Consider the following 57,671-nt stretch of genomic DNA (forward strand, 5'->3'; position numbering starts at 1 on the left):
CATTTGTAACCGATATACTAAAGGATACCGATATGACCGAAGAAGTCGCATTACAGATAAAGGAACTCATCTTGCATGTACAGGATACGCTCTATGTAATAGGGGGGAAGTGGAGGCTGCCGATAATCATCGCCATCAAGCACGGAAACCATCGCTTTAAGGACATTAAGGATTTTGTGCCAAAGATTACAAACAGGGTGCTTTCTGCAGAATTAAAAACGCTCGAGGCTAATAAACTGATCACGCGAAAGGTCCATGACTCGTCTCCTATACTTGTAGAGTACAGAATCACGGAATATGCGCTAAGCGTGAAGGAGGTAGCCAATGCTATGGGTGACTGGGGACTGAATCATCGAAAAAAGTTGCGAGAGAAGGGCTGCTAGCCCTCCCGCAAAAACATGAGACTGCGACATCCTGCAGTTTCTGATACCTATTATTCTGTAGATTCCATAGAACGCCAAGGCCAAAAGCTCAACAACATAAATGATGAAAGAACTTATCGAAGAAATAAAAGAAATTGAACACGGATTCAAGCATATCGTCAAATGCGGTGATATCATATTGGCCGACAAGGAAGAAAAGCATTTTGATCTTGCGATAAAATTTCTATCTGACGAGAGCTATCAGGTAAGGATGCTGGCAACTTATCTCTTGGGAAAGCTTTCAACCGACAATTCCCAAGCTCTCGAGCTTCTTGAAACAAAAGTTGCAGACGACAAAAACTGGCGCGTGCAAGAAATGCTGGCCAAAGCTTTTGACTACTATTGCAATTCGATTGGCTACGAAAAGTGTCTGGCCACAATAAGGAGGTGGATCGCAGACGAAAACCCAAATATAAGGAGAGCTGTTACGGAAGGGCTTCGTATTTGGACAAGCCGACCTTATTTTAAGGAAAATCCAGTAGCCGCCATTCAGCTTATAAGTAAAAATAAATCAGACGAGAGCGAATACCTTCGTAAATCGGTGGGCAACGCCCTACGGGATATCGGCAAAAAGCATAAAGATGAAGTGCTTGACGAAATTTCAAGGTGGGACCTAGCGGATAAAAAGACGGCATTCACATATAAGCTGGCAAAAGGAAAATGAATAATTAGTGGGAGGACGATCCAGAATACCCTGACCAATTCGACTATTTAACTCAACTTCAGTGTCTTTAAATATTGTTACAAGAGAGATTTTTTCTTTCTCTTATAAAGAGAGAAACTTCTCAAGCTAGGGAGGATGAGAATTGCTTTGAACTCTTAATTCAATTTTTACAGGTTTAAATCAGATTTTGAAATAAAAATTTAGGTAATGCCGATCAGACAATTCTGCAGCTTTTGCCTTTATGGGGAGGGGAGCTAATACCTTAACTTTTTGTAGCAAATATGGTAGCAACTCCATTTTATTAAAAAGTTGTTTCTTCAGATATTGTTCCGTCTTCTTTATACCAAACAAAAAGCCCTTTTTTACTTCCGTTTACAAAAGTTCCTTCCTTTTCAATTTTTCCATTTTGATAATAGAAGATCTCTTTACCATTTTTTTTACCATCAGCATATTCGCAAGTATATCTTAATTGTCCGTCTTCGTACCATTCCGATAACAAGTCCACTTTTTTATCATTTACATACTTTGCTTCATATTTCTTTTTGCCATTTTCATAGTATTCAAGTCTATCACCATGTTCTTTTCCGTTTTTATAGTTTTCAACGCTTTTTATTTTTCCACCGCTATAAAACCAAGTCCATGTGCTATCACGAACACCATGATTGTAAAATTGAATTGTTGTTGGTTCTTCTACTGAAAAACCTTCATAGTGAACTATTTTTCCGTGAAGTTCTCCTTTTGCGTCATAGAAACACTCTTTCTTTTTATGATTTGGTCGCCAATATTCTGTATAGTCTCCAAATAGCTTGTCGTTTTTGTAGGTGCCTTTTGTTTTAATGTATTCCGTTTCGCCTCTTTTGGTCCACTCAATAAAATCACCATTTAAAAGTCCTTTCAAATAATTTCGTTCGCTCAATAACTCATCATCCCAACCCTTTTCTATAAATTTACCCGTAAAAGGAGTCTTTTCATCGTCAATATAAGCGAGCGAAACTTTGTCATTAGGTCCTTTGTACCCATGAATACTATGTCCGTTTTGTGGCGTTTTAATTACTATTCTTACATTGTCTTGTGCGTTTGTAGTAAAAACTACCATTGCAGTCAGAATGACTAAAAATATTTTATTCATAGTTCTTTATTCTTATTAAACTTTTTCTGAATGTAAAATTAAATAAGATATATATACAAATCAACAATATAAAATACGCAGCTATTAAGAATTTAATGATAAATGCGTTAATCATACGTTCAAATCTTTTGTGTTTTGTATTGATTTTAATCAAAAGCTCCCTGCGCCATAACAAATCTGTAAATCTGTGCAACTTAGGAATACCTGATCTGTTCATGAACATTAGAACAAAAAGTTAATCTACATACCTTTTGACTACGACAAATAAGCTAGCCTTCTGCTGAAAAAACCATAACTCTTTGACCCTCATTCGTAAAAAAAATGCTTGTCCGCATTATCTTTTGATAACCAAATGCTTATGAAGTACATCGCGATTGGCGGAGAGGGATTAATCAAATTTGTTTTTCCAGACAACAAAGATTTTATATTCGGCGGTGTATTTTTCCTGATCTTTTCCATTTCTTAAAGATTTTAGAAATGTTATTTACTATAGACTTAGGATAGCAGATCATTCTTTTTTATTGTGATGGACTCTTGTTAAAAGATTTTTGCCTTAGCTTTTTGTGGCAAATTAGGTAGCAACTCCAGTATTGCTGTGCCATGAATGTGCCACAAACTTTTTGTGCACTTTTATAAATTCTGTTTGTTGCCGATTAAAAACGACGAAGCCCGCAACTGTAAGAATTGCAGGCTTCATGGGTATTTAAAGAAGTTTTTTACTAAAACCAAACGACTTCGTCATTTGATTTAAAGTACAAAGTGGAGTCGGGGAGAGTCGAACTCCCGTCCAAACAAGCAACCAAAAGGCTTTCTACACGTTTATTCCCTGATTGGATTTTCGTCATTGAGCAAGGCCAGGAACAGCCACACAATGCTTATCTTCTTAGTTGTCAAAACAGCCCCGAAGCTTGACTGTTTCTAGGTTTATTTTTACGGTTCTCCTTTTAAGAACGCCACAAACCAAGGCTTTCAAGGAGAATCTAGCTTTCCTGCCTTGCAGGAACTAGGCAAATCGTACTATAATTCGGATTAAGCAGCTAAAGCGTAATTATTTTCGCCGTGTAAAAGTGTTAGGACCATTTAGTAACGAGAATTGTCCCAGTTCTCGACGTGCTTACTTTTCAATTCGACTTGCTGTCAAAACCAGTCGACCCCAATATGTTTAAGAACTCTGCTATAAAGCAAAAACTATACCGCAAAAGTAGTCCAAATAAATCGAATTTGCAATGGACAGGCTAATTTGCGACGTCGTCTTTGTCAAGCTTGATAGGGTAGGTGCCGAAAAGAGGCGCCAGCTTCCAGATTTTGTAGGTCTTTAATGTGTATTTGTTTGAAATGGCAAACATGGCCACGGTATCTTTTTTGAGCTTTACATACGATGAAGTATTTCCGTGCCACCATCCGTTATGGTAAAAAAGCTGCTCTCCCGTTTCCCATTCCAGCATGCGAATGCCGAGGCCGTAGTTTTTGGTTCCCCTATGCTCATAGCTGTATCCTTTAAAGGCCTCGCTGACCAAAACTGAATTAAGAAATTTATCGGAATAAGTTGCCATGTCAAATTTTAGCAGGTCTCTTGGGGTGGAATAGATATTCTTATCGCCATAGACATCATCCAGATGGTTCATCTCGTATAAGACTTTATTGCCTTTATAGGAAAGGCTTGAGGTTTCCTTATCTTTAGCATAATCGTAGACATAGGTATTTTTCATGCCCAGCGGCTCAAAAATCATTTCCTGCATGGCATTGCGGTAATTCTTGCCTGTTACCTTTTCAATGACCAGCGCCAAGATGGCATAATTGGTATTGCAATAGCCAAACTTTCTGTCCGGCTTAAAGTACAATCCAAATTTATGCTGCGCCAATAGATCCAGAATGTCTTGGTTGTGAAGCATCTTTGAACGATTCCAGATTTTAGTATAGTCTGCAAAATAAGCATAGTTCGGCAAGCCGCTTCTGTGGTTCAAAAGCATCTTGATGGTAATTTCATCATAAGGAAATGTAGGCAATATGCTATTGACTTTGTCTTCAAGATTTAGTTTTTCCCTGTCGATAAGTCTCAAGATGGCAGTTGCCGTGAGGACCTTTGATACTGAAGCAATATGGAGCGGGGTGTTGGCATCAATGCTTTCTCCTTTTGAAAAATTAGACTTGCCTTCGTACTTTTCGAAAATCACCTGTCCGTTTTTAGCAACGAGAAAGCCGCCGTTCATAGAATTATTGGGCCAGTTCTTTTCGTAAAATTTCTCTAAGCTCTCCTGTTTTGAAGATACATAACTAGGCAGGAGTTTTTTAGATTTTATGGTATAAGGTGAAAGTGCATCTGTAGTATTTTCGGTAAGGTCATTAGAAGCAATCTGTTTTTCCTTTTCTTGGCATGACGTTAAAAGTAAAGCCGAAACAAGGAAGGAGTATATATATTTTGAAAAAGTCATTTTAATTCGGTGGTTGAATAGCAAATATAGAAAAAGCGACAAACTATGTTTCTACTTTAACAAAATAAAATAAAAGTTATTGTACGGTATCCCTCCTTTAACATTTTAGGAAGAAAAACTAAAAAAATGCAGCATTATTTCTACGTAAATGTCTTGCAGGGCTTTTGAGTTAATGTTATATTTGGAACAAATTATATCGTTGTAGTTATAACAAATCGTTCAATGCTATGATTTTGTTAAAATATTGCGATACTTTTAATCATCTCGCGATAAAATTAAAGACCACCCTTTACTTTTTTAAAAACTAATATGAAATTCGGAATTATTAAGGAAAGAAAAAACCCGCCTGACAGGAGGGTTGTATTTACACCAGAAGAAGCATCAAGATTGCTTAAGGAACATCCAGAAGCACAGCTAAAAGTCGAAAGCTCTGATATCAGGGTATTTACGGACGAAGAATACAAATCACTGGGACTAGAGGTTACAGAGGATATCTCTGATTGCGACGTGCTTTTTGGAGTAAAAGAAGTTCCTGTAGAGTGGCTGATTCCAAACAAAAAATATTTTTTCTTTTCGCATACCATCAAAAAACAGCCTCATAACAGAAAACTTTTGCAGGCAATCCTAGAAAAAAAAATCGATTTATACGATCACGAGACCATAGTAGATGCCAATTATAAAAGGCTTATTGGTTTTGGAAGATATGCCGGAATCGTAGGAGCTTACAACGGAATGAGAGCGTTTGGAATCAAATTCGAATTGTTTAATCTTCCGAAAGCGGAAACATTATCGAGCAAAGATGACTTGATTGCTCGATTGAGAAGACAGACGCTGCCGCCCATCAAGATTGTGCTGACAGGTCACGGAAAAGTAGGTATGGGCGCTAAAGAAATCCTTGACGGGATGAAAATAAAACAGGTTACCCCAGAACATTTCCTGTCTAAAAATTATTCTGGACCGGTCTATACGCAAATAGATGTTTTGGATTATAATAAACGAATAGACGGTAAGCTTCTTGATAAAGAAGATTTTTATGCCAATCCGCAAGACTATACTTCCGATTTCGAACGCTTTTCGCAAGTAGCAGATATCTTCATGGCCGGCCACTTTTATGGCAATGGCGCTCCCGTAATCTTATCGCGAGAAATGCTCAATTCAAAAGACAATAAAATTAAGGTTATAGCCGATATTTCTTGTGATGTTGATGGTCCTATTGCGGCAACGATCAAAGCTTCTACAATAGCAGACCCTTTGTTCGGTTATCTTCCGAGCGAACATAAAGAAGTGGATGTGTTCCATCCGGCTGCTATCGTAGTCATGTCGGTTGACAATCTGCCGTGCGAACTGCCTAAAGATGCTAGCGAAGGATTTGGAGAGATGTTCATGGAGCATGTTATTCCTGCTTTTTTCAATGGCGATAAGGACGGAATATTACAGCGTGCCAAAATGACGGAAAACGGAAAACTCACCGAAAGATTCAAATACCTACAGCCGTTTGTTGACGGAGAATAAAAAATGGCCTCGAAGTATCGGGGCTTTTTTTGTAGGTGATTTGTTCGTTTTTTAGCAAACCTATATCTACCTTTATAAAAAAATAAGTATCATGAAAAGAACATTTGTAAAATTAGTTGTGCTTGGAGCGGCTATAGCTGTAGCGGCCTGTAATTCAAATAAAAAAGCTGCTGTAAAAGAAGACGGTACCGAAGTCGTGAAAATCAGAACTCCTGATGCTACAGAAGCTGGAAAAGAAGAAGAAAAAGTAGAAACCGTTGCTGTTCAAGGAAAAGTCGGCGAAATTAACAAGGGAAAAGACGGCTATACGGCTATCCTGACCACTGATGACGGCAAAATTTATTATGCCACAATCAGCATACCGAATCTAAAAGACCCGAAACAATACCGTTCTGTCCAGATTGGCGAAACCATCAAGGTCAAAGGCGATTCTTGGAAAATGGAAGACGATAATTATATTACGGTTCGTGAATTAGAAAAGTAAAATACTTAATTACTATTCCGGCGACATTGGTTTATTTTGACCTTACAGTCGTTGGAATAGTTATTTTAACTACTCTTTGACCATTATTATCTGAGTTGATTTCTCAATTCGGACTTTAATCATCTCGTAAACCCATTCTGAATTTACTTTTTGGGCAGCAATATCCATCCTTCCTCTTTTCTTTTTTCCTCTTATCCGCACGGTGGCAAAAACAGATTTGTTGTTATTGGAATATTTGGTGCTTCCTTCTAAAATTGCCAGATTATCTAAAGGCCCGATTTCTCCAAGAATTTGGATGACTTCTTCATTGTTATTTGCTTGGTCTATTGCATTGGTGTAAAGCGTCGTATCGTTATAGGCTTGTGCCATATCTTTAAAGTTGCCCTGAGTTATGGCATACGCTAGAATCAGGCTTGCCAAAATAAAAGCGAGCAAGGAAACAAACCATTTCCAATTTCTCTTCCACCAGTTTTCTTTAGTTATTTCGTTATCCATGATTATATGATTTTAAATGTGTTACGTATTGTATTTAAAGGAATATTTAGCATTTTGGAATAGTCAAGACTATGGAATATCAAGGCATTCTTTCCTCTTTGGTATTGGCTTTTGAAGTAGCTGATTTTGGCAGGGTAGAAGAGGGTTCCGGTTACTAGCACCATATACAAATAAAAGCTGCGTTTGCCGTTACCGTATAAAAAATACTGCATGCCAATTTCTTCCGGAACTGAAACGCCCGTATTGGTCAGTACATGGAATACGTCATGATTTTCTAATTTCGGCTGGATTTCGAAATTGTATTTCAACAGAAAACAGCCAAGATGAAATCCTAGAGATTCTTCAGGCAGTTGCAGCAGTTCCTTTTGGCTGATTGTCCAAGGTTCACTTTTTTTAAAGAACTTTTGGTAAGGCTTTTTGCTTATTTCATAAAGCTTTTCGATAAATAAATCTCTCATAGCGCAGTATTTGTATTTTTTAAAGTACTTTGTTTTTCAAAGTGAAAAGATAAAAAAAAGCATCAGCTTTTTTGGATCAATTTTTCAAGAGCATCGATATGCTCCTTAAAGGCTTTTTTTCCCTCCTTGGTAGCAATATATCTTGTGTTTGGTTTTTTTCCGATGAATTGTTTTTCTATGGAAATATAATTTTCAGATTCCAATGCTTTGGTATGGCTCGCCAGATTACCGTCAGTGACACCCAAAAGCTCTTTCAGCATATTGAAATCGGCAGATTCGTTTACCATAAGAATAGACATAATTCCGAGTCTGATCCTATGGTCAAAAGCTTTGTTGATATTTTGGATGATGTTTTTCAAGTTATAATTGTGAGCAGTTTAACTATTTCTGTGCTTTTCTGAGGCGGGCCAAAGATACTATTTGTAAAGTTTAAATATAATTTTAATTTTTTTCGTATTTGAAATACATCATCGATCCGTAAAAAATATGGCAAATACCGAATCCTAAGGCCCAGAAAAACAATCCATAACCTATAAAATAAGAGGAAGCTAGGCCAATGATAATCAGCGTAATTCCTAAATAGCGGACATCGCCTAAAGTGTATTTGCTGGCATTTACGCAAGCCAGTCCGTAAAAAATCAACGTTAATGGCGCTACATAGCCATAGATTTCTTTTTCAATAAGGAATAATATAAAAAAACCACCAGTCGCCAACGGAATAGCAAAGTTGATGATTAGTCTTTTTGAGGAAGCATCCCAGACTTTTTCGTTTTCTTTTTTTGCTTTCTTGATGCTCAGCATAATTCCGGTAAGCAGGGAGAACAGTATTACGATAAATGCGATTGCAAAAAGCCTTTTCATGGCATCTTCTGTAAGGACTAAATTTTTATAGGAACCTACATTATTCGAATCGGTGTATATCGTTTGATAGGCAAGCCAGGCTCCGATTAAACAATAAACTCCGGCTAAAATTCCTGATAAGCCGCTTAACGAAAGAAATCGAGAAGAACGATTCATCATGTTCTTGATTTCTGTAATGTCATTAAGATATTTGTTTGTCTCCATATAAAGTACTTTGAGTAACAAAGTAAAGTAAATAAAATGTAATAGCAAAAAAAATCCCTCGAAATTTTCGAGGGATCTTAAATTATTTTTTCAAAATGCTTACAGCCTGAAAATACCGCCTACAGTAATGATTCTTTGGAAGAATCCGAAATGTTGCGATGCGCTGTCAGCATTGCTAGAAGTGGTCTTGATGTCTTGCATGTCGATATAGCCTCCTTTTAGTTCGCCTTGGATATAAAAGTGCTTGAAGAATGTCAAGTTGAGTCCTACTTGTGCAGAAAGTCCGTATCCAGAAACATGGAAATCGTCGTGACGCTGCTTACTCAACAGGGTTGCGTTGGTTTTAGGGTATAAAAACCCGCCGCCGACACCTTCTGTCAAATTAATCTGGAATTTGTCTGTGTTTGGAAGGTGGAAAAATCTTGAGATATCGTCAACACGGTTAATTTGTGCGTGCACGTAGTTTAGTCCGTCTGTATGTTCGAATTTCAAAAAGTCTTCTGACATTACGGTCGGTCTGTTATCGTAGATACCGTTGTGGATTGATCCTGCTTCCGATTCGGGAAGGTTGATTTCTCCATTTACATTGGCAGTTTGGCCTTGTGTCATTACATATTTCATGTGATCAACACCGATAGAAACGTTGTAATGGTCGCTGATAAAATACCCAATTCTCAAGTTGGTTTGAGGAATGGTCATTCTTGCAGGGTTCAAATAATCAAGATGATACCCTTTTGGCTTGTCGTGTGCTTTCACGTCGTTGACTGTGAAATTGTAGCCATCGCCTTTAAAAGTAATGTCTGATTTTGTGTAAGATTCTCTGTTGCCACCCCAAGAGATAAAGAATTTTCCTTTGTTGTGAGCAGTGTATTTTTCAGGACTTGTTGCCAGTTCTTGGGCAAAGGTGTACTGTGAAAAAGCACAAAAAAAAGTTAGTACACCCATTAGGAATGGATGTTTCAAAATGAGGGATATTAATATTAAAAATTATTTACGGTTTTTCTGATGGCTACTAATTTTGTCATGAGTCCTTCAAAATATTTCAGGTCTAGCATGTTAGCGCCATCGCTTTTTGCGTTTGCTGGATCGAAATGGGTTTCGATAAAGATTCCGTCAACGCCTACGGCAATTCCAGCTTTTGCAACGGTTTCGATCATGTCTGGTCTTCCTCCGGTCACACCTGCTGATTGGTTTGGCTGCTGTAGCGAATGGGTTACGTCCAATACTGTCGTAGCGTATTGCTGCATGGTCGGGATACCGCGGTAGTCTACAATCATGTCTTGGTAGCCAAACATGGTTCCTCTGTCGGTTACCATTACTTTTTGGTTGTTGCAATCCAATACTTTCTGTACGGCATGTTTCATGCTTTCAGGGCTCATGAATTGTCCTTTTTTAAGGTTTACGGTTTTTCCTGTATTAGCGGCGGCAACGACTAAATCGGTTTGGCGTACTAAAAAGGCAGGAATCTGAAGCACATCTACAAATTCTGCTGCCATGGCGGCGTCTTCGTTAGTGTGGATGTCTGTAACTGTCGGAACGTCAAAAGTCTCGGAAACTTTTCTTAGAATTTTTAGGGCTTTTTCATCGCCGATTCCAGAGAAACTGTCTATTCTGGAACGGTTTGCTTTTTTGAAGGAGCCTTTAAATACGTAAGGGATTTCTAATTTGTTTGTGACTTCAACTAATCTTTCGGCAATTCGAAGGGCCATTTCTTCGCCTTCGATGGCACAAGGTCCTGCTAAAAGAAAAAAGTTATTGCTGTCTAGGTGCTTTATTTTTGGGATATCTTGTAGATTCATAAGTGTTGTTTTTGAAAGCGCAAATTTACAAATAATATTAATCGAAAGATAAATTCTGTTAAAAGTTTAAGAAGCAAAAAGACAGGGATTTATAGGTAATTTGTTTTGTTGTTTTCTAAATTGAATTTTTTTAGACTTTCTGTTGTATTATAGGGTTTTGAAATAGAATTTTTGAGGCATAAAAAAACACGAACGTACTTTGAGCAGCGTGTTCGTGTTGGTTTGTTATTGGTTTTTCTTGAGCCCAAATCCTTTTGGGACAAAGAGATAGCCTTTTTCGTAGATGTTAAAGTAGAGGCGGATGGGCTTTGCTAGTCCGGGCCATGTGATTTCATAAATGTCTAAGAGTCCGGCGCCCATTTCGTTTCTTTTGGAAGGGAAGGGACAGCAGCTTTCTATTTTTTTATAGCTTATCGTTTCGCCTTTGGGACCTGTGAGGGCATCTAGAAAGCGCTTCGGATTGATGTCTTCGTCGGCAACGCTTTTGTAGAATACGTTGATCGGGTAGTCTTTGTCGTAGCCGTATTTTTTGTCCTTGCTGAATTCGGTTAAAAGGAACCAGCCGTCTTTGGTCAGGATAGGTTCTGGAGCGTTGTCGTCGATGTTTTTGATTGTCGAGCGGGTACTTACGCAGGAAACTGCAAGGATTCCGACGAATAGTGCTAGTATGAAAGATTTGGTTTTCATTTATTTTGTTTTTTTAGTTTGGACAAAATAGGCTACGATAGCCGAAATTACCATGCCTATAGATAACGCAAAAAAGATGCTTTGTATGATATAGCTTTTCAAATTAAAATAGGTTGCCGCGCTGGCTTTGTCTTTTGAGGCTTTTATCATGTTCTCGAAAAATTCAGGAGCAATTAATTCATGCAGTGAAGCTTGTGTCAGCGGCATGAGCAGGGCGATTACAATGGTCATGTAGAGTCCGGTGGCACAGCCTTGTTTCCAGTCCATGCTGCCATTGAAATAATGGGTCTTTTTTTCTTTTAGGGCCAGGGTATAGATGAGCGCTGCAAAAAGGTAAAATAGTAGGGAAGAGAGCATATAAAAGCTCATGTTTTCTCCATAAATACCTAAAGATTTTTCAAGGATGGCCCATGCCAGATAACAGAAAGTGTATCGGATGCCCCATTTGATTTCGATCGCAAATTTTTTCATTGTATGTAGGGTGTAATTCTGCACCAAAATTAAATGTTTATTTTAATTGGGTTCTATTTTAAGGCGGAATATTACGGAAGAGTGGGAGCGAATTGTTATTTTTGCGTAAATATTTTCAGCTATGTATAGTTTTTATGGCACTTGGCCTTGGTATATTTCGGGATTTTTGATTGGGGCTGTGATGCTTCTTTTGATTTATTTCGGTAAGACGTTTGGTATGTCTTCTAATCTTCGTACGCTTTGTTCTATTTCTGGAGCGGGAAAGTTTTCTGATTTTTTTAGGTTTGACTGGAAAGCGCAGCGCTGGAATCTGGTTGTCGTGCTTGGTGCGATGATCGGGGGCTTTATCGCCGTGCATTATTTGAGCGATGGTTCTGGAGTCAACTTGAATCCGGCTACTGTAACGCAATTGAATGGGATGAATATTGATGCGCCTCATGGCAATTTGCTTCCGGAGCTTTTTACTTCTAGCGAGACGATCTTTACACCAAAAATCTTTGGGTTTTTGCTTTTCGGAGGGCTTTTGGTAGGCTTTGGTTCTCGATATGCGGGGGGATGTACTTCGGGTCATGCGATTACGGGGATGAGCAACTTGCAATTGCCTTCTTTGATAGCGGTTATTGGTTTTTTTGTGGGCGGCTTGATAGCGGCGCATTTTTTATTGCCTTTGATTTTTTAAGTTTAATTATATTTTGATCTTTGACCCTGACAGGGTTCCAAACCCTGTCAGGGTCAGAGCGGGAGGTGAAGGGGAAAAGAAAATAATACTATTATATCTGTACGATGAAATTTATAAAATATTTGCTTGTTGGTATCTTGTTTGGGATTGTCTTGACTAAATCGGAGGCGGTTTCTTGGTACCGTATTTATGAGATGTTCCAATTCCAGTCGTTCCATATGTTCGGAATTATTATGACGGCTATTGTGGTGGGTGTTATTGGCATCCAGATATATAAGAGGAATGGTGTTATCGGGCTTGACGGCAAGCCGATACAGATTGCGGATAAGGAAAAGGGCTTTAAGAATTATATCATCGGGGGCACTATCTTCGGATTGGGCTGGGGAATGATCGGTACTTGCCCGGGACCTATCTTTATCTTAATCGGGGCTGGCTTTTACGGAATAGGGATTGTTCTTTTGGGTGCCTTGATCGGAACATTTCTTTATGGCTTGTTAAAAGACAAGCTGCCTCATTAATTTTTGCGGCTGTACATCGATTTTAGAGACAAAATTTATTTCTAAAGGCATGAAAAGAGTTTCTAAAGACGTGAAATGAATTTCTAAAGGCGCGAAAAGAGTTTCTAAAGACATGAAATGAATTTCTAAAGGCGTGAAAAGAGTTTCTAAAGACATGAATGAATTTCTAATTTACTTATATAAAAAAGCCCCAAGGTTTCTTGGGGCTTTTTTTATGTGAGCATTGTTTTTTCTGCGTTTTCTAGCGACATGGCTTCTCGGTCGGCTAGGATGACGCGTTCGAGTTCTTCTATCTTTTCGCGGACGGCGCTGATGTATTCGTCTTGGTTGCGTATGCTGGCGAGGTACTTGAGCGTTTTTTCGTCGTGGGTAAAGAAGGTTTTTGCGGAACGGGTGGCTTCATAGCTGCTGTGTCCTAATAGCTTTAGCACGTCGATGCCGACACGCAGACTGGTATCAAGGGTTTCTCTGTAGATGTGCATGATTCCGGCATTCATCTGGTCGTAGGCGTCGTCGCGGTTTTCGGAGCGTACGAGGATGTAGAGGTTCGGGAAGTGTTTTTTGACCATCTCGATCATCTCCATTCTTTTTTCGCGGTTTCCTATGGCAATGACGATGACTTGGGCTCTTCCGGCTCCGGCAATCTGAAGGAGGTCGTGGCGGGAGGCGTCTCCGTAATAGACCTTGAAGCCTAATTTTCGGAGGAGGTTGACATTGTCGCTGTTGTTGTCGAGTACGGTGGCTTGGATGTTGTTGGCGCGAAGGAAACGTCCGATCGTGTTTCCGAAATGTCCGTAGCCTGCAATGATGACGGGGTTGCTTTCATGGTCTACATCGCTTTCGTCTTCTTCTTCGCTTCCGGTCATGGAGCATTTGGATTTCATCAGTACTTTTTCATTGAACATCATCAGCAGGGGCGTAAAGGCCATGCTAAGGGCTGTTACCGCCATCATCAGGTCTGTTATTTCTTTGCTGAGTATATTTTCTTGGAGGGAGAAGCTTAACAGCACGAAGGCGAATTCGCCAATCTGGCTGAGTCCGAAACTGAAAATAAAGTTCTGGGAGTATCCGACCTTGAAAAATTTGCCTAGGGAATAGAGCACGGTAATCTTGATGGCCATGATACTGGCTACTAATCCTATAATCTGAAAGGGTTTGGAGAGGAGGAGTTCAAAGTCGATGGAGCTTCCTACGGATATGAAGAAGAGTCCTAAGAGGAGTCCTTTGAAAGGGTCGATGGCAATTTCGAGCTGGTGGCGGTATTCGCTGTTGGCGAGCATGACACCTGCTAAAAAGGCTCCTAGGGCGGGGCTGAGTCCGACGGAGGTCATCAGTACGGCAATGCCTACTACGACAAGGAGCGCCATTGCGGTAAACATTTCGTGCATTTTTGTCTTTGCCATGGCGTGGAAGATGGGACGAAGCAGGTATTTTCCGGATAGGACCACGAGGGTTACGGAGGAGAGTACCAAAAGGGCTTGTATCCATTTCGGGAAAGAGTCCATTAGTGTGACATGGGCGGCCACGGTATTGTTCTGTAGGGCTTTATTGGCCAGGAGTGGCAATAGGGCAAGCATGGGAATGATGGCGATGTCTTGGAAGAGCAATACGGCAAAAGAGCTTCGTCCGGCTACGGTTTTCATCCAGCCTTTTTCGTCGAGGGTCTGCATTACGATGGCTGTTGATGACATGGAGATAATCATTCCGAGCACGAGGGCTGTTTTCCAGTCGAATCCGAAGGCCAGGGCGATAGCGGTGAGTGTTATTGTGGTTCCTGCGACTTGGATGCCGCCCATTCCTGCTATTTTTTTTCGCATTCTCCAGAGGCGGTCGGGTTCTAGTTCTAGGCCTATGACGAAGAGCATCATGACAACGCCGAATTCGGCAAAGTGCATGATGTCTTGGCCTTCGGTACCGATGAGGCCTAAAAAGGCGGGTCCTATGATCACTCCGGCAAGCAGGTATCCTAAAACGGAACCGAGGCCGAGTCTTTTGGCAATGGGAACCATGATGACGGCTCCTGCCAGATAGATCATTGCTTGAAAGAAGAAAGTGTCCTGCATATAATTGATTTACTTTATAAAATTAAGCTATTTTAAAAAAGGTATTGGTTTTTAGAAATAAAAAAATCAACTGCCTGACGGGTAAATATCAGGCAATTGATTTAGGGAATTATGAATGGGCTGTTATTTCCAGCCGCCGCCTAGGGAGCGGTAAAGTTCAACGTCTGCCTCAAGGCTAGAGCGTTTTATGGATGCGAGGTCTAATTCGCTTTGCAGCAGATTGCCTTGTGCTACGATAACTTCTAGGTAGGTCGCCATGCCGTTTTTGAACAGCATGTCGGCGTTTTTCACGGCTTTTTGCAGCGTGGCTACACGGCCGGCAACTATGGCTTGTTGTTCTTTTAGTTTTTCGACTTTTACGAGCGCGTCTGAGACTTCGCCTACGGCTACGAGTACGGATTGTCTAAAGTTGATTACGGCTTTTTCTCTTTCTATTTTAGAGATTTCGTATTGGGCTTTTAGTCTTTTTCCGTTCAGCAGGGGCTGTGCAAGGCTTCCGGCCACAGTCCCGAAAAGGGAGGCTGGGGTGTTGAACCAGTTGCTGGCTTCGAAAGAGGTGAGTCCTCCGGAGGCGGTAATGTTCAGGGTAGGATAGAGGCTGGCTTTTGCGATTCCTACTTTTGCGTTGGCGGCTTTTAGGGCCAGCTCGGCATTCTTAACGTCGGGTCTTCTGCTTACTAAAGAGGAGGGAATACCTGCGGCTGCATTTTCTTTTAGGGCAATGGCGCCTAGCGTGGTTTTTCTTTCTTTGGCACTCGGGAAGGTTCCGGTGATCGTGCTCAGGGCGTTTTCTTGAATGGCGATGTTTTGCTCTAGTTCAGGAATTAGCTGTGCGGCTACTGATTGTTGTGCTTCTGCTTGTTGTTTTGCCAATGAGGTTACTTGCCCGGATTCGTACTGCAGGTTGATGACAAACAGGGTACTGTCGTTCAGGGTGAGGTTCTTTTTGGCAATTTCTAATTGGGCGTCGAGCATCAGAAGGTTGTAAAATCCTTTGGAAACATTGGCTACGATGGTGGTCTGCAGGGCTTTTTTGGCTTCTGCGGACTGTAGGTATTCTGCCAAGGCGCTTCGTTTTTGGTTGCGGATCTTGCCCCAGATGTCGGCTTCCCATGATAGGTTCAACGCGGCATTGTAGTCTTCGACGTGCTTTCTTCTCAGGAAAGTGCTGGTGCTTAATCCGTTCAGGCTGTTGTCAGACAGACGGGTGGATGTGGCAGTGGCTTGGAAGTTTACTTTGGGTACGTTGCCCCATTTGGACTGTGTCAATTGCCATTGCGCGGCTTCGATATTTTTTTGGGCTACCAGCAGGTCGTTGTTCCTCACGATGGCGCTGTCGATCAGTTTTTGCAGGGAGGGTTCTGTGAAGAATTCTTTCCAGCTTTGGTCGGCAATGCTCGTGGTGTCTGTAGAAGTGGTATTTCTAAAGTTTTCTGGCAGGGCGTCTTTTGGAGTCTCGACGTCTTTCGAGACTTTACATGCTGTAAGGGTGGTAAGCAGTACCAAGACAGCGACATATTTATTGATGTACTTTTTCATTTTTTATTTTTCTTCGTTATGGATTACGGCAATTGGTTTTCCACTAACTTTTTCTTGTAAATATTGGAATATTATGAATAATACCGGGATTATAAACAGTCCTAGGATTACTCCTGAAAGCATACCTCCTGCAGCACCAATACTGATGGAATGGTTACCTTGGGCAGATGGCCCTGTGGCACTCATCATCGGAATCAGTCCTACGACGAAGGCTAGCGAGGTCATGATAATTGGTCGCAGACGTAGCTTGGCGGCGTCGATGGATGCCTTGCCTAGCGCTTGGCCGGATCTTCGTTTTTGTACTGCAAATTCTACGATCAGGATGGCATTCTTGGCGAGCAGTCCGATAAGCATGACGAGCGCTACTTGTACGTAAATGTTATTTTGGATGCCTGTCAAACCGATGGCTGCAAATACTCCAAAGATTCCGGTTGGGATGGAAAGGATTACTGCTAACGGCAGGATGTAGCTTTCGTACTGTGCTGCAAGTAGGAAATAGATGAATATCAGACAGAGTAGGAAAATCGTTGTTGATTGTCCTCCAGAAGAAATTTCTTCACGGGTTTGTCCTGAAAATTCATAACTATAACCAGCTGGCAATTGCTGTGCCGCTACTTCTTCAATTGCTTTAATAGCATCTCCAGAACTAAAACCTGGTTTTGGAATGGCGTTGATTGAAATGGAGTTGAACAGGTTGTATCGTGAAGCGGTTTCGGAACCGTAAATACGGGTTAGTTTCACCAGGGTATTTATCGGAACCATTTCGCCATTTTTGTTTTTTACGAATACGCGATCAATGGTCGATGGGTCTGCTCTGTCGGCGATATCTGCTTGTACTACTACTCGGTAGTATTTTCCGAATCTGTTGAAATCGGAGGCTTGGGCACTACCAAAATAGGCTTGCATGGTTTGCAATATGTCTTTTACTTTTACGCCTAATTGGTCTGCTTTTTCATCGTTGATGTCTAATTGCAATTGTGGATAATCGGCTTTAAAAGAGGTGAAGGCTACTGCAATTTCTGGGCGTTTCATTAGTTCTCCGATGAAGTTTTGCGAGATGCCGCTAAATTTATCGAGCTTGCCGCCTGTTTTGTCTTGCAATACTACATCTAGGGCTTCTACGTTACTGAATCCGGGTACGGTTGGGAAACTGAATACGAAGAAACTTCCTCCTGAAATGGCGCCTAATTTGCCTTGAACCTGACCCATTATTTCGTCTATATTTTTAACGTCTCCACGTTCTTCATTTGGTTTTAGCAATACGAAAACAACTGCTGAAGAGGGGCTTGTAGAGTTTGTCAATAGGTTGAAACCTGAGATCGCGGTTACAAATCGTGATGATTCTAAGCCTTTTAGCATGTTTTCGGCTTCTGTCATTACTTTTTGGGTTCCGTCAAGGGATGTTCCTGAAGGGGTGTTTACTGCAATGGCGATAAATCCTTGGTCTTCTGTCGGGATAAATCCTGTTGGAGTTCTGTTGACCATAATGACTGTTGCAACGGTAATCAATGCTAAACCGCCTAAACTTACCCATTTGTGACGGATTAGGAATTTAAGTCCGCCTACATAACGATTGGTTAAAGAGTTAAAGCTGGTATTGAATGCGTTGAAGAATTTTTGCTTGAATCCTGGTTTTGTGTATGGTTCTTCTCCGTCGTGTGCTGTATGGTTTTCTTTTAAGAATAGGGCAGCAAGGGCAGGGCTTAATGTCAAGGCGTTTATTGCCGAGATTACGATGGCGATTGCCATTGTAAAGGCAAACTGACGGTAGAATACTCCTGTGGAACCTTCCATGAAACCTACGGGTAGGAATACGGCGGCCATTACTAGGGTAATCGAGATAATAGCGCCTGTAATTTCGTGCATGGCTTCGTGTGTTGCTACTTTTGGAGACAGGTGTTTGTGTTCCATTTTGGCATGCACGGCCTCGACGACGACAATGGCATCATCGACCACGATACCGATCGCTAGGATCAAGGCGAAAAGTGTCAATAGGTTGATGGAGAATCCAAATAGCTGCATGAAGAAGAATGTTCCTAGAATGGCTACTGGTACTGCAATTGCTGGAATCAGGGTCGATCTAAAGTCTTGAAGGAAAAGGAAAACTACAATAAATACGAGTATAAATGCTTCTAATAGGGTGTGTTCAACTTGTTCAATTGATTGGTCTAATGATACTTTTGTACTGTAAAATATGTTGTGTTTTATTTCTTTTGGGAAATCTTTGGATGCTTTGACCATCAATTTGTTGATGGCTACCTGAATATCGTTTGAGTTGGAACCTGCTAATTGGATGATACCGATTACGACTCCTTTATTACCATTTAAACGCGTTAAACTGTTGTAAGAATAAGCACCAAGTTCCACTCTGGCTACGTCTTTTAGGCGAAGGATAGAACCGTCGGCATTGGAACGGATGGCAATGTTTTGGTAGTCTTCTGGCTTGGTTAGCTTTCCTTTGTATTTGATAACGTATTCGAAAACTTCTTTGCTTCGTTCTCCAAATTTACCTGGCGCGGCTTCTAAGCTTTTGTCTTGAATCGCAGCCATTACTTCGGTTGGCGTTACGTTGTAGGTTGCCATTTGTGTTGGGTTTAACCAAACACGCATGGAATAGTCTTTTGTACCTCCAAAGATGGAAGCGGAACCGACTCCAGGAATACGCTTGATTTCTGGAATGATGTTGATTTGCGCATAGTTGGCAACAAAGGTTTGGTCGTATTTGGCTTCGTCTTCGGTATACATACCGATGGCCATGATAAAACTGTTTTGTTGTTTTGCGGTAATAACGCCTTGTTGTACTACTTCTGCTGGCAGCTGGCTCGTGGCTTGTGCTACTCTGTTCTGCACGTTAACGGCTGCTTGGTCGGCATCGGTACCTAGTTTAAAGAAAACGGTAATGGCTAGGGTACCGTCGTTACTGGCAGTCGAGCTCATGTATGTCATGTTTTCGACACCGTTGATGGATTCTTCTAGCGATGGTGCTACCGAACGCAAAACGGTTTCGGCATTGGCTCCAGGATAGACTGCGGTTACCAATACGGATGGGGGCGCAATGTCTGGAAACTGTTGTAGGGGCAATTTTGTAAGTCCTAGTACGCCTAATATCACCAATAAAATGGATATAACTGTGGCTAATACAGGTCTCTGTATGAATATTTTGAACATTTTTCGTGAAATTATTTTTTGTTAATTACTTGAGCAATCTTAGTGGATTTTTCAGGTTGGATTGCCTGGCCTTCTTGAAGTTTGTCGATACCGCTTAATACAATTTGATCGCCTGATTTTACGCCGTCTTTGATAAGATAGTTTGTACCGCTTTTGCCTATGATTGTAATTGGTGCTTTGGTTACTTTGTTTTCTTTGTTTACGGTAAACACGAAAACTTTGTCTTGCATTTCAATGGTTGCGGACTGTGGGACTAGAATGGCATCGTTGTGTTTGATTCCTAAACGGACTCTTCCTGTGTTTCCAGAACGCAAGGTTCCGTTTGCATTAGGGAAGGTAGCACGAAGCGTGATAGCTCCTGTGTTTTTGTCGAATTGGCCGTCTACCATATCAATTTTTCCGGTTTGAGCATAGGCGTTGTTGTCTGCTAATATTAGGGAAACTGGTGGCAGAGTTTTGATCTTATCATTGATTGTGTTTCCTGAGTATTGTGCTTTGAAGTTGATGAAATCTGTTTCTCCAAGTGAGAAATAGGCATAGACTTCGTGTACGTCAGAAAGTTTTGTCAAAGGCTCGATATCGGCTGGCGAAACTAGGCTTCCTTGTTTTTTTGGAAGTCTTCCAATGTAACCGCTAACTGGGGCAGTGATTGTAGTATAGCCTAAGTTGATTTTTGCTGAACCTACCATTGCTTTTGCTTGGTCTAAATTGGCTGAAGCGATTCTGTGTGATGCTTTAGCTGTTTTTAATTGGTATTCTGAAACGACTTTGTTTTGAACTAATGGTGTTAGTTTGTCAATTTCTAATTGGGCATTGATCAAAGCGGCTTCGGCTCCGTGAAGGCTAGCAAGGGCGTTGTTTAGTTGCTCGCGATATGGCTGCTCGTTTATTTTGAATAGGGGCTGTCCTTTAGAAACGAAAGCACCTTCGTCTACGAATATCTTTTCTAGGTTGCCGCTTACTTGTGGACGGATTTCTACGTCAACGGTTCCTTGGATAGAAGCTGGATATTCTGAATCTGTGGTTGCATTTTCGCTTTGGATGGCGTATACTGGCAATGTTGGAGCAGGAGCTGCGGCTTGTTGCGCGGCTTTATCGGAGCATCCTATTAGTACAACAGCGAGTACTAGGCTGGTTAGAATTATATTTTTCATTTTTTTTTGACTTTTGAATTTGTTGAACATTTTGATTGATTCTTGGTTTTTGTTGCGATACATTTTTGTAAGTGATTTAAATAGGACCGGCTATTTTAAAAGCTGGTGTTTTTACTTTCTTTTTGTTTTATAAACCATTTTATATCATTTTGTGAAGTGTTTCTTCTGGGAAACAGGATCACGACTACGAACCCGCTACATTGTCATAAGTATTAGTTTGTTCTTAATCATTGTAAAAAATTATAATTAAACCTTATTAAATTATCTAACATCGTTAAGTAATAAGACGAAAAAATGTATAGATTTGCTGGCTTATCTATTTGTTATAGATTAGCATTAAATTATTTATCACTGTTAAGTATCGGGTTAAAAAAAAGGTGATACTTTATATTATTGTTATTAAATCATTTATCAGCGTTAAGTAAAAGTCAAAAAAATTAGGCTTCTACCACTTGAATTGATTTAATGATTCCTCCGATTGCATCCTTAAGTATCTGGTTATTGATACTTGATGCCAGCCCATTGCCTACAATATTGATTGAAATCAGTCCGTGGATTACTGAGAAAAAAGTGAAATACTTTTGTTTTATGACATCGTCTGTCGGCTTTTGTCCTTTCATCAATTCGGCAATTGCTTCCGTAAATAGTTTGAAAGGGACTTCTGCTTCTGGAACGCGCTGCATACAGCAGGTCATTTCGACACCAAACATTACCTGATAGAGTTCTTTGTCTTCGAAAGCAAAATTCCAATACGCCATCCACATTTCTTCCAGCTGTTCGGCCGGATCTGCTGATATGGTTTTTGCTTTTTCAAGATTTGTTGACAGGCACACGAACCCTTTTTTGGTGAGTTCATGTAGTATGGCTTCTTTGTTTGAAAAGTATTCGTAAATGATTGGGGCGGTATATTCGATGCGGTCTGCGATTTTTCGCATGCTCAAACCTTGCCATCCTTCTTCTTTCACAATATAATAGGCAGCATCCAGGATGTTATGCCTGGTCTCTTCTTTTTGTCTTAAAATTCGATCTTTGCTTGCCATTTTTTGTATAGTATTAAATTGTTTAACACCGTTAAGCAAAATTACAGCTTTTTTATAATACGAACCAAATGCATCATCAAATTTTCTTATGGAACTATAAAGGGTATAGAATTTCTATATAAAAAAACAATCGCAGGAAACGAATTCCCTGCGATTGCTACTAACTCAAAACCTGAACAAAAAATTATTTGTTCGAATATACTCGAACATAATCGATGATAAATTCTTGTGGAAAAATGGAATCGTCTACTTCTGGACCGCCAAAGTTTCCTCCAACGGCTACATTTAGGATGAAATAGAAAGGTTGGTTGAACGGCCAAACGTCTTCGGTCTTGTCTTTTGGATTGAAAGTAAAGACGAGGGTGCCGTCTACATAAAAATCCATTTTTTCTTTGGTCCAATCTACGCCGTAGGTATGGAAGCCTTCTTCGATATTCTCGAATTTGGTCTTGTGCGAACTGGCTTTGTCGCCGTGATTGGCTTGGGTATGGAGTGTCGTGAACACCATATCGGGTTCTTTTCCGATGTATTCTAGGATATCAATCTCGCCGCTTTTTGGCCATCCGACTTGTTTGATATTGGAGCCTAACATCCAAAATGCTGGCCAGATTCCTTGTCCAACCGGAAGCTTGGCGCGTGTTTCCATATAGCCGTATTTGAATTCTTTTTTTCCGGCCGTTGTGATGCGGGTAGAGGTGTATTTACTATCGTCTTTTTTTACGGTAATGACCAGTTTGCCATCGACCAACTTATGGTTTTCAGTGGTATAGATCTGGCGTTCGTTGTTTCCCCAGCCGCAGATGTTCGGGCAGCCGTCGCCGAGCTCATAATTCCACGTTTTTTCGTTTAGTTTATTGCCGTCGAAGCTTTCTTCCCAAAGGAGCTTTCCTTTTTTGACCTGGCCGAAAACGGAACAGCTTGTAAGCAGTAGTAGGATTGCAGTTTTTTTCATACGTCTTTTTTTAGTTGGAATAGTTAAAGTCTGCCTGAAGGGTTGCTGTAGAACTGCCACCGACAAATAGCTGGAAATCTCCGGCTTCTGCTTCCCAGATCTTGTTGGCAGAATAGAATTCGATGGTTTTTTCGTCGATTGTAAAGGAAACGGTTTTTGTCTGTCCGGCTTTTATTTCGGCCAGTTCAAAGCCTTTTAATTCTCTTACTGGGCGCGTTACGCTAGCGACCAAATCTCGGATGTATAATTGCACGACTTCTTTTCCGTCGACACTGCTGGTGTTTTTTACATCTACAGTGACTTTAATTTTTCCGTTTTTCTGTAATGATTTGGTATCGAGCTTTAGGTTGGAATATTCAAAAGTTGAATAACTCAGTCCATGTCCGAAAGGGTATAGGGGCGTATTTTCGATGTCGGTATAATGCGACCAGAAAACGCTTTCTGGATTGTCTGTCGAAGGTCTTCCTGTATTCTTGTAGTTGTAGTAGATTGGCACTTGTCCTACATTTCTAGGGAAAGTCATCGGCAGCTTGCCGCTAGGGTTGTAATCTCCGTATAGTACTTGTGCAATGGCGTGTCCGCTTTGGGTTCCTAAATGCCAGGCTTCAACAATGGCAGGAATGTTTTTTGCTGCCCACGGAATGGCTAATGGACGTCCGTTTTGCAAGACGAGCACTATATTTGGATTGGCTTTGTATACGGCTTCAAGGAGTTCTTGTTGTACGCCAGGGAGCGTAATGTCGCTTCGGCTTCTTCCTTCGCCGGTCTGCAGTCCGTGTTCGCCTAGTACCATAATGACTACATCGGCTTGTTTTGCGGCCGCGATGGCTTTGTCAAAACTGCTTTTGTCGGTCGTATTTATTTTTGTTTCTACCATAAATCTAGGTTCTCCTAGAGCTACATCGGCACCTTTTTCATAGGTAATTTGGTTTCCTTTGTACGCTGCCATACCTTCTAAAAAAGAAATAGCGGTATTGTCGTCGGCACCAATTCTCCAGCTTCCTAACGGGCTGGTCTTGTCGTTGGCTAGGGCTCCGATTACGGCGATTTTCTGTCCTGATTTTTTAAGCGGCAGGAGCTTGTTTTCGTTTTTCAGAAGTACGATAGATTTTTTTGCCATATCTAAAACACCGTCTTGAAATTCTTTTTTCCCGATGTTTTGTTTTTCGCGGTTTTCGTCGCAGTATTTATAGGGATTGTCAAAAAGACCTAATTCAAATTTTACTTTTAGGATTCTTCGGACGGCATCATTGATTTTGTCTTCGGAAACTTTGCCTTCTTTTACTAATGTTACAAGGTGGTTTAGGTAGCCGTAGGATTCCATGTCCATGTCAGAGCCTGCGTTTGCGGCTTTCATGGCGGCATCCTTCATATCTTTGGCATAGCCGTGTGCAATCATTTCGCCCATAGAGCCCCAATCGGAAACGACGAAGCCGTCGAATTTCCATTCGCCTTTGAGCAGGTTTCTTTGAAGGTAGGCGTTTCCAGTAGCAGGAATTCCTTCTAATTCGTTAAAAGAGTTCATGAAAGTAAGCACGCCTGCATCGACTGTAGCTTTGAAAGGAGGAAGGATGATATTGTGCAAGGTGTTGTCGCTGATATCGACTGTGTTGTAATCGCGTCCGGATTCTGCAAAACCGTATCCTGCAAAGTGTTTGGTGCAGGCTGCGATGTGAAATTCATCGAGCTTGTCGCCTTGAAATCCTTTGACTCTTGCGATAGCGATTTGGCTTCCTAGGTAGGGATCTTCACCAGCGCCTTCCATCACGCGTCCCCAGCGGGCATCTCTGGAGATATCTACCATTGGGGCAAACGTCCAGTTCAATCCGGAGACGGCAGCTTCGGCTGCGGCAATTTCTGCTGATTTTTTTATGGCTTCGAGATCCCATGAAGCGGCTTCTGCCAAGGGGATAGGGCTGACTGTCTTATAGCCGTGAACGACATCGAATCCGAAGATAAGCGGAATTCCTAGTCGGGTTTCTTCTACGGCAATTTTTTGCAGTGCTCGTACGTCTTTGACACCGCGGACATTCAGCATGGAGCCTACTAATCCTTTTTTTAGGTTTTCGTATTTTTTTGCAGCTTGTCCGTCTTTAGGAACGGGACCGGTGACATCCCAAAAGCCGTTGTATTGGTTCATCTGACCCACTTTTTCTTCTAGGGTCATCAGTTTTAATACGGAATCTACTTTTCGGTCTATGGGAAGCTTGTCTTTTCCTGCGAAATTGCTTTGTCTGGAACTGCTGCATCCGATGGCAAAAACCAACGCGGCGGCAACTCCGTATCGTATCGTAGTATATTTCATTCTTGCTGTTTCGAAATTTTATAAAAAGCCAATAATCAAGAAGGCTAGCCAGGCTAGCCTCCTTAATTAGAAGCGAAAGAGTTGGATTTATTGGTAGACTCTTACGTAATCAATTTCCATTGCGGACTGCGTGAATCCAGGTGCTACTGTTCCTCCGAACGTTCCGCCCATGGCCACATTCAATATCAAGAAGAAATTGCTATTGTATGGTGTGGAAGGGGAGTTTACATAGGAATGGAAAGCAGGCTGGTCGTCTATATAAAACTTGATCGATGTAGGGCTCCAAATGGCTTTGTAGACATGGAATTCTGACGAGACATTGCTGGCTGTCGTGGTTCCGCTGTCTGCATTTCCGCCTGAACGGCCAGGATAGTGGAGCGTTCCGTGAATGGTATTTGGTTCGTTGCCTTTGTGTTCCATGATATCAATTTCTCCGCAGGCTGGCCAAGGGTTTGTGGCATAGTTTTCTCCTAATGCCCATATCGCAGGCCATGTTCCGCCGCCAGATGGCAGCTTGGCTTTTACTTCAATCTTGCCGTATTTGAATTCGAATTTGTTTTCTGTAACCAAACGGGCAGAGGTATAGTTGGAACCAGAGAAGCTTTCTGCTTTTGCAATGATTTTTAATACGCCGTTTTGAACAATCGCATTGTCGGCTCTGTCGGTATAGTGTTGCAACTCGCTGTTGCCCCATCCGCCAGCGCCAAGGTTGTACGACCATTTTGTAGGATCTGGAGCGCCGTCTACTTCAAATTCATCATTCCATATCATGTTGGTATAGTCAGGCTCATTGCCTCCTTGAACAGGCGGCTGGTTGCTGAAGGTATGGTACCATGCCAAGGCAGGATTGCCACCCATTACAGCTCTTACTACCAGCTTGCTGTCTGTAAGTTCTAAAATTTCGTAAGTGCTTTGTCCGATATAGTAGCCCATAAAGCCATTGTCTGAAAAGGTCATAGCGGTACCACGTTTTTTGTCTGCTGGTACTAAGGATTCGCTAGGGCTCAAGGCAACTGTCTTAACGCCGCTAGTATTGTAGTTCAAGCAAAGGTCAGAGCTTCCTGAACCGCCGCCTACACCTAAGAATGCTGAATTGAAGAATGTTTTTCCTCCATTGTCTAATTCAAATTTCAATACGCCGTTTTCTATGAAAAATTTCAGTTCGTTGTCGTAAAGACAGCTGCTGTCTGGCGATCCTGCTTTTTCGAATGGAGTTGCTGCATAGTAGTTAGGGTAGAAGTTTTTGGTGACGTCGCCGTCGTTTTGTCCTACGCCTAAATGGCCTGGCTGTGCTGCAGCCCAGTACCATGTTTTGGAGCTTCCGTTGGTAAGCAGTGTTATGGCTTCTGGATCGGAGAAGTTACTGAAAACGGTTACTTCAAATGAAGTGTTGCTGGCTGTTCCGCCTTTTCCAAACGCAATGACGGTTACGATATAGGTGTTTACGCCATTTTTGGTAAAGGTTTTTGTATACACGCCTCCTGGTGCATTTTGGGAAGTGGCATCGCTGAACAGGTATTTGAAGTTTACTGCATTTTCGGCAGTTGCTTTCAATATCACTTTTCCTGAACCGTCGCCGTCGGGATGTTCTGCATCTTTGCCGACAATTTCATATTCCAATTGGATGTTCTTTGGGGCATCGAGATTGCCAAAGGTCTTATCGTCTTCTTGGCAGCTGCTGACCATGAATAGGAGCAGGGCTAGTTTTCCGAAGTTTTTTAGTATGTTTTTCATCACTTTTAATTTGAAAGTTTGACGTCATCGAAATAGTAGCTTGCTCCGGTTCCGTTGGTTCCGAAATCAAAGAAGAGGACTACGTTCTGATACGCATTGTTGTTGTTTATTCCTGTAAAGTCATAAGTCAGTTCTTCCCATCCGTTCGCGACGGTAGTGGTTACAGAGATTTCTCTGTTGATACCTGTATTGGCTGAATTTTCTAGTTTTAGAAGTACTGGTATTCCGGCTTGTGGCGACCATACTTTGATTTTTATTTTATGATAGACAGAGAAGTCGATCGGTTCCGTAAGCGTGATAGCAGTTCCTGCCCAAACTTCTGAACCGGAATTCTTTACTACTCTGGCTACATTGGCTGTCGTATTGATTCCTGTGGCATCAGGATTGGCTACTTTTGAAGCAAATGCGCCTCCAAAGTCACCAAAGCCGTAATTGATGGATGCTGATTCGAATGTCAGCGGCAAGGTTTTAGGCTCGTCGCCATTAGTCAGGTAGATATCGTCGAAGTAGTACGTAGCACCATTTCCTGGGTTTCCAAAATCGAAGAAAAGAACGACTTTTGAATAGGACTGTGATAAGTTGGCTCCTGAGAAATCATACGTAAGGTATTGCCATGCGTTAGCGACCGTTGTTGTTTGGTCTACTTCGGCATTTATTCCGGCATCGGTAAGGTTTTCAAGTTTTAGCTTTACGACAGTTCCGATTTGCGGCGACCATACCTTGATTCTGATTTTGTTTAAGGTCGAAAAGTCAATCGGACTGTCAAGAACCATGATAGTTCCGCCCCAAGTTTCGGCTCCGTTGTTTTTTACCAATCTTCCCACTTTTGAACTTAGGTTGATTCCAGAAATATCAGGATTATTAACCTTACTTGTGCTTACATTTCCGAAATCGGAAAACGAATAGTTTAATGCTGCATTTTCAAACGTCAGCGGCATTAAGATCGGGTTAGAGATTACAACGTTTTGAGTATAGGTGGTCGTTGCCGCACCTCCGCTATACGCTACAACTGTTACGACATACGTTCCAGTGTTGGCGTAGGTATGCGCGACAGGAGTGCCACCTTGCATAAATGGTATCGGTTCTTGCGCCGGATCTTCTCCAAACGTCACTTCAAAGAATGTTTCGAAGTCTGCCGAAGCGGTCACGTTGATAGAGAAAGAATCTCCAACAACAGGACTGATTGTTACAGCCAAGTTTTCTGGAGCCCTGAAAGCAACAGTCAGTGGAAGCACGACTTCGCTAGTCAATCCGTTGATTGCGGTGGCTACAATTTTTACATCGTATTGGCCTTCGGCGTAGATGTGCTCTACGGTTCTTCCAACGGCTACTTCTGCAGGTTCTGCCGTAGCATCGCCAAAATAGACGTCGTATTTTACTAGTCCTTCGCCTCTAGGGGCTATTGTTACCCGACCAGAGTTGTCTTGCGTGATGGTAAACAATGCAGACAGGTTGGAAGGAGCAGGGGCATTCGTAACCGAATCAAGGCTTGTATCGTCGCTGGAACATCCTATGAGGAAAGCCAGCAGGAATAAGCTGATTATTGATTGTATTTTTTTCATATATCTTAAATTTTAATATCCAGGGTTTTGTTGCCAATTTCCAGCTGAAAACTGAATTTCTTCAATCGGAATAGGGAATAGTTCGTTTTTATCAGCAGTAAAGCCGTCGATTTCAATAGCGGCTCTTCCGGTTCGTACCAAGTCAAAGAAACGGTGTCCTTCTCCTAGAAGTTCTCTTCTTCTTTCTTCCCAGATCAAAGAGGTAAGGGTGGCTCCAGTTCCGTTGATGTCGTGGTTGGTATCTCCAAAAGCACGTCTTCTTACTTGGTTTAGGTAGAATCTAGCTTTAGTGTCATCGATACCGCCTCTGTTGAAGGCTTCGGCAGCCATCAATAATACGTCTGCATAGCGGATCGCCCTGTAGTTGTTCGGATTCGTCAAGTTCAAGTCACCTGCAGCGTTCGCACTTCTTGTTCTTGGAATATATTTTTTGTTGAAAAAGCCAGTATGCTTGTAGCCTACGCCATAGGTAGCGCCAGTTGCTGTAGCCCAAGCCGCGATATCTAGGATGGCAACATCTTTTCTAAGATCGCCTGCTTCGTAGATGTCTACTGCTTCTTGAGTCGGAACGTTAAAGCTGTATCCTGAAGAAAATCTTGGTCCAGAATAGTTTCTAGGTCCGTTGAATCCTACGGCAACGTTTCCTTCGCTGCATTGAAGACATCCGAATCCAGCACCTTCGATATCGGTGTATTGTACTTCAAGTACCGATTCTACGCCGTTTTCTTCAGCAACTTCAAAAAGAGTGTCGTAATTTGTAACTAATGAATAGCCTCCAGTTACGGTAATCAGGTTTTCTAGAGTTTGTGCCGCCAAGTCAAATTTGTCTTGGTATAGGTATACTTTTCCAAGCAATGCTTGCGCTGCACCTTTAGTAACACGTCCTACTTGTGGAGCGTTAGGACTTAAGTCGGCAATAGCTAAGATCAGATCATTTTCGATAGATGCGTATACTTCGGCTTTAGAAGATCTAGGAATCGTTTTTTCGTCGCCTAATTTGAATCGGGCATCTTGTTTCATCGGAATACCACCGAACCATTTTACTAATTCAAATTGGAAATAGGCTCTTAAGAAACGGGCTTCGGCAATGATTTGTGGTTTGTTAGCGAAATTGGTCTTGTCTTTGAACTCCATGATGTAGCTGGCTCTGTTGACTCCGGCAAACATCCAGTCCCAAACGTTTTTTACGTTGGCGTTTACCGGCGTGTGGATCATTTCGTCTACTTGCTGGAAACCGATAACGTCATTGGCGCTTTCTCCACCTGATAAGGTATTGTCTGAAGCGATTTCGCCTAACAATACGTTGACATAGGTAGATTGCAGGATATCATAGGCAGCGACCAAGGCATTATAGTACTCTTGTTCGTTGTTAAAGTAATTGTCTGCTCCGATCGAATAAGGAACTTCCCTATCGATGAAATCGTCTCCGCAGGAAACGGTTGTCAAGAGCGTCAGTGCCATGAAGGCTGTGATTATATTCTTTTTCATTTTTGTCTTGAATTAAAAATTAACATTTACGCCAAACATATAGGTTCTCGGAATCGGATAGAATCCGTTATCCACACCGCCGCCAATAGGATTTCCATTGGATGCTCCTGGGTCATAGCCTTTATATTTTGTGAAAGTGTAAAGATTGTTTACTCCTGTGTAGATTCTCACTTTGGTAATTCCTGCTTTTTCTGTGAAAGAAGGGTTTAGCGTATAGCCTAATTGTACGTTTTGGATTCTTAGGTACGAAGCATCTTCTACGAAATAATCTGAGAATATGTTGTTGGCCGTAGCTGCTGTCGTAACTCTAGGAACACTGTTGGAAGTACCTTCGCCTGTCCATCTGCCTAACATGTAGTTGGATCTGTTAACGTCGTTTTGAGTTCTTTCATAGGCTCTTACCATGTCGTTTCCGATAGAAGCGAAGGCATAGGCTGTGAAATCAAATCCTTTGTAGTTCAGGTTGATGTTCAATCCCATGGTTACATCTGGAATAGGACTTCCGATGTCAGTTCTATCGCTAGTATCGATTTTGTTGTCTCCATTGACATCTACAAAGCGCAGGTCGCCTGGTTTTGCTTCAGCGCCTAAAGCGGATTGCGAAGGATGTGCATCGACTTCGGCTTGGTTTTGGAAAATTCCGTTGGTTTTGTATCCGAAGAAATAGCCCATTTCATGTCCGACCTGCATTCTAGAAGTAATCGTGCTTGTTCCGAATAAACCGCCTTCGATAAATCCGGTACCGTTATTAACTTCGATCACTTCGTTTTTCAATGTCGTAACGTTATAGTTTACGTTGAATGAAAAGTTGTCAGACAGTTGTTCTTTATAGTTGATGGCAAATTCAAAACCTTTGTTTCTAACGCTTCCTGCATTGACTACTGGCGAAGAGCCTCCAGGAGCAGCAATTCCAGTGATAGCACTAATCGGAACGTCTACGATCAAAAGGTCTTTTCGGGTATCGATAAAATAATCGGTAGCGATTTCAACTTTGTCGTTGAACAGTCTGAAATCCAAACCTACGTCGAATTTTTTAGCTTCTTCCCATTTTACATCTGGGTTGGCTAATAATCCGATTGCATTTCCATTGACAAGCTGTCCGTTAAAGATATAGGTAGCTTCACCTCCTAGCAAGGAGATATAGGCATTTGATTTAATTTGGTCGTTTCCAAGGCTTCCGTAGCTTCCTCTTAATTTTAGGAAATTGATGAATTTAGATTCTCCAAAGAAGCTTTCGTCTGATATTACCCATCCCGCTGTGAAGGAAGGGAAGTAGGCCACGCGGTTGGAAGGTCCGAATTTAGTTGACATATCGCGTCTGATCATGGCAGACAACAGGTATCTTCCTTTATAATCGTACTGTAATCTTCCGAAATGTGATAATCTTCTTTCATCATAAGCGTAAGATCCTGCTGCTTTTCGGTCTACATATCCTGTAGTTAATGAAATGTCGGCAAATTCCCATGAGTTGTTCGGAACGTCAAAACCAGTTGCATTCAGTCCGTTACCATATTCTTTGAATACGGTCGTACCTGCTGTTACAGCAAAGTTGTGGTCTTCTGCCAGCGTTTTTTTGTAGGTCGCAAACAAGTCGAACGTGTAGCTGTTGTCGTTGATGGCGTTTTGGTCTACGCTGCTTCTCGGGTTGTTGAATACTTTTCCTTCGCCGTAATACACCAGCTTGTTAAACGTTTTTCCTTCGCTGTTAGAGGTTTCAAAACCAATACGTCCGGTTACTGTCAAGTCTTTGATGACATCATATTCCAACGCAAAGGAACCGCTTAATCGCTTAAGGTTATAGGTGTTGAAGGTGTTGGCAATCTGCTCTAGCGGGTTGATGATTTCAAAACCGATGTTGCTACCTGGAGTATTCACATCACCGCTTGGCAAAACGGTATAGTTTCCGTTTTGGTCATAAGGTTTGAATATAGAAGGTGTGTTGATGGCATTAAACAATACCGATCCTAAAGCATTTTCGTTAAAAGTCCTTGAGCTTGTATATAAATACATCACGTTTGCTTTGGCTCTTAATTTGTCTGTCAAGTCAGCATTTAAGTTCAAACGTGCCGTATTTCTCAAGAAATTTGATTTATAGCCGCCAATGATACCGCCTTGGTCTAAATGTGATCCGCTGATGGTATAGGTCACTTTATCCGAACCGCCGCTTGCAGAAAGGTCATGGCTTACGATCGGCACGCCAGTATCGAAAACCTCATCTTGCCAGTCGGTTCCTTTGCCTAGTCCGGCTACATTTGGGAACGGAAGCGCATTTCCTGCATTAGCATAGCTTTCGTTCAATAACAGCGCATATTCCGTAGCATTTAACAACGGTAACTTTCTGCTTGTTTCTTGCGAACCGATGTACGTATTATAGGAAATTCTTGTTTTTGAGTTTTTCTTTCCTGTTTTTGTCGTAATCAAGATCACACCGTTGGCACCAATGGTTCCGTAGATAGCCGCTTGCGCGTCTTTTAATACGGTAAGGCTTTCGATATCATTCGGATTCAGCAATCCTATATCTTTTATGATATTGCCGTCTACTATAAAGGTAGGCCTGTTTTCACCGTTGGTAGCGATACCTCTGATTCTTACGTCAAGATTACCGCCTGGTCTACCAGACTGAGTCGTTACATTGACTCCAGAAACGGTTCCTTGCAGCGCCTGCTCGATTTTTATAGGACGAAGCTGTTCTAGATTCTTGCTGCTTACGATCCCTACGGCTCCGGTTACTTCTCTTTTGGTTTGGCTTCCGTATCCGATCACTACAACTTCTTCTAGCGATTCGGCATCAGGACTCAATCCTATAGAGATGGTTTCGTTCTTAGTTACCTTAAATTCATAATTAGAGAATCCAACGTAACTAAATACTAAAGTAGCACCCGATGGAACGCCTGAGATCTTAAAATTTCCATCTAGATCTGCTATTGTTTGTAATGTTCCGTTTTTTACGGAAACAGTCGCTCCAGGCAATGGCAGGCCTGTTTGAGCTTCAGTTACTTTACCGCCAATTTCATATTCCTGCGCATAGCAGAAAGAAGAAATCAGGATGAAAGCAATGAGGAAAAAGTTTGACTTCATATAATTTGTTTTTTGTGATATCTAAAATTAGAAGTCTTGTTTGAGAATATGAGAAATACAACCACAACAAAAAATATACAATTCAAAAAAAAATGGCTTAAATTTTATTATTCATAAAAAAAGCGAGCATTAACAGTAATTTAAGAGATTTTTAAAGTTTTGCTAACACTCTCTAAGTAAGCTCAAGAAATCCAATTACAACGTTGTTGTTGTGGTGTTGTATAGGTAGATTTGCTTAATGTTGTGGTTTGTTATATCGAAAGTATGTACTCGACAAGGCCTTCTTCGTGGGATAAATCCATTTTTTTACGCAAACGATATCGTTTTATCTCTACACTTCGTACAGAAATGTTAAGCAGAGGAGCAATTTCTTTGGAAGAAAGATTCAATCGCAAATAGGCACAAAGCCTCAAGTCATTAGGTGTTAACGACGGATGCAGATTCTTCACTTTTTTAAGAAAATCCTTGTCAGCATTGTTAAAAGCGTCCTTGAAAATATTCCACGTGTCTTCTTCGCTGATATTCTTGTTGATGGTCGTGATGACTGACTTGATGTTTCTATTTCCTTCTTCAGAATTTTTCTTCAAATCTTCCTTGATCATGCTCAACAATTCGTTCTTTTTGATAAGACTCATGGTCGATGCCGCCAGCTCACGGTTCTTGCTTTCGAAGTCTTGTTCCAATTGCTGGTTTTTGATTTTCATCAGTTCCTGTTCTGTTTCCAGTTCTTTGATCTCGAGCAGACGGTTGTTTTCTTCAATCAGCTTTTCTTTTTGCTGGTGGTAGTAATTTTTATAGGCTCTGTTGATAAAATACGCCATTACCAAGAAAATGATGATGTAGATGATAACTGCCATCGTCGTTCGGTACCAAGGCTTTAGGATGGTGAATGTATAGGAAATCGTATTTTCTGAAAGCGCATTTCCGATTTTAGCACGGACTTTAAATGTATAGTCGCCTGGCGGAAGGTTTTTAAAGTTTACGGTAGGCTTGTTGCTCCATTCGCTCCAGGTTTCCTGATAATTTTCAAGAAGGTATTGGTATTCGGCATTGATGTATTTGTTGAATTCCGGTACAGTATACGAAAAAGTAATGTTGTTGTCGGCAAATTTAAAATCAGAATGCCCCGCGATTGCTGCATAGCGAAGGCTCTCATTGGATTTGTTGACTGAAATGCTCGACATCGAAATCTTGTACTTGTTGAATTTAAGATCGTCGATGTTGATGGTATAATAACCGTCTGTTGTCCCGATCAAGTAGATGGAATTGGATATCTGCGTAATATTTTCATACCCCAGCATCGAATTGGTAAGCGATGACGGAATCGGGATGATATTGTGCTTGAGCTGTGAGCTTAATTTTCCATACGAGAAATAATTGATGTAGTTTTTGGTAAAAAACCATAGTCTGTTTGAGTTATCGACCATCAGCTTCCCTGACGTATAGCTGTCTTTCTCAAAAACACGGCTTAAGGTCGTATCTTTTTCAAACTGCTTGGTCTTTGGGTCTAGCTTAAAGATGCCGTATTTATAAGAATAATAGATGCTGCCGTTGAATTTCGTGAGTCCGGCATTTTTTCCTTTTGTCGGATATTTATACGTGATGAACTTGTCTGTCTTTCGCAAGTCGGAATCCAGCTGAAAGCGGAAAACGCCTTTGTATTCATGGCTTACGTAGACTTCTAAGTTCTTTGTAATCTCAAAGTATTTCGAAGAATAGTCGAAACCAGAGATTTTATTACGGAAAGCCCATTGCCCATTTTTATTTTCTAAAACCGAAACGCCATAATAATTTCCTTGCAATAACAAATCTTCGCGGCCGGGAACAGTCTCGAATTTCCAGGTTCCTGAAATAGTAAAAAGAGAACTGACGGTATTGCCGTTGACAATAAACGTACCCGAATCATGGCCGCAGAACAAGGTCCCTTTGTGTGAATAGAGCGTCCAGACCTGTCCTTTGGTGCCGTTTATGAACTTGAAATCTTCAGGCGATTCGTAGGTTTTATAAAACAATCCTTGGTTAGTACCCACAAACAATTTGCCGTCATGGAGAATCGATGTATAAACAGTGCCCAGAATTCCAGTATCGTCCGAAAAGGAACGTACGGGAGAATTTAGGTTGATGCAGTTGATGCCGTTATCAAGGCCGATCCAAAGGTTTTTGTCATAATCTTCAAAAATCGACAAGGCTGTATTGTTGCTCAAGCCTTTGTTTTGGGTAATATGATAGAGCATCTTTCCTTCTTTGGAAATGATAAAGATGCCGTTAGAAACGCTGCCTAGAGCAAAACTGCCGTCAGATAAAATCTGGCTGCTGTAGATACTGCTCGTAGATAAGTCCGCGTCTGCTTCTGTATGCCATTTGACTGGCGTGTTGTTGAAGAAGGTATAAAAGCCGTTGAATTGTGTCTGCAACAACAATCCGCCGTTTCTTGAAAAGATATTTACAATTTTGTTCTTTAGGATGATAGGATCGTTAGAAATCAGCTTGCCTTCGCCGTTTTCAATCTCAAACAGCCCTTCGGTATAGGTTTGGTAATAAATAGCATCGTTGGCCTTAAAAGCCCTTGAGATAGCACCTTTTGGAGTAATGATCTTAAACTTTGAAGTCTTGGTATCGTATAAAAAAATCTGGTTTAGCGATTGAAAAATGACCCATTGATCGTAATCGATGATGTTCCAGATCTGCTCGTCGTCCAACATCTTGTCAATGATAGGCTTGCTCAGCGACGTATATTTCAAAAGACCATCCTTTTGTCTTTTCCAATAGCCGAACTCCATATAACAGCCCGTATAGATCCTGTCATTGATGAATTTTGCCGAACGGATGATGGTCTCGTTTGGCGACGGATAGAGCTTCCAGTCGGCTCCGTTAAATTCTAAAAGCCCTTCATTGTTGGCAAAATAAACAAACTGGCTGTTGTCTTGGGTAATCATCCAGTTTTGGTTGCCGGCTCCATAACTGTTGGAACCGTATTTTAGGATAGGAGGCAGTTCTTGCGAAAATCCTAAAAAACAGCAAAATAGCAATAGTATGAGTATTTTTTTAGACAAGGTCGGGTAGGGATTAGGTTCTTAAGTGCTACGAATATACGATTTGAAATGAAAACTTTGCAAGGCAGATTTCAATGTATTGCGGGTTTATCACAATTTTTACGCTAATTTTTAGTTATAATCCCAAAGAATATACTATGAGAAAGATTAAAATTTTGATGGGTGTGCTGGCTATGGCAAGCTTATCATTGGCTTCTTGCAGTTCTAGCGATGATGAGTTTGAAAGAACGATTGTCGGCAAATGGAACTACAACAAGACAATCGTCACAGCTCAAGGAGGCACTCCGGTAGACCAAAGCTATACGGGTCATGAAAACGGCTGTGAAAAAGACCATGTAGAATTTGTTGAAGGCGGTGTTTTTAGGAATGTACTGCTAAACAAAGACCAAAACAATAACTGCGTGGAAGATGCCACCCAATCGAATTGGACAAAGAATGGCGCAACGCTTACGATAGGCGCCGATACCTATGAGGTAACCAAGCTGAACGGCTCAGAATTGCGGTATGAAAATACGGTCAATCTCGAAGGCGTTCCTGTTAAGGTAGTTAAAGTCTTTACAAAAAACTAAAAAACTGGATAACGAGCTTGAGATTTGGCCGTTCTAGTTATGCATTAAAAAACCTGAAGTACGACTTCAGGTTTTTTTTGTGCGCTTTTATGCGGTGTAGCTATACTATGAGTAAGCTTGTAAGCGTACCAAGTTGCTAGGCAAGGCTATGCTAGAAGCAAGTCAAAGTATACCTATATGTTGGGCAAAGTCATCCAAGGGGTAGATCAAAGTATGCCTACGTAGTGAGCCAGGTTATCCTAGGGGCAGGGCAAAGTATGCCTAAATATAGATCAAGGTTATCCATGAGGTAAAGCAAAGTATACTTAGGTAGAGAGCAAGGTCTTATTAGATACAAGTCAAGGTATTTCAAGAAAATGCTAAAGCAAGTTTCGTGATAAGTTGCCATAATTCGATTTTGCTGTCCAAATAAAAAGGCTCCCATTGGGAGCCTTTCTTTTTAAACTATTTCTGCGCTTAATCCAGCCTCTAGCAGCTGGGTACATTGCGGCTTCAGTTCGTCCAATGAACCCGTTTTCACGGTACACTTTCCTTTATAATGAACAATGATAGAACATTGCTCGGCTTGCTCGGAAGTATGATTGCAGACCCGTATCAAGGTTTCGATAACATGGTCAAAAGTATTCACATCGTCATTATAAAGAATAATTTCATTGTTTAAGGAAGTCAGTTCTTCGACTAAGACTTCTTCTTGAATTTTTTCTTTAGTACTCATAATCAAAAATTTAATCTAATTTACATATTTCAAGGCGACCCAATTGTTTTTTTGATGTTTTTTAACATAGGTCAGCCCTTTCTCAGTGCAGGAAGCATTGATTACCGGGATGTCTTCTTCATAAAAACCGCTCAAGAATAATGTGCCACCCGGATTCAGGCAATCTACATATTGCTGCATGTCGTCTAGCAAGATGTTTCGGTTGATATTGGCGATAATCACATCATAATTTTTACCAGCTAACAAAGCCGCATCGCCTTCATAAACGGTAATATGGCTGCAGTTGTTGCGTTCTGCGTTTTCAATCGAATTCAAATAGCACCAATTGTCGATATCGATGGCATCAATCGGTTGGGCGCCTTTCATTTCTGCTAGTATCGCTAAAATAGCGGTACCGCAGCCCATGTCCAACGTTTTCTTTCCTGCAACATCCGTTTCCAAAAGATGCTGGATCATCATGTGCGTCGTTTCGTGGTGGCCGGTACCGAAAGACATTTTCGGCTCGATTACGATATCGTATTTTGCATCGGTCTTTTCATGAAAAGGAGCTCTTACATGGCAGATTCCGTCAACGTCGATGGCTTCAAAGTTCTTTTCCCATTCTTCATTCCAGTTCACCTGCTCGATTTCTTCTACCGTATAGCTCACGGTAAATTCAGGCGAGGTCAATATAAAAATATCCTCTAAGACATCCTCAGTCCAAAGTACCTTTTGAATGTAGGCCGTAACTCCAAATTCAGTTTCGATGAAGCTTTCAAAAGGTTTTTCGCCTAATTCGGCCACAAGAATTTCTGAGCCCAGCTCTTTTGGTTCTACTTTAAAATGATATCCCAGGTAGGTATTTGCCATAACATTAATTTTTTGCAAAGGTAATATTCTCATAACATACGCTAGGTAAAATTAATATTAAGTTTGCATCAAATTAACACAACGCCATTATGAAGAAAATCTTAACGCTGGCATCGCTATTTGTAATTAGCGTTTCTACTGCTCAGGACATTAAGGTTACTACCAAAGATAACGATTTAAAATTATCTGCGCTGCCGTACTACAGCTATGGTAAAGGCTTGGGGCTGACATCTCCTGATAGTCTTTTTCAGCTGAATATCCGTTTCAGGATGCAGAATAGGGTTACATATATTGAGAATGAAGGTGAAGAATCGGCTTATGACGGACAGATTCGAAGACTGCGTCTGCGTTTTGACGGATATGTAGGAGATCCTAGGTTTTTATATGCCATCCAGCTTTCTTTCGCTCCTGGCGATGTGGGCGAAATCGAAGAAGGAGAGAACCTCAACATCATCCGTGATGCGGTGGTATTCTACCGACCGAATAAAAACTGGAACTTTAGCTTCGGACAGACAAAATTGCCAGGGAACCGCCAGAGGGTCAACTCTTCGGGAGGTCTGCAGCTGACAGACAGGACCATCAATAATGCCAAGTTTACGGTAGACCGTGATTTTGGTTTCCAAGCGCATTACCTCCACGAAAACCTAGAAAAGTTTTCTTATAACATCAAGACGGCAGTTTCAACCGGCGAAGGACGAAACTGGACAAAGAGCAACGACAACGGCGTGGCCTTGACCGGAAAGCTGGAGCTGTTTCCTTTTGGTTCTTTCAAAAAAGATGGAACTTCTTTTGAAGGCGATATTGCTAGAGAAGCAACTCCAAAATTAATGCTGTCGGGCGCTTTCCAGCAAAATAATCATGCAAGAAGAACGCAAGGACAGTTGGGAGAAGATTTGTTTGAGCAAAAAACAATGAAATCGGTACTGCTCGATGCCATGCTAAAATACAACGGTTGGGCATTCATGTCGGCCTATATGTCTAGGGATTGTGACAACCCGATTACGGTAAATCCGGAAGATGCTACGGATATACAATATGTCTTTACCGGAAGCGGAATGGACTACCAATTGAGCTACCTTTTTCCTTCAAACTATGAAATCATCGGAAGGTTCTCCACACAAAAAGTCAATGAAGACATCCAAGAATTAGCGCCGGATACCAAGCAGTACAGCATAGGCGTTACCAAATACATCTGGGAGCATGCCTTCAAACTTCAGGGGGAGCTTACGCTTGACGATTTGAATTACTTTGACGGAAGCTCTAAGCAGAACTGGTATTTGAGATTTCAAGTAGAAATAGGGATTTAAGAGGTTGTTTGTTGCCTGTTTTAAAATTTCCCATAGAGGCCTTATGTTTGATAAGGCCTTTTTTATTGCTGTATGTCAAACCTCAGCCAATCTGGTGATAGCAAAAAAAAACCAGTTTCAGAACGAAACTGGTTTTTTGTAAAGGGAAGAAAGAAGGGGATTATTTGACCACGAGCTTTTTCGTGATTCCTTCAGCGGTCTTAACCAGGTAGATTCCGGTTGCCATTGAAGAAGTGTCGATGGTCAAGGCTTGTTTGGCTGTATGGATTAGTTTTCCGGTATAGTCGAAAACTTCGATATCGGCTATTCTGTTAAAGTATACGATGCCGTCAACCGCTGGGTTCGGGAACAATACGAACGTTTTAGGCTCGTTTTCAAAACCTGGAGTCGAAAGATTTTCAGTATTTACTTCAAACAATGTCAAAGTACCGCTGATTTCATTCGCTACTACGATATAATCTTTGTTTGTCGGGCTGTCTGCCGCTTTGATATAGGTGATTCCTTCTGGACCGTGGTCTCCTGCGTAAGCAGAAACGCTACGGCTATTTTTGTAATCTACAAATTTCACATCGTTCGGGTTGGTCACATCATAGACCATAACACCACCGACTCTTTCTAGGCTGATAAAAGCAAATGTTTTTCCTGCAATTTCAGCAAGCGTAACGCCTTCTGGTTCTGGACCTTTAGCACGGCTTCTTACTTTGATTCCGTTATCCTCGTGATCCGCATTAAAGATCGGATTGATAGATGGTGTCATGGCTGTGTACATTTCAAAATCGTCACCGCTGTCAAACACCAACTGTTTTGTATCCGTATTGAAAATCGAGAACGAACGTCCGCCAAGCGCATAAATCTGTTCTTTTTCAGCGTCAGCATCTGTATTTCCTGAGAAAGCAGAAACTCTGAATCTTCCAGCATTGTAGCTTTGTTTTAGCATAGAAGCATTTGGATAGGCAACAGCATCTAATCCGTAGCTATTATCTCCAATCGTAATTCTTTCTACAAAGCCAGTATATTCTTTTTCATCGCCTTCGTTAGCTGTTACGATAAAATTAGTACCGCCTGCAGTATAATTGGCAATTCCGTCAGGCTGGTAGAATGATTTTATAGGCCAGTTGGCAATCAAGATCTGTCCGTTGTTGTCTGAGATATCCGCTCCGTTACCCACAACGCTCATGTCTTTTGTACCTAAAGCCCAAAGAGCTGTATAGGTATTGTTAGTCAGGTTGATTTCTGCAATCGCGTTGTTTTCCTGCAAAGCAACCCACGCTTTTTGAGAATCAGCGCTGATCGTGATGTATTCTGGCTCAAAATCTTGAGACATGGTGCTTGTCGATTTCAATTTTCTAACGCCGCTGGCAATAAGTGCCGTTTCTTGGGTGTTGTATTGCGTGAACAACATAGTCGTTACGTTAGCTTGCGTAAGAGAAGCAATGCCTCCCGAAATATCAATCACGCTTACAGAGCCTTCTGGATCAACAGTATAGTCTGCATTTGGCTGTCCTTCGTTAGCAGTCAATACTTTAGTGCCGTCTGGCGTAAACGTAATCATGTCTGGAAGAGCACCAACGGTAACTTGTTTTTGGAACACACCGTTAGTAGTGAAGAATACGACAGAACCGTTCAACGCTTCGTTTGCATTTGGAGAAGCCACGGCAACAATTCCGTTTTTAACCGCAACACTCGTCACGCCGCCGTAAGGATTCATGTCAATCGACTGTACTACAGATAGGGCAGCAGGATTCGAGAAGTCTACGATGTCAAGAAAACCAGCAATAGCGCTTGTCGTGAATAAACGTTGTGAAACGGGGTCGTGTACTACAATTTCGCACGTACTGTTGTTTGTTCCCGACGGATCAAAGCTTCCGATATAGTTCAATTGGATATCGTTGTTCGGAACTTTTGCCATCCTATCGTTGTCTTTAATATAGATAGTAGCCATCGGATTTCCTGTAATCGAATAGCCTACAGGATTTTCTAAGCTCAATACGAAATATTCCGCTTGTTGCTCTAAAGCCGTATCGTCGATAATCGGAATCTGTATCGTTTGTGTCAATAAGCTTGCAGAAGTGAAGTTCAGCGTGCGTGTAGCAAATGTAAAGTCATTCGAGTCAGCAGTGTTGAATGAAGCCGGTTTTAAGACCAAGTCTACAGAACCTGTAGCTGCAGCCGCAAGATTGACAACAAAATTCAAAGTCCCTGCATCTTCATTAACCGTTACAAAGTTAGAAGCCAAAGACAAGGTCGCATTAAAGCTGAAGTTGTAAGTATAAGGACAAGCCATAGTCGATCCCGCAGCATCTTGGATGTTGCTGATGACCAAAGCATAATTTGTAGCAGGGGCAAAAGGAGTAGAGAAAGTCAAAGTAGCTACATTGTTCGCTACCGTAACAGAGGCTAAGTTGGCTACGCCAGTATAATTAGCAACATTAGAAGCCGAAGCTGTATTTAAGTTAGCATTGAACGTAATCTGAATTGTAGTGTTGTTCAATACCGAAGCACTTTGTACTTGCAATGAACTTGGGAAATTCCAAGTTGGCCATGTTTGAGGAGCTGTTCCGCCTGCAACACCCGTCCAGTTGGCAGGGTTTAGGATAGCCGCTTTTAAGACAGCAGGAGTTCCAGTTTGTACGCCGCTATAAAAAGCATTGACTGCATTTCCAGCATCGTTTCCAGGAGCAGTAGACGTATTTAACGCGCTAGTTCCGTCAACCAATCCCGCTGGAAGCATTGAGATGCTGCCGCCGCAAGCGGTGTTTGCAGTTGCCCATCCGTTAGAGCTTAAAGCCGTGATATAGTTTGGAGCGGTATTCGTTCCAGTGTAAACGATTACTTGGTCGCCGCTTGAGCTTAGTCCAAAGCCAGAGCCCGTAACGGTTCCTTTGTTGGCAATCAAAGCCGAAGTCTGGATTCTGACAACAGAACCTGCAGGGATACATTCGTTAGCGCCAACCGTCCATACAATTCCGTTCGGACATTGTGCTGGCGTGTTAGTCGTATATTTTGAATCGGTAAACGTCAAGAAAGTACCCGGAAGGATATCTACAAACGTTACAAAAGCTACTTCGTCTTCTGTTCCAGAAGCATTCATTCTATAGGCTACAAAAGCCAAATCTCCCGCTTGGAATTGTGTCTGTACCGCAATGGTAGTAAACGTGCTTGAAGTGGCAGCAGTAACCGCATTGCCGCTCAAGTCTTCCACCGTATTCGGAAGCAAGGCTACATAATAGGCTTGGTTGTTGGCTAGATTTGAAGTTGGATTGATGGTGATTGTATTTCCTGAAATCGTCGCGTCAAACGGAACCACAGCTCCTGTCGCGTTGTTTAGGCGTAATGTTACCAAAGCATCTACATTTGTATTGTCGATAGCGGCATCGTTAGCCAATCGCACAGCTTCGTTGAAAGTGATAGTAATGTCTGTAGCTACCGCTATATTGGTGCTAGAATTAGCAGGAGCATATACCACAGTCGGTGCAGTAGTATCGCCACCGCCGGCAGAAGTTCCTTCTACAGTGAAGTTGTCAAAACGATTGTTTCCTACCGTTCCGCCAGCTCCGACTTCGAATTCTACTTTTAATTTAAAATTCGGATTGTTGTCTGTGGCAGCAATGGCACTAAAATCTAAGGTTTCTAATGCAGGATTGCCGTTGTTTGGTGCGATTGTCGTAAAAGGAACAAAAGTAGTTCCGTCTACAGAATACGACCATTTTTGGTTTCCGGCTCCTGAGCCCGAGCGGCGCGAAGCAAATTTGACGATCACGTTTTCAAAACCAGTCGTAGGCAATGCAAATTGCAAAGCACCACCGATAGGGTCGTTAAAACGCAAGTGCGTTCCAGGACCATCGCCATTTCTGGCATTCAGGTTTTGCAAATCAAAAGCCTGTCCGGTTCCTCCGGCAAAGTCGATAACGCTGATTCCTCCAGCAATAGCAGTCAGCGAAGCTCCAGTGACAAGTGTCGATGTAGGAGTCGTGATAGCCGCTTCGGAAGCATTGTTGTTAAAATTCCAATAATGGATAAGGGTCTGCCCATAAGAAAATTGGGCCACAAAAAAGAGGATGAGCAACAGTAGTGCTTTCTCGATTTTTGAAGCGTAGTTGTGTGACATAAAGTATTTAGGTTGATTAATTCCCGCAAAAGTCACAAAGAGTTATTAACCAGCCATTACTGCCAGATAAACGAAAGTTTAAGAGAGGCTTTCCGAATGTTTTATAAACGTTAAGCCGTAACGATGGCTTAATATAGGCATAATAAAAAAGCCCAGAATACAAGTTCTGGGCTATAGTATAAAGTACAAGAATTGCTTATATCGCTGCCACTATCGCTGCAAAGTCGGTCGCTTTTAATGCAGCACCGCCAATCAATCCGCCGTCTACATCCGGTTTAGAGAAAATCTCTTTCGCATTGTCTGGTTTTACGCTGCCTCCGTAAAGGATAGAAACATCTTCAGCCAAAGTCGCATTGTATTTAGACGTAATCGTTTCTCTGATGAATTTGTGCATTTCCTGAGCCTGTTCCGGAGAAGCCGTTTCGCCTGTCCCGATAGCCCATACCGGCTCATACGCCAAGACGATGCTTTCCCAGTCTTTGGCTTCCAGGTGGAACAATCCGTCTTTCAATTGGTTTTCTACAATATTGAAATGATTGCCCGACTGTCTGTCTTTTAATTCTTCACCAAAGCAGAAGATTACCTGCAATTCATGCTTCAAGGCCGTGTTTACTTTTTCAGCCAAGAGAGCATCCGTTTCATGGAAATACGCTCTTCTTTCAGAATGTCCAAGGATAACAATGCCTACGCCGATGCTTTTTAGCATATCCGCAGAAATCTCTCCAGTAAAAGCACCGCTTTCGGCCTGGTGCATATTTTGTGCGGCAACGCCGATATTGGTAAATTCTAAGTGGTCTACGGCAGAAGCCAGGTTTACGAAAGTAGGCGCTACAATAATATGTGCTTCTACATCGTTCGGCAATTTATCAATAAGGTCGTTTAGTAAATCTTCCGTTTCTTCCGCGTTTTTGTGCATTTTCCAGTTGCCCGCAACAATCTTTTGTCTCATTAGTTAAGTTTTTTTAAAGTAGCATTTATTTTATCAAAATCGGTTTCGATGGCTCTGTAGATGGCAATCTTTCCTTTCTTGTCGATAACAATATAGCGCGGAATCCAGTCCAAGTCGATAGCTTTCCCGAATTTGCCTTTCATTCCGTCAGGCGCCAGATAATGCTCGCCAGTCAGGCTGTGCTTTTCGATTCCAGCTTTCCATTTCTCGGCAGTCTTGTCCATCGAAATAAAAACGTAGTCCGTCTTCGGGCTTTTTTCCTGCATGTCTTTTACTTTCGGCATGGCCTTCACGCAGTCGCTGCACCACGAAGCCCAGATGTCGATCACGACAGTCTTTCCTTTATGCTTGTTTAGTATTTCTTTAAAAGAGATTTCTTTTCCGTCTAAAGTCTGCAGTTTTTCAGCCAAGGCTTCTGCAGCGAATTCTGTCTTTTGAGCCTGAGAGCAAGATACGGTTCCCAAGACCACCAAAAGAGATAAGAGTATTTTTTTCATTGAGTTGTTCTTTTTTGAGATAAGCAAATATACTATTAAGTTTTTGAATACAACAACCCTGACAGGGTTCCAAACCCTGTCAGGGTTATCCTAAACGAATCTTCGGATCCAAATACGCATACACCAGATCCACCAAAATATTAATCACCACAAAAGTAGTAGCAATCACGATAACCGAGCCCATAATCACAGGCAGGTCTAAATTATTCAAAGCCTCTACGATTTCTTTCCCGAGGCCGTTCCAGCCAAAGATATATTCCACAAAAACAGCACCAGCCAGCATCGAAGCAAACCAGCCCGAAATAGCCGTCACTACCGGATTCAAAGAATTTTTGACCGCATGCTTTCTGATAATCTGAAACTCCGACAGCCCTTTCGCACGTGCCGTACGGATATAATCCTGCCCGAAAGTCTCAAGCAGCGAGTTCCGCATCAACTGTATCACGACGCCTAGCGGACGGATGCCCAAAACAATCGCTGGAAGCAGTATATTTCTCCACTGGATGTATTGTCCTTCGCCAAAATCATCCACCTCATACAAACTGCCCGTCATGTTCAGTCCCGTATACTCATGCAGCACAAAGCCAAAAAGCCATGCAAATAAAATAGCGCTAAAAAAAGACGGAATGCTCATGCCTAACGTACTCAACAAAGCAATCACCCTGTCGATCCAAGTATCCTTATAAAGAGCAGAAACAATCCCAAGCAGGATGCCTATCACGATAGCAATCACGATAGCAAACAATGCCAACAGAAAGGTATTCGGCAAGGTATTCCCGATGACATCCGACACTTTCTTGCCGCTTTTCTGAAAGCTTTCGCGCAGGTAAGGCGTTTTTAAAACCACCTCATCATTGCCGATAGCAAAAAGCGGAACCGCATTGTATTTGCCTTCCGATAGAAACGTATAATCCTCCGCATTCTTGCTGTGGACAGAAATAGGCGAGAGGTCGTTCAGATAATACAGATACTGCGTCGAAATCGGCTTGTCAAAACCATACTTCTTCTTGACAATCGCCAGCTGTTCCGAGTTTTCATTCTGGTCGAGCATCATACGTGCCGGGTCGCCCGGCAGCACGTTAAACAAAAAGAATATGACCGTGACCACTCCAAAAAGCGTCAGCAGGGCATATCCTATTTTATGTAAAAGGTATTTGATCAAAGAAGCTTATTTTTTTAGCTCAGAATAATTTTTTTTCAAGACGTTCTGCAGTTCAGAACCCACAAATTTCTTTTCGTTGATGCCGTCCCATTCCTTGATCTTGTTGCCATTCCAAAGATAGATAACGCCAGGAGTATCCTTGCTCGTGCCTAAAAGCTTCCAAAACGGAATCACTTCCAAGACCTTATACGGATAATCCGCTCCCGCAAATTTGAAGAACTCCGGAATCTTTTCAGGTTCCTCGTTCATAAACAACACAGACACTTCAGGGAAGTTTTTATTTTTCGCCCTCATTTCAGTCAGCTCTTTCGCCACGTCACGGCAATGATCGCAGCCCGGAACAAAAAGACAGATAATCTTCTTGCCTTGGTCGGCCTTGCTGAAATACTGCGCATAGCCCGATTTTTGCTGTGCCGGCTCGTCGGTTGCCGGTTTTGCAGCCTCAACAGCAGTTGTCTCAGTCGTTTTGGCTTCCGTAGCAGGAACTGCTGAAGAATCGGCAGGCTGGGCAGGGAAGGCCTCTAAACTTTCTATAGGAAGTAGCGTAGCAGCATCAGCCGTGTCTTCTACCGCTTTAGGCTGTATCGGTGCCAGCATAAAAATCATTAATATCGAAGCAAAAGTCACGGTCGTCAAGACCCAGAAATTCTTTTTATCGGCATTCTTGGGAAGCAAATATAAAAGATAGACCAAAAGTACTCCCGCAATCACGTTTTTGATAATCGCCTCAATCGGCGTCATAGGAAGCAAGCTCCCGAAACAACCGCAGTTGCCCGAATTGCCGCCGTTTTGTATCGTATCGATCGTCAAATGGGTCGTAAAAACAATCAGCATCAGCAAGGTAGCCGGAATAACGATTCGCTTTAAAAAATGCGGCTGTAATAACAAAAGCCCCAATGCAAACTCAATCCCGATCAAGATTCTAGAAAAGAATACAGCAAAATCTTCCGAAAAACCCATCGGATACAGCTGTTTCACTTCAAAAGTAGAAATAGCAAAATAAGGAGAAGGATACATTTTTGCGATAGCCGAAATCAAGAACAAAAAAGAAATCAAGATCCGTAAGGCCCAAGGGAGGTATTTTTTTAGGTTTTCCATGATGTAAGTTTTCTCAAAAATAAAGCTTATGATAAATTCAATTTGTTAATGAGTTGTTATTTGGCAAAACCCATCAAGATCAAGGCAAAAACCGAGTAGTTGATCATGTCTTGGTAGTTGGCGTCAATCCCTTCAGAAACAATCGTTTTCCCTTTATTATCCTCTATCTGCTTTACGCGAAGCAATTTCTGCAAGATCAAATCCGTCAACGAGCTTACCCTCATATCGCGCCAAGCCTCGCCATAATCATGGTTTTTCGCTTCCATAAGCGCTTTCGTCAAGGCCACCTTTTCATCATAAAGCTCTGTTGCCTTTGCCACGCCCAGATCCGGCTGCTCCACAACGCCCAAATCCAATTGGATCAGCGCCATGATCGAATAATTGATGATCCCTATGAATTCTCCCGTCTCGTCCTCATCCACCTTGCGTACCTCGTTTTCCTGCAAGCTTCGGATGCGCTGCGCCTTGATAAAAATCTGGTCGGTTAGCGAAGGCAGGCGAAGGATGCGCCAAGCGCTGCCATAATCCTGCATCTTGTTGATGAATAAAGTACGGCAAGTGCCGATAACGCTGTCAAATTCCTGAGAGGTAGTATCCATTATTGGTGTATATTTGTATGAAATTTGTCCAAAAATAGTGAAAAAAGAGTTAAGGCGAAAGGTAAATCATAAAAGCCGCTCATAACACAAGCAAGCATAAAAATGGCAGCAAATAATTTTGACGGTATCTGGATGTACGTAAAAGACAACGATTATTATGGAGAACCGCGATACATTATTTTTGATAACGATAAAGCTGTACGATTCGATATCGAAACAGAAAAAGACGGTACTCTTCAATTAAAAGAAAACGGAATTGTAGAAGAAATGACCGCCATAAGACACGAATTTATCACTCCCGACCGCCTGCGGTTCTTTACCAAAACAATCCACTATTTCGTTTACGAGGATGAAAGCCAAAATACCACCGAAGAAACCGAACTAGCCGAAGAATACCTGCGGCTGGAACCTACTGAAACTTCCCTCACCAAAGAAGAAATCCAAAATAACAGCTATCTTGCACAATGGAATAAAGAAAAGCTGCAGATACGATTCAATACCACGCTAGATTCAGAAATTATCCAAGAAATCAACAAGAAGAACAATAGGGAAGGACGAAAACTAGTGGTAGAACAATTAGGAGACACCCTTTTCCTGTGCTTTTTAAATAACAGCCAAAGAGAACTCCTTTTGCCGATCAAGACCATTGACCAAGAAAAAATAGTACTCCAAGGCTATCCATCGCAACCCTTCGAAATAACAGGAACAAGAATACGATAGCCGAAAAGCATTCGAAACCAGCAGTCCAATTAAAGCATGATGCAATGAAAACAATACAGCTACATTTTGTATTCCTCTTTTTAGCCTTTACAAGCAGTTGTATCGCGCAAGCGCAAGGTGCAACCACCACCCATGAAACCGCTGCCTATTCGATTACCTATCCCGCGAAATCCGAATTGAGAACCTATAAAAACGAAGAAAAAGACCTGTTCAAATCCCTCTTTTCCCTCTATGATTTTGGCAGCAATGCCATAGCCGATTTTTCTGGAATCTCATTGTCTAAATTAGACTGCTCGGGCATAGGAATTAAGGAAGTTATAAAAGTTACAGAACGCGGAAAAACAGTAACCAAAAGCTGGAACGAACATTCCCAATCGGCATTTGACGAACTCATCTATGAAGATGACGGCTATACGTTTGTAAAGTATCTTTATATAGAAAAGGAAAATCTCTACCAACTTACGGGCTCGATTAAAACCGACATGTTTTCCGCCCATTATAAAGACATGCAAAAAATAATGGCAAGCTTCTTCCTGAAATAAACACAAGCCAAAAAAATACCTATCCAATGAACTGCAACGGAACCCTTATCGACCTGTCAACGCCCAAAGTAATGGGAATCCTCAACATTACGCCAGACTCTTTCTACGACGGCGGAAAAAACGACAGCGACCAAGCCATCATCGACAAAGTAAAACAGATGCTAGACGAAGGCGCTACCTTTATCGATATCGGAGCCTATTCCTCAAAACCCAATGCCGAATTCGTTTCCGAAGCAGAAGAACTCGCAAGGTTGCTTCCCGTAATCGACCTTTTGACAAAAGTCTTCCCAGAAATCATCATTTCCGTAGATACCTTCCGCAACCAAGTCGCAGAAGCCGCCATCCAGCACGGAGCCTCCATCATCAACGACATAGCCGCAGGCGGACTAGACCCAAAAATGATGGAAACCGTTGCCAAATACAACACGCCCTACATCATGATGCACATGCGCGGCAATCCGCAGACCATGCAAAGCCTCACTGAATACGACGATATCGTCAAAGACATGCTGTTTTATTTCTCTGAAAAAGTAAGCCAAGCTAGAAGCTTAGGAATTAATGATATTATCATCGACCCCGGCTTCGGATTCGCAAAAACAACCCAGCAAAATTTCCAAGTAATGAACAAGCTCGAACTCTTCCAGATCCTCGAGCTCCCGATCCTGTCCGGCATCTCCCGAAAATCCATGATCTACAAAACCCTGGGCATCACGCCCCAAGAATCCTTAAACGGAACCACCGTACTCAATACGATTTCTCTGCTCAAAGGCGCCAAGATATTAAGAGTACACGATGTGAAAGAAGCCGTAGAAGCAATTAGATTAGTGGATAGTTTGTAGTGGATAGTTGATAGTTGAAAGTCGAAAGTCATAAAGTGGAAAGTCATAAAGTGGAAAGGTATAAAGTGGAAAGGCGAAGGATTATTTATGGTTTAGGATTTTAGATTTTGGATTGCTTGATAAATAAATTTGTTTATTCTTTAAGACTTTCCACTTTCTAACTTTCCAACCATCAAAAATCCCAAATAACTATAAACTAAAAACTATCCACTATCAACTATTGATGATGATACGGCTCCCCCCTCAAAATACTAAACCCCCTATACAACTGCTCAATAAAAAACAACCGCACCATCTGATGCGAAAAAGTCATTAGCGACAGCGAAACCTTCCCTTGAGCCTTAGCATACACCGTTTCCGAAAAACCATACGGCCCGCCGATGACAAACACCAACGTCTTGATGCCCGAGTTCATTTTCTTTTGCAGCTCCTCCGAAAAACCGACGCTCGAAAAACTCTTGCCATTCTCGTCCAACAAGATAAGTTGATCCGTAGGCGATAGCTTAGAAAGAATCAATTCACCTTCCTTTTCCTTCTGCTGTGCTTCCGAAAGATTCTTTACGTTCTTGATATCCGGAATAATCTCCAAGTCGAACTTGATATAAAACGATAATCGTTTCTGATAATCATCAATCAAAGCCTGAAGCGACTTATTATCCGTTTTGCCGATGGCGATAAGTTTGATATTCATTTTAAAGAAGCTAAGATTATAGGCGCTAAGCCACTACGATCACACAGCAAAGATAACGCTATCCCATCAAGAATTCAAAAAATAGAAACCGCCAAAACACAAGCAATTAAAAACAACAAACCCTGTACAAGTCTAAAAGAATTTATTATTTTAGCTTCCATTAAAACAATACCATGATTTCAGAAGCCCAGTTTCAGAACGAATTACAACTCATCATACAAAACGGAATCCGTGAAGACGTAGGCGACGGCGACCACAGCTCACTAGCCTGCATTCCCGCAACCGCACAAGGAAAAGCCAAGCTATTGGTCAAAGACCAAGGCATCATAGCCGGAGTCGAATTTGCCAAGATGATCTTCAACTACGTCGACAAAGACCTAAAAGTAGAAACCTTTATCCAAGACGGAACACCCGTTAACTACGGCGATGTCGTCTTTCACGTAGCCGGAAGCTCCCAGTCCATACTCAAATCAGAACGCCTCGTGCTCAACGCCATGCAGCGCATGTCGGCCATTGCCACCAAAACCAAAGCCTTTGCCGACCTTTTAGAAGGCACCGGCACCAAAGTACTCGACACCCGAAAAACCACGCCCGGCATCCGAGCCATCGAAAAATGGGCCGTAAAGATAGGAGGAGGAGAGAACCACCGATTTGCCCTCTACGATATGGTCATGCTCAAAGACAACCACATCGATTTTGCGGGAGGCATCACCAAAGCCATCCAAAAAACCAACGACTACCTCAAGGCAAACAGCCTCGACCTCAAGATCATCGTCGAAGCCAGAAACCTAGACGAGGTACGCGAAATCCTAGAATCCCAAAACGTCCACAGAATCCTGCTCGACAATTTCGACTACGACACCACGCGTACCGCAGTAGCCCTTATCGGCACCCAATGCCAGACCGAATCCTCCGGAAACATCAACGAAAAGACCATCCGAAGCTATGCCGAATGCGGCGTGAACTATATCTCCTCAGGAGCCCTCACGCATTCCGTCTATAATATGGACCTTAGCCTGAAAGCCATCTAAAACAAGACCAAGTGACCAAGATAATCGAAGACAAGCTCGAAAAGATTCCCGTAATACGCCCGCTGATGCACCTCACGCAGCGCATCAAGCTCCCGTGGCTCGAAGGACTCTCGTTCTACGACCTCCTAGAGCTCTACTTTATCGGTATTGCCAAAGGCGCCTTTTCCTACCGCGCCAGTGCCATTGCCTTCAGCTTCTTTATGGCCCTCTTTCCGTTTGCCCTGTTTATCCTGAACCTGATTCCCTACATCCCGATTGAAGGCTTCCAAGCCGATTTCCTGAAATTCGTCGAAGAAAGCGTACCGCCCAATACCTACGAAGCCATCTATAAAATCATCAACGACATCCTCAACAACAGCTACAAAGGACTCCTTTCTTCCGGTTTCCTGCTGTCCATCTTTTTGATGGCCAACGGTGTCAATGCCATACTCGGAGGCTTCGAGATATCAAGACACATCACCGTCACCCGAGGCTTTTTCCGCCAATACGCCGTAGCCCTAGGCATTGCGATCATATTGTCGACCCTGTTGATCGTGACCGTTTCCGCCATCGTTATTTTCGAATACATCATACAGCGCATGAAAAGCCAAGGCGTCTTTGACAGCATCAACCTCGTCAGCATCGGACGTTTCGTCTTTGTCGGACTTATGATCCTCACCGCCACCTCCATACTCTTTAAGTTCGGAACCAAGCAGACCCGCCGCAACTCCTTTTTTAGTATCGGCTCCATCTTTACTACGGTATTGATTGTCCTGACTTCGTTTGTCTTTGGTATTTATGTCGTGCGTTTCGCAAAATATAACGAACTTTATGGCTCTATCGGAACGCTGTTGATTCTGATGATTTATATCTGGCTCAACTGCATGATTCTATTGCTCGGTTTTGAGCTAAATGGTGCTATTAATCGATTAAAAAGGAAGAATCTGTTTAATTGATTTCCTCATGAAGTGTATTTGACTTTTTGCTAGCTTGTTTATTAATAAATTTAGTTATTTGCGAAATAACTTGATTGTATGTGTTTTGTGATTTGACAATTTCATACTCAGCAATGTTTGATTGCTTAAACCAATTTTCCCAAACAGCCCGCATTATATCAAAATCAGTTGGTAGTTTTCTAGCTACTCCATTACTGTCAAGTGAACGATCTACCATTTCAACGACAATTATTCTACAGTCTTTTAAGTTTTTATTTGTCAGTCTATTGATTTGGAATTGAGGGTTATCGGTAATAAAAGAATTTAAATCTTTAGATTGTTGGCTAATAAATTGCTTTCTTATTTTATTGACTGTTGCCTCACTAAATTGATAACCTGAATCTTCAGTGGCATTTTCAATATAGCCATCCGTAAAAAGAACAATTATATTTTTTGTTGAAATTTCAACATTGAGATTATCAAGGTTAATAATAGTAGGCTCTTCAGAAACTAAAATATTATTCACGGTTGAATTTAAATAATTATAAATATCTGATCCATGTAAATCTTTTATGGACTTATCATAAACGGCCTTGATATTTTGTTTTGCAGTTAAAATATCTTTTTTAAGATTATTACGAATATAATCAGACCTTTCAAGTTGGTTATTTTCAAATTGGCTAAAATTAATTTGAAAATTACTAGCTTCAAAATTAGAAGAATTTAATATTCCAGCATTTATGAAATCGAAAGTAAAGATATCTTTTTGATGAGCACTCCGACCTCCAAATTTTAGGATATCGGGAATTTGCTCAAATATATTATTTATAATTATAGTATCATGAACAGGTTTTGGATGAATTTTTGGATCTATGCGATTTGATAAATCAGGAGCAATTATTATATTAAAATTACTGACTTTAACAATCTCATCATTAACTTTTTTATCAATATTTTTGTCATTGTTGCAGGATAATGCAATGAAGCTAACTAGTAAGATTAGAGATTTATACATTTTCAGTTTTCAGATTATTGTTAGTAATTTTTCCCATTCGCCAATTTAAAATTTCATCTATTGCCTCAGATGTTTTTTTCTCTGCAATGATTAATGAATATTTGTCGTGTAAAAGTTTACTCCAACCTTCCATAAACACATTGATTCGGTCATCCAGCGCAGTTATTGAAATAGGCAGTTTATCATTTTCGATATGGCTTTTATAAATATTGGAAAGATTTATCAATCGTTCTTTTCCTTGTTCCAATTCTTGATGGAGTAAAGTAATTGCATCATTGAATTTTGAAGGAAGGTTATCAAGAATTAAATTTTGTTTTTCAATTTCTTTTTCCTCTGAAGTAATTTTATATTCTAGTTGGTCATTTCCTATTTCCAACTGATGAATCTCTTCTTGTTTAAGAATAATCTCTTCTTTTAAATGTTTGATAACCAAATTGTTTTTCTTTTCAGCAGATGTAGGATTTCGTTCTTCAAATATTGAAAAGAGTTTTTTTGTTACAACACTAAAAAGATATATTCCTAAAGCACCTAATATGAAGACTAGCCAAAAATTATCAGAAGTAAAAACTTGCCAAAAAGTAAGTTTAAAATCAACAGAGTTTGTTTGGTATTCAATGTGATTAATATTTTTAGAGACTTTAAAAGCAATAAAAGAATCTATTATAAATATTAGTATTAAATTTTGATTGGAAGTTATAGACGATATAAGTTTTTTTATTCTGCTCTTATGAATGGATGTTTCATTATCGTTAACTCCGAATAAATGAAATAAGCCTAAACCATAAGGAATGCTTACAAAGAAAAGAATGAATAGAAAACCTCCAATCCCTTTCAATGATATTTTTTCAAAAACATTTGGGTCAAAAATTTCAGGAACCGTGATGTTTAATCCTTTTAAAATAAGTTCATTAGCGTCTTGTTTTGCAAATATAAAAATGTATGCTACAGAACTGTAGAATATAAATACATAGCTAGCAAGTATTAACGTAAAAATTATAGATGTTATAGTTACTGGCCAATTGAAAGATGGTTTTACAAACTCACCTGAAGCATTTCTAATTTTTTGATTAAGATCTTCAATTTTGTCTCTAATAAACTGAATTCTAGTTTTATTATTAGCTTTTAATTCAAGCTCAAGAGCGTCTTTTTGCCCTTCTAAGTCAACAATATGTTTTTTGCAGTTTTCAATTGAAAACCGATTTTCTTCTTTAAGGCGATTTTCTTCGAAAGCGATTTTGCTCTCAAGACTTCCAGTTGATAATTTTTGTTGTTCCTCAATTTTACTGCTGAGCTTCCTTTTTCGTTCTTCAATTACTTCAATATTATTGATAAAGCTTGAATATACACTGTCCATAGCTTGCGGTAAAACTTGATGATCACCATTGTTTTCTTGAGAACGACGATATCCTGTATTCCGTAATAGCTCTTTATCAAAATTGCCGACTTCTGCCGCAATGATACTATCAAGAACATTTTTAAATTCTTCGATACTTTCCTCCTGAATGCTTCTTGGTTTTGAAATTTCTACTACTGGAGGTAAAATACCTACTAAAGTTTCTACAGTTTTTTCCGATTTTATGATATGGTCTAAAGTTTCACCTTTGTTAAGTCTCAAGGTTCTAATCTTTATCTTATGAAATGTGTCAATTAATTCATTTACAGTCTTTTCATGAGATGTAATGATAACGGTTTCATGGTTGTTGTTTCGGGCATTTACTGTCCAGTTGTATGATCCTGAAATAGCAATACTATTGTCTATTATACAAAATTTTTGATTCATCATGCCATAACCGATATTTTTTATTTTTATGATATCAGCACCGCTAGCTTCCAAACTTGAAAAATCAAGTTTTTCATTATCTGGTTGATCAGCAATTATTATAGAAATCTTTACGCCATTGTAAAGTTTTTCTTCTAATATTTTATATAGTTCCGGATCGGTAAACCAAGCCATTGCGACAAGAATCTCCTGTTGAGCATTATTCAATTCGTCTTTAATTCGTATAAAAATCTCCTTATTATCGGTCAACGTATCTTGTAAGAAATTGGTGTCCATGTTTTTTAAATTAAAATTTATAAAATGTTAAAATTGATATTTAGTTTAAATTTTGACTTTAGAATGCTTTTGAATTGTTTTATTGAAAACAATCTTGTCTTATATAATTATTAAATTCATATTTTCTCTTAAGTTAGTGTTCAGTCTAAAGAAACTTTACTTTATTCGACTACTATGATTTGATAGTTTGCCTTAAGCCATTATCTATTTATCTATGACAAATATTTTGGTACATATTTGTTATTAATCTAACTTATTGAAATTCAAAATTAGACCTTAACATGGCGCTCGTTTTACGGTTTCCCTTAAAACAAAAAAAATGTGATAAAGATGCTAAATTGTGAAGGTTTTGTTTTTGCATTCATTTTGGATTTTAAAATATGATTCAAGCTATTCTTTATGAAATAAAAACATAAGAAGTTTAAAGACAGAGAGCTTAATTTAGTGTGAGTACAAAATGTCTTACTGCTGATTTAAAGATTGTCAGAGAAGTAAAAAATGACATACTTTTTTGAAACATGTGTCCGTAATAAATCCAAATTCAACCCAAAATCCTATCTTTGTATAAACCAAAAAGCCATTAAATGTATTTTGTAGAAGTCATTCTTCCCCTGTCACTGTCCAAAACTTTTACCTATAAAGTTTCAGAAGCAGAATACAACTACATCAAAAAAGGAATGCGCATTGCAGTCCCTTTCGGCAAGAGCAAGATCTATACGGCGCTGGCAATCGAGCTCCATCAAAACGAGCCCACGCTCTACGAAGCCAAAGAAATCCACCAGATATTAGACGAGTCGCCTTTAGTGACCGAAATACAGATTGCCCATTGGCAATGGATCGCCTCCTATTATATGTGTGCCATCGGCGATGTGTACCGCGGTGCCATGCCGTCGGCCTTCCTGCTCGAAAGCGAAACCATCATTTCGCAAAAGCAAGATGCCGTAGTCGACGAGCTGCAGCTTACCGACGAAGAATTCCTGATTTATGATGCACTGCAGCACCAAAGCTCGCTTAAAGTACAAGACATAATGGGTATAGTAGGCAAGAAGAACGTCTTTCCCATTATCCAAAAACTGATTGACCGCAATATCTTGGTACTCCAAGAAGAAGTCATAGAACTCTACAAGCCCAAGCTCACGCGCTACATCCGCCTGCACCAAGACTATGCCGCCGAAGAAAATCTGGTAGCGCTCTTAGACAATCTGAAAAACGCCAAGAAGCAGAAAGACATCCTGCTCAGTTATTTTCAGCTCAATGCGGCGCAGAAGAAGCCCATTTCCGTAAAGCAATTGGTAGAAAATTCAAAAGTCTCGTCCACTGTCGTAAAAGCATTGGTAGACAAAAACATTTTTGAAGAATACCACCTGCAAGAAGACCGCGTTTCTTTCGATAAAAACCAAAAAGAAAAGAACCTGCAGCTAAGCACCGCACAGCAGCAAGCCTTTGACGGAATCGCCGCCGCCTTTACCGAAAAAGACGTATGCCTCCTGCATGGCGTAACCTCCAGCGGCAAGACCGAAATTTACATACAGCTTATCGAAGACTATCTGGCAGCCGGAAAACAAGTGCTCTATCTTCTGCCCGAAATTGCCCTTACGACCCAATTGGTCGGCAGGCTTACGTCTTATTTCGGAAACCAAGTAGCCGTCTTCCATTCCAAATACACCAACAATGAACGCGTAGAGGTCTGGAGACAAGTGCTGGAAGATTCGCCAAAAGCCAAGATCGTGATAGGAGCAAGGTCGGCGCTATTTCTGCCGTTCCAAGAGTTAGGACTCATTATTATAGACGAAGAACACGAGCAGACGTTCAAGCAATACGATCCCGCTCCGAGATACCATGCCCGCGATGCCGCTATCGTTTTGGCGAATTCCCACAAATCAAAAGTGCTTTTAGGTTCTGCCACGCCAAGCCTGGAAACCTATTTTAATGCAGCAAGTAGCAAATACGGCCTTGTAGAAATTACCGAACGCTTCGGCAACGTCATGATGCCCGAAATCGAACTGGTAGACCTCAAAGACAAATACTTCCGCAAAAGGATGAAAGGCCATTTTAGCGA

At 41.2% G+C, this 57,671-nt stretch carries 48 protein-coding genes and 1 other RNA gene (1 of these 49 cut by a window edge); 14 read left to right on the forward strand and 35 right to left on the reverse strand.

Going from position 1 to position 57,671, the window contains the following annotated elements; genetic code table 11:
- Positions 1–71: 71 nt before the first annotated feature.
- Positions 72–383: a winged helix-turn-helix transcriptional regulator gene (locus OLM56_RS09895; protein WP_264526845.1), complete on the forward strand. Its 312-nt coding sequence runs from the start codon at positions 72–74 to the stop codon at positions 381–383.
- Positions 384–483: 100 nt separating this feature from the next.
- Entirely contained in the window at positions 484–1,086 is a 603-nt protein-coding gene (locus OLM56_RS09900) for a DNA alkylation repair protein (RefSeq protein ID WP_264526846.1), read from the forward strand.
- Positions 1,087–1,387: 301 nt separating this feature from the next.
- On the opposite strand, the gene OLM56_RS09905 is transcribed toward OLM56_RS09900, so the two are convergent.
- The 3 genes from OLM56_RS09905 to OLM56_RS09915 form a co-directional block, all read right to left on the reverse strand.
- Entirely contained in the window at positions 1,388–2,215 is an 828-nt protein-coding gene (locus OLM56_RS09905; protein ID WP_264526847.1) for a toxin-antitoxin system YwqK family antitoxin, read from the reverse strand.
- Between the two features lie 757 nt (positions 2,216–2,972).
- Positions 2,973–3,370: a transfer-messenger RNA gene (gene ssrA, locus OLM56_RS09910) on the reverse strand.
- Positions 3,371–3,450: 80 nt separating this feature from the next.
- Entirely contained in the window at positions 3,451–4,647 is a 1,197-nt protein-coding gene (locus OLM56_RS09915) for a serine hydrolase domain-containing protein (RefSeq protein ID WP_264526848.1), read from the reverse strand.
- Positions 4,648–4,956: 309 nt separating this feature from the next.
- Between OLM56_RS09915 and OLM56_RS09920 the strand changes: the two genes are divergently transcribed.
- Both OLM56_RS09920 and OLM56_RS09925 read left to right on the forward strand, forming a co-directional pair.
- On the forward strand, positions 4,957–6,159 hold the full coding sequence (locus OLM56_RS09920) for an NAD(P)-dependent oxidoreductase (RefSeq protein WP_264526849.1): 1,203 nt from the start codon (positions 4,957–4,959) through the stop codon (positions 6,157–6,159).
- 91 nt (positions 6,160–6,250) lie between these two features.
- The gene (locus tag OLM56_RS09925) at positions 6,251–6,643 is read left to right on the forward strand and encodes a hypothetical protein (RefSeq protein WP_264526850.1); all 393 of its coding nucleotides are present in this window, start codon (positions 6,251–6,253) and stop codon (positions 6,641–6,643) included.
- 69 nt (positions 6,644–6,712) lie between these two features.
- On the opposite strand, the gene OLM56_RS09930 is transcribed toward OLM56_RS09925, so the two are convergent.
- The 8 genes from OLM56_RS09930 to OLM56_RS09965 all read right to left on the reverse strand — a co-directional run bounded on the left by OLM56_RS09930 (position 6,713) and on the right by OLM56_RS09965 (position 11,618).
- Positions 6,713–7,138, reverse strand: coding sequence for a cytochrome c oxidase assembly factor Coa1 family protein (locus OLM56_RS09930; protein WP_264526851.1), 426 nt, complete (start codon positions 7,136–7,138; stop codon positions 6,713–6,715).
- Positions 7,139–7,140: 2 nt separating this feature from the next.
- Complete coding sequence (locus OLM56_RS09935) at positions 7,141–7,596, reverse strand: ubiquinone biosynthesis protein COQ4 (RefSeq protein ID WP_264526852.1); 456 nt, start codon at positions 7,594–7,596, stop codon at positions 7,141–7,143.
- A gap of 62 nt (positions 7,597–7,658) precedes the next feature.
- On the reverse strand, positions 7,659–7,955 hold the full coding sequence (locus tag OLM56_RS09940; RefSeq protein ID WP_121376599.1) for a winged helix-turn-helix domain-containing protein: 297 nt from the start codon (positions 7,953–7,955) through the stop codon (positions 7,659–7,661).
- Between the two features lie 82 nt (positions 7,956–8,037).
- On the reverse strand, positions 8,038–8,661 hold the full coding sequence (locus tag OLM56_RS09945; protein ID WP_264526853.1) for a hypothetical protein: 624 nt from the start codon (positions 8,659–8,661) through the stop codon (positions 8,038–8,040).
- 99 nt (positions 8,662–8,760) lie between these two features.
- Entirely contained in the window at positions 8,761–9,606 is an 846-nt protein-coding gene (locus OLM56_RS09950; RefSeq protein ID WP_121376597.1) for a hypothetical protein, read from the reverse strand.
- Positions 9,607–9,641: 35 nt separating this feature from the next.
- A complete protein-coding gene (kdsA, locus tag OLM56_RS09955) occupies positions 9,642–10,460 on the reverse strand; it encodes a 3-deoxy-8-phosphooctulonate synthase (protein ID WP_264526854.1) in 819 nt (272 codons plus the stop codon).
- Positions 10,461–10,685: 225 nt separating this feature from the next.
- Positions 10,686–11,147 carry a 2-dehydro-3-deoxyphosphooctonate aldolase gene (locus tag OLM56_RS09960; RefSeq protein WP_264526855.1) on the reverse strand — a complete coding sequence of 154 codons (462 nt, stop codon included), beginning with the start codon at positions 11,145–11,147 and terminating at the stop codon, positions 10,686–10,688.
- Positions 11,148–11,618, reverse strand: coding sequence for a DUF4199 domain-containing protein (locus OLM56_RS09965; protein ID WP_182493787.1), 471 nt, complete (start codon positions 11,616–11,618; stop codon positions 11,148–11,150). It lies immediately after the preceding gene.
- A gap of 121 nt (positions 11,619–11,739) precedes the next feature.
- Between OLM56_RS09965 and OLM56_RS09970 the strand changes: the two genes are divergently transcribed.
- A complete protein-coding gene (locus OLM56_RS09970) occupies positions 11,740–12,297 on the forward strand; it encodes a YeeE/YedE family protein (protein WP_264526856.1) in 558 nt (185 codons plus the stop codon).
- Positions 12,298–12,401: 104 nt separating this feature from the next.
- A complete protein-coding gene (locus tag OLM56_RS09975) occupies positions 12,402–12,815 on the forward strand; it encodes a DUF6691 family protein (protein WP_264526857.1) in 414 nt (137 codons plus the stop codon).
- Here the strand turns inward: OLM56_RS09975 and OLM56_RS09980 are convergent.
- The 13 genes from OLM56_RS09980 to OLM56_RS10040 form a co-directional block, all read right to left on the reverse strand.
- Positions 12,792–12,971 carry a hypothetical protein gene (locus OLM56_RS09980; RefSeq protein WP_264526858.1) on the reverse strand — a complete coding sequence of 60 codons (180 nt, stop codon included), beginning with the start codon at positions 12,969–12,971 and terminating at the stop codon, positions 12,792–12,794. The two genes, OLM56_RS09975 and OLM56_RS09980, sit on opposite strands and share 24 nt — an antisense overlap.
- A gap of 56 nt (positions 12,972–13,027) precedes the next feature.
- Positions 13,028–14,878 carry a monovalent cation:proton antiporter-2 (CPA2) family protein gene (locus OLM56_RS09985; RefSeq protein WP_264526859.1) on the reverse strand — a complete coding sequence of 617 codons (1,851 nt, stop codon included), beginning with the start codon at positions 14,876–14,878 and terminating at the stop codon, positions 13,028–13,030.
- Positions 14,879–15,001: 123 nt separating this feature from the next.
- The gene (locus tag OLM56_RS09990; RefSeq protein WP_264526860.1) at positions 15,002–16,417 is read right to left on the reverse strand and encodes an efflux transporter outer membrane subunit; all 1,416 of its coding nucleotides are present in this window, start codon (positions 16,415–16,417) and stop codon (positions 15,002–15,004) included.
- Positions 16,418–16,420: 3 nt separating this feature from the next.
- Positions 16,421–19,585 carry an efflux RND transporter permease subunit gene (locus tag OLM56_RS09995; protein ID WP_264526861.1) on the reverse strand — a complete coding sequence of 1,055 codons (3,165 nt, stop codon included), beginning with the start codon at positions 19,583–19,585 and terminating at the stop codon, positions 16,421–16,423.
- Between the two features lie 11 nt (positions 19,586–19,596).
- Positions 19,597–20,739 (reverse strand): efflux RND transporter periplasmic adaptor subunit, encoded by a 1,143-nt coding sequence (locus OLM56_RS10000; protein ID WP_182493781.1) that lies wholly within the window; start codon positions 20,737–20,739, stop codon positions 19,597–19,599.
- 437 nt (positions 20,740–21,176) lie between these two features.
- Positions 21,177–21,779 (reverse strand): TetR/AcrR family transcriptional regulator, encoded by a 603-nt coding sequence (locus OLM56_RS10005; RefSeq protein ID WP_121376587.1) that lies wholly within the window; start codon positions 21,777–21,779, stop codon positions 21,177–21,179.
- A 184-nt stretch (positions 21,780–21,963) separates the two neighbouring features.
- Positions 21,964–22,731, reverse strand: a complete 768-nt coding sequence (locus OLM56_RS10010) for a glycoside hydrolase family 16 protein (RefSeq protein ID WP_264526862.1) — start codon at positions 22,729–22,731, stop codon at positions 21,964–21,966.
- A gap of 10 nt (positions 22,732–22,741) precedes the next feature.
- Positions 22,742–25,036 (reverse strand): beta-glucosidase BglX, encoded by a 2,295-nt coding sequence (gene bglX / locus OLM56_RS10015; protein ID WP_264526863.1) that lies wholly within the window; start codon positions 25,034–25,036, stop codon positions 22,742–22,744.
- Positions 25,037–25,123: 87 nt separating this feature from the next.
- Positions 25,124–26,770, reverse strand: coding sequence for a glycoside hydrolase family 16 protein (locus OLM56_RS10020; protein ID WP_264526864.1), 1,647 nt, complete (start codon positions 26,768–26,770; stop codon positions 25,124–25,126).
- A 5-nt stretch (positions 26,771–26,775) separates the two neighbouring features.
- On the reverse strand, positions 26,776–28,332 hold the full coding sequence (locus OLM56_RS10025) for a hypothetical protein (protein WP_264526865.1): 1,557 nt from the start codon (positions 28,330–28,332) through the stop codon (positions 26,776–26,778).
- A 12-nt stretch (positions 28,333–28,344) separates the two neighbouring features.
- A complete protein-coding gene (locus OLM56_RS10030) occupies positions 28,345–29,820 on the reverse strand; it encodes a RagB/SusD family nutrient uptake outer membrane protein (protein ID WP_121376582.1) in 1,476 nt (491 codons plus the stop codon).
- Positions 29,821–29,832: 12 nt separating this feature from the next.
- The gene (locus OLM56_RS10035) at positions 29,833–32,898 is read right to left on the reverse strand and encodes a SusC/RagA family TonB-linked outer membrane protein (protein ID WP_182493776.1); all 3,066 of its coding nucleotides are present in this window, start codon (positions 32,896–32,898) and stop codon (positions 29,833–29,835) included.
- 251 nt (positions 32,899–33,149) lie between these two features.
- Positions 33,150–35,951, reverse strand: coding sequence for a triple tyrosine motif-containing protein (locus OLM56_RS10040; RefSeq protein ID WP_274485857.1), 2,802 nt, complete (start codon positions 35,949–35,951; stop codon positions 33,150–33,152).
- A gap of 137 nt (positions 35,952–36,088) precedes the next feature.
- Here OLM56_RS10040 and OLM56_RS10045 point away from each other — a divergent pair, with 137 nt between their 5' ends.
- Positions 36,089–36,520 carry a hypothetical protein gene (locus OLM56_RS10045; RefSeq protein WP_264526866.1) on the forward strand — a complete coding sequence of 144 codons (432 nt, stop codon included), beginning with the start codon at positions 36,089–36,091 and terminating at the stop codon, positions 36,518–36,520.
- A 439-nt stretch (positions 36,521–36,959) separates the two neighbouring features.
- On the opposite strand, the gene OLM56_RS10050 is transcribed toward OLM56_RS10045, so the two are convergent.
- Complete coding sequence (locus OLM56_RS10050; protein ID WP_121376579.1) at positions 36,960–37,235, reverse strand: ATP-dependent Clp protease adaptor ClpS; 276 nt, start codon at positions 37,233–37,235, stop codon at positions 36,960–36,962.
- A 15-nt stretch (positions 37,236–37,250) separates the two neighbouring features.
- Complete coding sequence (prmA, locus tag OLM56_RS10055) at positions 37,251–38,084, reverse strand: 50S ribosomal protein L11 methyltransferase (protein ID WP_264526867.1); 834 nt, start codon at positions 38,082–38,084, stop codon at positions 37,251–37,253.
- 89 nt (positions 38,085–38,173) lie between these two features.
- On the opposite strand from prmA, the gene OLM56_RS10060 reads away from it, so the two are divergent.
- Positions 38,174–39,391 carry an OprO/OprP family phosphate-selective porin gene (locus OLM56_RS10060; protein ID WP_264526868.1) on the forward strand — a complete coding sequence of 406 codons (1,218 nt, stop codon included), beginning with the start codon at positions 38,174–38,176 and terminating at the stop codon, positions 39,389–39,391.
- Positions 39,392–39,551: 160 nt separating this feature from the next.
- Here OLM56_RS10060 and OLM56_RS10065 read toward each other — a convergent pair whose 3' ends face one another.
- The 6 genes from OLM56_RS10065 to OLM56_RS10090 form a co-directional block, all read right to left on the reverse strand.
- Positions 39,552–43,499 (reverse strand): choice-of-anchor I family protein, encoded by a 3,948-nt coding sequence (locus OLM56_RS10065; protein WP_264526869.1) that lies wholly within the window; start codon positions 43,497–43,499, stop codon positions 39,552–39,554.
- 196 nt (positions 43,500–43,695) lie between these two features.
- Positions 43,696–44,448, reverse strand: a complete 753-nt coding sequence (tpiA, locus tag OLM56_RS10070; protein WP_121376575.1) for a triose-phosphate isomerase — start codon at positions 44,446–44,448, stop codon at positions 43,696–43,698.
- Entirely contained in the window at positions 44,448–44,945 is a 498-nt protein-coding gene (locus OLM56_RS10075; RefSeq protein WP_121376574.1) for a TlpA family protein disulfide reductase, read from the reverse strand. Before OLM56_RS10075 ends, tpiA begins: the two co-directional genes overlap by 1 nt.
- Before the next feature lie 85 nt (positions 44,946–45,030).
- Positions 45,031–46,107, reverse strand: a complete 1,077-nt coding sequence (locus tag OLM56_RS10080) for an ABC transporter permease (RefSeq protein ID WP_121376573.1) — start codon at positions 46,105–46,107, stop codon at positions 45,031–45,033.
- 6 nt (positions 46,108–46,113) lie between these two features.
- Positions 46,114–47,205: a MauE/DoxX family redox-associated membrane protein gene (locus OLM56_RS10085; protein WP_264526870.1), complete on the reverse strand. Its 1,092-nt coding sequence runs from the start codon at positions 47,203–47,205 to the stop codon at positions 46,114–46,116.
- Between the two features lie 56 nt (positions 47,206–47,261).
- Positions 47,262–47,804: a DUF1599 domain-containing protein gene (locus OLM56_RS10090; protein ID WP_121376571.1), complete on the reverse strand. Its 543-nt coding sequence runs from the start codon at positions 47,802–47,804 to the stop codon at positions 47,262–47,264.
- A 102-nt stretch (positions 47,805–47,906) separates the two neighbouring features.
- Between OLM56_RS10090 and OLM56_RS10095 the strand changes: the two genes are divergently transcribed.
- From OLM56_RS10095 to folP, 3 genes are read left to right on the forward strand one after another with little or no spacing between them, the layout of a single operon-like run.
- Entirely contained in the window at positions 47,907–48,524 is a 618-nt protein-coding gene (locus tag OLM56_RS10095) for a hypothetical protein (RefSeq protein WP_264526871.1), read from the forward strand.
- A gap of 44 nt (positions 48,525–48,568) precedes the next feature.
- Positions 48,569–49,066, forward strand: a complete 498-nt coding sequence (locus OLM56_RS10100; protein ID WP_264526872.1) for a hypothetical protein — start codon at positions 48,569–48,571, stop codon at positions 49,064–49,066.
- Between the two features lie 26 nt (positions 49,067–49,092).
- Positions 49,093–49,905, forward strand: coding sequence for a dihydropteroate synthase (gene folP / locus OLM56_RS10105; RefSeq protein WP_264526873.1), 813 nt, complete (start codon positions 49,093–49,095; stop codon positions 49,903–49,905).
- A 217-nt stretch (positions 49,906–50,122) separates the two neighbouring features.
- Here folP and rlmH read toward each other — a convergent pair whose 3' ends face one another.
- Positions 50,123–50,596, reverse strand: coding sequence for a 23S rRNA (pseudouridine(1915)-N(3))-methyltransferase RlmH (gene rlmH / locus OLM56_RS10110; RefSeq protein ID WP_182493768.1), 474 nt, complete (start codon positions 50,594–50,596; stop codon positions 50,123–50,125).
- A gap of 173 nt (positions 50,597–50,769) precedes the next feature.
- Here rlmH and nadC point away from each other — a divergent pair, with 173 nt between their 5' ends.
- Positions 50,770–51,627, forward strand: a complete 858-nt coding sequence (gene nadC / locus OLM56_RS10115; protein WP_264526874.1) for a carboxylating nicotinate-nucleotide diphosphorylase — start codon at positions 50,770–50,772, stop codon at positions 51,625–51,627.
- A gap of 11 nt (positions 51,628–51,638) precedes the next feature.
- Positions 51,639–52,562 carry a YihY/virulence factor BrkB family protein gene (locus OLM56_RS10120; protein WP_264526875.1) on the forward strand — a complete coding sequence of 308 codons (924 nt, stop codon included), beginning with the start codon at positions 51,639–51,641 and terminating at the stop codon, positions 52,560–52,562.
- On the opposite strand, the gene OLM56_RS10125 is transcribed toward OLM56_RS10120, so the two are convergent.
- Together OLM56_RS10125 and OLM56_RS10130 are read right to left on the reverse strand one after the other, a co-directional pair.
- Positions 52,555–53,556, reverse strand: a complete 1,002-nt coding sequence (locus OLM56_RS10125; protein WP_264526876.1) for a hypothetical protein — start codon at positions 53,554–53,556, stop codon at positions 52,555–52,557. The two genes, OLM56_RS10120 and OLM56_RS10125, sit on opposite strands and share 8 nt — an antisense overlap.
- Positions 53,549–55,612: a phospholipase D-like domain-containing protein gene (locus OLM56_RS10130; RefSeq protein ID WP_264526877.1), complete on the reverse strand. Its 2,064-nt coding sequence runs from the start codon at positions 55,610–55,612 to the stop codon at positions 53,549–53,551. The genes OLM56_RS10125 and OLM56_RS10130 overlap by 8 nt, the downstream gene beginning before the upstream one ends.
- A 584-nt stretch (positions 55,613–56,196) precedes the next feature.
- On the opposite strand from OLM56_RS10130, the gene priA reads away from it, so the two are divergent.
- On the forward strand, positions 56,197–57,671 hold the 5' portion of the coding sequence (gene priA, locus OLM56_RS10135) for a primosomal protein N' (RefSeq protein ID WP_264526878.1). The gene runs 976 nt beyond the window's last position; the window shows 1,475 of its 2,451 coding nt (coding positions 1–1,475); its start codon is at positions 56,197–56,199; the stop codon falls past the right edge of the window.

Source organism: Flavobacterium sp. N2550, from assembly GCF_025947265.1.
In the GTDB taxonomy this organism is placed as follows: Bacteria; Bacteroidota; Bacteroidia; order Flavobacteriales; family Flavobacteriaceae; genus Flavobacterium; species Flavobacterium endophyticum.

Excerpts from the sequence above, each read along its gene's own strand:
- OLM56_RS09900 (WP_264526846.1), top strand. The coding sequence starts at position 484 with ATGATGAAAGAACTTATCGAAGAAATAAAAGAAATTGAACACGGATTC.
- OLM56_RS09905 (WP_264526847.1), bottom strand. The coding sequence starts at position 2,215 with ATGAATAAAATATTTTTAGTCATTCTGACTGCAATGGTAGTTTTTACT.
- OLM56_RS09915 (WP_264526848.1), bottom strand. The coding sequence starts at position 4,647 with ATGACTTTTTCAAAATATATATACTCCTTCCTTGTTTCGGCTTTACTT.
- OLM56_RS09920 (WP_264526849.1), top strand. The coding sequence starts at position 4,957 with ATGAAATTCGGAATTATTAAGGAAAGAAAAAACCCGCCTGACAGGAGG.
- OLM56_RS09925 (WP_264526850.1), top strand. The coding sequence starts at position 6,251 with ATGAAAAGAACATTTGTAAAATTAGTTGTGCTTGGAGCGGCTATAGCT.
- OLM56_RS09930 (WP_264526851.1), bottom strand. The coding sequence starts at position 7,138 with ATGGATAACGAAATAACTAAAGAAAACTGGTGGAAGAGAAATTGGAAA.
- OLM56_RS09935 (WP_264526852.1), bottom strand. The coding sequence starts at position 7,596 with ATGAGAGATTTATTTATCGAAAAGCTTTATGAAATAAGCAAAAAGCCT.
- OLM56_RS09945 (WP_264526853.1), bottom strand. The coding sequence starts at position 8,661 with ATGGAGACAAACAAATATCTTAATGACATTACAGAAATCAAGAACATG.
- OLM56_RS09950 (WP_121376597.1), bottom strand. The coding sequence starts at position 9,606 with ATGGGTGTACTAACTTTTTTTTGTGCTTTTTCACAGTACACCTTTGCC.
- kdsA (WP_264526854.1), bottom strand. The coding sequence starts at position 10,460 with ATGAATCTACAAGATATCCCAAAAATAAAGCACCTAGACAGCAATAAC.
- OLM56_RS09960 (WP_264526855.1), bottom strand. The coding sequence starts at position 11,147 with ATGAAAACCAAATCTTTCATACTAGCACTATTCGTCGGAATCCTTGCA.
- OLM56_RS09965 (WP_182493787.1), bottom strand. The coding sequence starts at position 11,618 with ATGAAAAAATTTGCGATCGAAATCAAATGGGGCATCCGATACACTTTC.
- OLM56_RS09970 (WP_264526856.1), top strand. The coding sequence starts at position 11,740 with ATGTATAGTTTTTATGGCACTTGGCCTTGGTATATTTCGGGATTTTTG.
- OLM56_RS09975 (WP_264526857.1), top strand. The coding sequence starts at position 12,402 with ATGAAATTTATAAAATATTTGCTTGTTGGTATCTTGTTTGGGATTGTC.
- OLM56_RS09980 (WP_264526858.1), bottom strand. The coding sequence starts at position 12,971 with ATGTCTTTAGAAACTCTTTTCACGCCTTTAGAAATTCATTTCATGTCT.
- OLM56_RS09985 (WP_264526859.1), bottom strand. The coding sequence starts at position 14,878 with ATGCAGGACACTTTCTTCTTTCAAGCAATGATCTATCTGGCAGGAGCC.
- OLM56_RS09990 (WP_264526860.1), bottom strand. The coding sequence starts at position 16,417 with ATGAAAAAGTACATCAATAAATATGTCGCTGTCTTGGTACTGCTTACC.
- OLM56_RS09995 (WP_264526861.1), bottom strand. The coding sequence starts at position 19,585 with ATGTTCAAAATATTCATACAGAGACCTGTATTAGCCACAGTTATATCC.
- OLM56_RS10000 (WP_182493781.1), bottom strand. The coding sequence starts at position 20,739 with ATGAAAAATATAATTCTAACCAGCCTAGTACTCGCTGTTGTACTAATA.
- OLM56_RS10005 (WP_121376587.1), bottom strand. The coding sequence starts at position 21,779 with ATGGCAAGCAAAGATCGAATTTTAAGACAAAAAGAAGAGACCAGGCAT.
- OLM56_RS10010 (WP_264526862.1), bottom strand. The coding sequence starts at position 22,731 with ATGAAAAAAACTGCAATCCTACTACTGCTTACAAGCTGTTCCGTTTTC.
- bglX (WP_264526863.1), bottom strand. The coding sequence starts at position 25,036 with ATGAAATATACTACGATACGATACGGAGTTGCCGCCGCGTTGGTTTTT.
- OLM56_RS10020 (WP_264526864.1), bottom strand. The coding sequence starts at position 26,770 with ATGAAAAACATACTAAAAAACTTCGGAAAACTAGCCCTGCTCCTATTC.
- OLM56_RS10025 (WP_264526865.1), bottom strand. The coding sequence starts at position 28,332 with ATGAAAAAAATACAATCAATAATCAGCTTATTCCTGCTGGCTTTCCTC.
- OLM56_RS10030 (WP_121376582.1), bottom strand. The coding sequence starts at position 29,820 with ATGAAAAAGAATATAATCACAGCCTTCATGGCACTGACGCTCTTGACA.
- OLM56_RS10035 (WP_182493776.1), bottom strand. The coding sequence starts at position 32,898 with ATGAAGTCAAACTTTTTCCTCATTGCTTTCATCCTGATTTCTTCTTTC.
- OLM56_RS10045 (WP_264526866.1), top strand. The coding sequence starts at position 36,089 with ATGAGAAAGATTAAAATTTTGATGGGTGTGCTGGCTATGGCAAGCTTA.
- OLM56_RS10050 (WP_121376579.1), bottom strand. The coding sequence starts at position 37,235 with ATGAGTACTAAAGAAAAAATTCAAGAAGAAGTCTTAGTCGAAGAACTG.
- prmA (WP_264526867.1), bottom strand. The coding sequence starts at position 38,084 with ATGGCAAATACCTACCTGGGATATCATTTTAAAGTAGAACCAAAAGAG.
- OLM56_RS10060 (WP_264526868.1), top strand. The coding sequence starts at position 38,174 with ATGAAGAAAATCTTAACGCTGGCATCGCTATTTGTAATTAGCGTTTCT.
- OLM56_RS10065 (WP_264526869.1), bottom strand. The coding sequence starts at position 43,499 with ATGTCACACAACTACGCTTCAAAAATCGAGAAAGCACTACTGTTGCTC.
- tpiA (WP_121376575.1), bottom strand. The coding sequence starts at position 44,448 with ATGAGACAAAAGATTGTTGCGGGCAACTGGAAAATGCACAAAAACGCG.
- OLM56_RS10075 (WP_121376574.1), bottom strand. The coding sequence starts at position 44,945 with ATGAAAAAAATACTCTTATCTCTTTTGGTGGTCTTGGGAACCGTATCT.
- OLM56_RS10085 (WP_264526870.1), bottom strand. The coding sequence starts at position 47,205 with ATGGAAAACCTAAAAAAATACCTCCCTTGGGCCTTACGGATCTTGATT.
- OLM56_RS10090 (WP_121376571.1), bottom strand. The coding sequence starts at position 47,804 with ATGGATACTACCTCTCAGGAATTTGACAGCGTTATCGGCACTTGCCGT.
- OLM56_RS10095 (WP_264526871.1), top strand. The coding sequence starts at position 47,907 with ATGGCAGCAAATAATTTTGACGGTATCTGGATGTACGTAAAAGACAAC.
- OLM56_RS10100 (WP_264526872.1), top strand. The coding sequence starts at position 48,569 with ATGAAAACAATACAGCTACATTTTGTATTCCTCTTTTTAGCCTTTACA.
- folP (WP_264526873.1), top strand. The coding sequence starts at position 49,093 with ATGAACTGCAACGGAACCCTTATCGACCTGTCAACGCCCAAAGTAATG.
- rlmH (WP_182493768.1), bottom strand. The coding sequence starts at position 50,596 with ATGAATATCAAACTTATCGCCATCGGCAAAACGGATAATAAGTCGCTT.
- nadC (WP_264526874.1), top strand. The coding sequence starts at position 50,770 with ATGATTTCAGAAGCCCAGTTTCAGAACGAATTACAACTCATCATACAA.
- OLM56_RS10125 (WP_264526876.1), bottom strand. The coding sequence starts at position 53,556 with ATGTATAAATCTCTAATCTTACTAGTTAGCTTCATTGCATTATCCTGC.
- OLM56_RS10130 (WP_264526877.1), bottom strand. The coding sequence starts at position 55,612 with ATGGACACCAATTTCTTACAAGATACGTTGACCGATAATAAGGAGATT.